This is a genomic window from Ectopseudomonas guguanensis (genome assembly GCF_900104265.1).
Lineage (GTDB): Bacteria > Pseudomonadota > Gammaproteobacteria > Pseudomonadales > Pseudomonadaceae > Aquipseudomonas > Aquipseudomonas guguanensis.
The window spans coordinates 1-53,615 of record NZ_FNJJ01000007.1; the positions used below are offsets into that span (position 1 = coordinate 1).

Annotated in this window: 58 protein-coding genes, 1 tRNA gene and 2 pseudogenes (1 of these 61 running past the window's edge); 33 read left to right on the plus strand and 28 right to left on the minus strand. The window is 66.2% G+C overall.

What is annotated here, in order from left to right:
* Both BLS61_RS23850 and mnmC read right to left on the minus strand, forming a co-directional pair.
* On the minus strand, positions 1–231 hold a 231-nt coding region (locus BLS61_RS23850), incomplete at its 3' end, for a helix-turn-helix domain-containing protein (RefSeq protein WP_244157910.1).
* A gap of 106 nt (positions 232–337) precedes the next feature.
* Positions 338–2,299 carry a bifunctional tRNA (5-methylaminomethyl-2-thiouridine)(34)-methyltransferase MnmC2/FAD-dependent 5-carboxymethylaminomethyl-2-thiouridine(34) oxidoreductase MnmC1 gene (mnmC, locus tag BLS61_RS11415; protein ID WP_090430891.1) on the minus strand — a complete coding sequence of 654 codons (1,962 nt, stop codon included), beginning with the start codon at positions 2,297–2,299 and terminating at the stop codon, positions 338–340.
* Between the two features lie 146 nt (positions 2,300–2,445).
* On the opposite strand from mnmC, the gene pap reads away from it, so the two are divergent.
* The 8 genes from pap to BLS61_RS23425 all read left to right on the plus strand — a co-directional run bounded on the left by pap (position 2,446) and on the right by BLS61_RS23425 (position 11,061).
* The gene (gene pap, locus BLS61_RS11420; RefSeq protein WP_090430893.1) at positions 2,446–3,933 is read left to right on the plus strand and encodes a polyphosphate:AMP phosphotransferase; all 1,488 of its coding nucleotides are present in this window, start codon (positions 2,446–2,448) and stop codon (positions 3,931–3,933) included.
* Between the two features lie 215 nt (positions 3,934–4,148).
* Positions 4,149–5,336: a thiolase family protein gene (locus BLS61_RS11425; protein WP_090430895.1), complete on the plus strand. Its 1,188-nt coding sequence runs from the start codon at positions 4,149–4,151 to the stop codon at positions 5,334–5,336.
* 126 nt (positions 5,337–5,462) lie between these two features.
* A complete protein-coding gene (locus tag BLS61_RS11430) occupies positions 5,463–6,083 on the plus strand; it encodes a LysE family translocator (protein ID WP_090430899.1) in 621 nt (206 codons plus the stop codon).
* Positions 6,084–6,126: 43 nt separating this feature from the next.
* A complete protein-coding gene (locus tag BLS61_RS11435; RefSeq protein ID WP_090430903.1) occupies positions 6,127–7,050 on the plus strand; it encodes a LysR family transcriptional regulator in 924 nt (307 codons plus the stop codon).
* On the plus strand, positions 7,047–7,937 hold the full coding sequence (locus tag BLS61_RS11440) for a LysR family transcriptional regulator (protein ID WP_090430905.1): 891 nt from the start codon (positions 7,047–7,049) through the stop codon (positions 7,935–7,937). The genes BLS61_RS11435 and BLS61_RS11440 overlap by 4 nt, the downstream gene beginning before the upstream one ends.
* A gap of 138 nt (positions 7,938–8,075) precedes the next feature.
* Positions 8,076–8,702, plus strand: coding sequence for a glutathione S-transferase family protein (locus BLS61_RS11445; protein ID WP_090430907.1), 627 nt, complete (start codon positions 8,076–8,078; stop codon positions 8,700–8,702).
* A 53-nt stretch (positions 8,703–8,755) separates the two neighbouring features.
* Entirely contained in the window at positions 8,756–10,801 is a 2,046-nt protein-coding gene (locus BLS61_RS11450) for a pyridoxamine 5'-phosphate oxidase family protein (protein WP_090430910.1), read from the plus strand.
* 14 nt (positions 10,802–10,815) lie between these two features.
* The gene (locus BLS61_RS23425) at positions 10,816–11,061 is read left to right on the plus strand and encodes a hypothetical protein (protein ID WP_139205550.1); all 246 of its coding nucleotides are present in this window, start codon (positions 10,816–10,818) and stop codon (positions 11,059–11,061) included.
* A gap of 119 nt (positions 11,062–11,180) precedes the next feature.
* Here BLS61_RS23425 and BLS61_RS23650 read toward each other — a convergent pair whose 3' ends face one another.
* From BLS61_RS23650 to BLS61_RS11460, 3 genes are all read right to left on the minus strand, one after another.
* A complete protein-coding gene (locus BLS61_RS23650; protein WP_167358717.1) occupies positions 11,181–11,354 on the minus strand; it encodes a hypothetical protein in 174 nt (57 codons plus the stop codon).
* A gap of 156 nt (positions 11,355–11,510) precedes the next feature.
* Entirely contained in the window at positions 11,511–12,746 is a 1,236-nt protein-coding gene (locus BLS61_RS11455) for an NADH:flavin oxidoreductase/NADH oxidase family protein (RefSeq protein WP_090430912.1), read from the minus strand.
* 140 nt (positions 12,747–12,886) lie between these two features.
* Complete coding sequence (locus tag BLS61_RS11460) at positions 12,887–13,339, minus strand: MerR family transcriptional regulator (protein ID WP_090430914.1); 453 nt, start codon at positions 13,337–13,339, stop codon at positions 12,887–12,889.
* A gap of 158 nt (positions 13,340–13,497) precedes the next feature.
* Here BLS61_RS11460 and BLS61_RS11465 point away from each other — a divergent pair, with 158 nt between their 5' ends.
* Complete coding sequence (locus tag BLS61_RS11465) at positions 13,498–14,265, plus strand: substrate-binding periplasmic protein (protein ID WP_090430916.1); 768 nt, start codon at positions 13,498–13,500, stop codon at positions 14,263–14,265.
* On the opposite strand, the pseudogene BLS61_RS23430 reads toward BLS61_RS11465, so the two are convergent.
* Both BLS61_RS23430 and BLS61_RS11470 read right to left on the minus strand, forming a co-directional pair.
* Positions 14,241–14,366, minus strand: a pseudogene (locus BLS61_RS23430) (SDR family NAD(P)-dependent oxidoreductase); the annotation flags it as partial. The gene BLS61_RS11465 and the pseudogene BLS61_RS23430 overlap by 25 nt on opposite strands.
* Before the next feature lie 143 nt (positions 14,367–14,509).
* Complete coding sequence (locus BLS61_RS11470; protein WP_090430918.1) at positions 14,510–15,265, minus strand: SDR family NAD(P)-dependent oxidoreductase; 756 nt, start codon at positions 15,263–15,265, stop codon at positions 14,510–14,512.
* Between the two features lie 139 nt (positions 15,266–15,404).
* Here BLS61_RS11470 and BLS61_RS11475 point away from each other — a divergent pair, with 139 nt between their 5' ends.
* On the plus strand, positions 15,405–16,277 hold the full coding sequence (locus BLS61_RS11475) for an AraC family transcriptional regulator (protein ID WP_090430920.1): 873 nt from the start codon (positions 15,405–15,407) through the stop codon (positions 16,275–16,277).
* Positions 16,278–16,306: 29 nt separating this feature from the next.
* Here the strand turns inward: BLS61_RS11475 and BLS61_RS11480 are convergent, their stop codons facing one another.
* Positions 16,307–17,761, minus strand: a complete 1,455-nt coding sequence (locus BLS61_RS11480; protein ID WP_090430922.1) for an efflux transporter outer membrane subunit — start codon at positions 17,759–17,761, stop codon at positions 16,307–16,309.
* Positions 17,762–17,863: 102 nt separating this feature from the next.
* Here BLS61_RS11480 and BLS61_RS11485 point away from each other — a divergent pair, with 102 nt between their 5' ends.
* The 7 genes and pseudogenes from BLS61_RS11485 to BLS61_RS11515 all read left to right on the plus strand — a co-directional run bounded on the left by BLS61_RS11485 (position 17,864) and on the right by BLS61_RS11515 (position 26,105).
* On the plus strand, positions 17,864–18,481 hold the full coding sequence (locus BLS61_RS11485; protein ID WP_090430924.1) for a TetR/AcrR family transcriptional regulator: 618 nt from the start codon (positions 17,864–17,866) through the stop codon (positions 18,479–18,481).
* Between the two features lie 71 nt (positions 18,482–18,552).
* On the plus strand, positions 18,553–19,668 hold the full coding sequence (locus BLS61_RS11490; protein ID WP_090430926.1) for an efflux RND transporter periplasmic adaptor subunit: 1,116 nt from the start codon (positions 18,553–18,555) through the stop codon (positions 19,666–19,668).
* Positions 19,665–22,752 (plus strand): annotated as a pseudogene (locus BLS61_RS11495) (efflux RND transporter permease subunit). The gene BLS61_RS11490 and the pseudogene BLS61_RS11495 overlap by 4 nt, the downstream one beginning before the upstream one ends.
* A 32-nt stretch (positions 22,753–22,784) precedes the next feature.
* A complete protein-coding gene (locus BLS61_RS11500; protein WP_090430927.1) occupies positions 22,785–23,591 on the plus strand; it encodes an oxidoreductase in 807 nt (268 codons plus the stop codon).
* A gap of 29 nt (positions 23,592–23,620) precedes the next feature.
* Positions 23,621–24,904, plus strand: a complete 1,284-nt coding sequence (gene fabF / locus BLS61_RS11505; RefSeq protein WP_090430929.1) for a beta-ketoacyl-ACP synthase II — start codon at positions 23,621–23,623, stop codon at positions 24,902–24,904.
* Positions 24,905–24,957: 53 nt separating this feature from the next.
* The gene (locus BLS61_RS11510) at positions 24,958–25,467 is read left to right on the plus strand and encodes a TetR/AcrR family transcriptional regulator (RefSeq protein ID WP_167358718.1); all 510 of its coding nucleotides are present in this window, start codon (positions 24,958–24,960) and stop codon (positions 25,465–25,467) included.
* A 149-nt stretch (positions 25,468–25,616) separates the two neighbouring features.
* A complete protein-coding gene (locus tag BLS61_RS11515; protein ID WP_090430933.1) occupies positions 25,617–26,105 on the plus strand; it encodes a hypothetical protein in 489 nt (162 codons plus the stop codon).
* 109 nt (positions 26,106–26,214) lie between these two features.
* Here the strand turns inward: BLS61_RS11515 and cysD are convergent, their stop codons facing one another.
* The 3 genes from cysD to BLS61_RS24000 are packed head-to-tail and all read right to left on the minus strand — an operon-like array spanning position 26,215 to position 28,004.
* Complete coding sequence (cysD, locus tag BLS61_RS11520) at positions 26,215–27,150, minus strand: sulfate adenylyltransferase subunit CysD (protein ID WP_090430935.1); 936 nt, start codon at positions 27,148–27,150, stop codon at positions 26,215–26,217.
* Positions 27,147–27,824 carry a DUF6671 family protein gene (locus BLS61_RS11525; protein ID WP_244157939.1) on the minus strand — a complete coding sequence of 226 codons (678 nt, stop codon included), beginning with the start codon at positions 27,822–27,824 and terminating at the stop codon, positions 27,147–27,149. The genes cysD and BLS61_RS11525 overlap by 4 nt, the downstream gene beginning before the upstream one ends.
* A 54-nt stretch (positions 27,825–27,878) precedes the next feature.
* Positions 27,879–28,004, minus strand: a complete 126-nt coding sequence (locus tag BLS61_RS24000; RefSeq protein WP_279615166.1) for a hypothetical protein — start codon at positions 28,002–28,004, stop codon at positions 27,879–27,881.
* A 96-nt stretch (positions 28,005–28,100) separates the two neighbouring features.
* Between BLS61_RS24000 and BLS61_RS11530 the strand changes: the two genes are divergently transcribed.
* Entirely contained in the window at positions 28,101–29,024 is a 924-nt protein-coding gene (locus BLS61_RS11530; RefSeq protein WP_090430939.1) for a LysR family transcriptional regulator, read from the plus strand.
* A 4-nt stretch (positions 29,025–29,028) separates the two neighbouring features.
* On the opposite strand, the gene BLS61_RS11535 is transcribed toward BLS61_RS11530, so the two are convergent.
* The 5 genes from BLS61_RS11535 to BLS61_RS11555 form a co-directional block, all read right to left on the minus strand.
* A complete protein-coding gene (locus BLS61_RS11535; protein ID WP_090430941.1) occupies positions 29,029–29,973 on the minus strand; it encodes an L-threonylcarbamoyladenylate synthase in 945 nt (314 codons plus the stop codon).
* A 145-nt stretch (positions 29,974–30,118) separates the two neighbouring features.
* Positions 30,119–30,880, minus strand: coding sequence for a phosphonate ABC transporter, permease protein PhnE (phnE, locus tag BLS61_RS11540; protein ID WP_090430943.1), 762 nt, complete (start codon positions 30,878–30,880; stop codon positions 30,119–30,121).
* Positions 30,877–31,704 (minus strand): PhnE/PtxC family ABC transporter permease, encoded by an 828-nt coding sequence (locus BLS61_RS11545; protein WP_090430945.1) that lies wholly within the window; start codon positions 31,702–31,704, stop codon positions 30,877–30,879. Before BLS61_RS11545 ends, phnE begins: the two co-directional genes overlap by 4 nt.
* The gene (locus BLS61_RS11550) at positions 31,698–32,498 is read right to left on the minus strand and encodes a phosphonate ABC transporter ATP-binding protein (protein ID WP_090430947.1); all 801 of its coding nucleotides are present in this window, start codon (positions 32,496–32,498) and stop codon (positions 31,698–31,700) included. The genes BLS61_RS11545 and BLS61_RS11550 overlap by 7 nt, the downstream gene beginning before the upstream one ends.
* Entirely contained in the window at positions 32,495–33,346 is an 852-nt protein-coding gene (locus tag BLS61_RS11555; RefSeq protein WP_090430949.1) for a putative selenate ABC transporter substrate-binding protein, read from the minus strand. Before BLS61_RS11555 ends, BLS61_RS11550 begins: the two co-directional genes overlap by 4 nt.
* A gap of 134 nt (positions 33,347–33,480) precedes the next feature.
* Here BLS61_RS11555 and BLS61_RS11560 point away from each other — a divergent pair, with 134 nt between their 5' ends.
* Both BLS61_RS11560 and BLS61_RS11565 read left to right on the plus strand, forming a co-directional pair.
* Entirely contained in the window at positions 33,481–34,371 is an 891-nt protein-coding gene (locus tag BLS61_RS11560; protein WP_090430951.1) for an NAD(P)-dependent oxidoreductase, read from the plus strand.
* Positions 34,368–35,153: a hydroxypyruvate isomerase family protein gene (locus BLS61_RS11565; protein WP_090430953.1), complete on the plus strand. Its 786-nt coding sequence runs from the start codon at positions 34,368–34,370 to the stop codon at positions 35,151–35,153. The genes BLS61_RS11560 and BLS61_RS11565 overlap by 4 nt, the downstream gene beginning before the upstream one ends.
* A 161-nt stretch (positions 35,154–35,314) precedes the next feature.
* On the opposite strand, the gene BLS61_RS11570 is transcribed toward BLS61_RS11565, so the two are convergent.
* The gene (locus BLS61_RS11570; protein WP_090430954.1) at positions 35,315–36,292 is read right to left on the minus strand and encodes a zinc-dependent alcohol dehydrogenase family protein; all 978 of its coding nucleotides are present in this window, start codon (positions 36,290–36,292) and stop codon (positions 35,315–35,317) included.
* A 147-nt stretch (positions 36,293–36,439) separates the two neighbouring features.
* On the opposite strand from BLS61_RS11570, the gene BLS61_RS11575 reads away from it, so the two are divergent.
* Together BLS61_RS11575 and BLS61_RS11580 are read left to right on the plus strand one after the other, a co-directional pair.
* On the plus strand, positions 36,440–37,165 hold the full coding sequence (locus tag BLS61_RS11575) for a substrate-binding periplasmic protein (RefSeq protein WP_090430956.1): 726 nt from the start codon (positions 36,440–36,442) through the stop codon (positions 37,163–37,165).
* Positions 37,166–37,248: 83 nt separating this feature from the next.
* A complete protein-coding gene (locus tag BLS61_RS11580; protein WP_090430958.1) occupies positions 37,249–38,394 on the plus strand; it encodes a PQQ-dependent sugar dehydrogenase in 1,146 nt (381 codons plus the stop codon).
* Positions 38,395–38,591: 197 nt separating this feature from the next.
* On the opposite strand, the gene BLS61_RS11585 is transcribed toward BLS61_RS11580, so the two are convergent.
* A complete protein-coding gene (locus tag BLS61_RS11585) occupies positions 38,592–38,783 on the minus strand; it encodes a hypothetical protein (protein ID WP_090430960.1) in 192 nt (63 codons plus the stop codon).
* A 240-nt stretch (positions 38,784–39,023) separates the two neighbouring features.
* On the opposite strand from BLS61_RS11585, the gene BLS61_RS11590 reads away from it, so the two are divergent.
* The 3 genes from BLS61_RS11590 to BLS61_RS11600 all read left to right on the plus strand — a co-directional run bounded on the left by BLS61_RS11590 (position 39,024) and on the right by BLS61_RS11600 (position 40,459).
* Complete coding sequence (locus BLS61_RS11590; protein WP_090430962.1) at positions 39,024–39,866, plus strand: CvfB family protein; 843 nt, start codon at positions 39,024–39,026, stop codon at positions 39,864–39,866.
* A 55-nt stretch (positions 39,867–39,921) separates the two neighbouring features.
* Positions 39,922–39,997 (plus strand) — tRNA-Thr (locus BLS61_RS11595).
* A gap of 135 nt (positions 39,998–40,132) precedes the next feature.
* The gene (locus BLS61_RS11600; protein ID WP_090430964.1) at positions 40,133–40,459 is read left to right on the plus strand and encodes a hypothetical protein; all 327 of its coding nucleotides are present in this window, start codon (positions 40,133–40,135) and stop codon (positions 40,457–40,459) included.
* Between the two features lie 4 nt (positions 40,460–40,463).
* Here the strand turns inward: BLS61_RS11600 and BLS61_RS11605 are convergent, their stop codons facing one another.
* The gene (locus tag BLS61_RS11605; RefSeq protein WP_090430966.1) at positions 40,464–41,510 is read right to left on the minus strand and encodes a GGDEF domain-containing protein; all 1,047 of its coding nucleotides are present in this window, start codon (positions 41,508–41,510) and stop codon (positions 40,464–40,466) included.
* 104 nt (positions 41,511–41,614) lie between these two features.
* Positions 41,615–42,025 (minus strand): GNAT family N-acetyltransferase, encoded by a 411-nt coding sequence (locus BLS61_RS11610; RefSeq protein WP_090430968.1) that lies wholly within the window; start codon positions 42,023–42,025, stop codon positions 41,615–41,617.
* A 142-nt stretch (positions 42,026–42,167) separates the two neighbouring features.
* On the opposite strand from BLS61_RS11610, the gene BLS61_RS11615 reads away from it, so the two are divergent.
* From BLS61_RS11615 to BLS61_RS11625, 3 genes are read left to right on the plus strand one after another with little or no spacing between them, the layout of a single operon-like run.
* Positions 42,168–42,956, plus strand: coding sequence for a PP2C family protein-serine/threonine phosphatase (locus BLS61_RS11615; RefSeq protein ID WP_090430970.1), 789 nt, complete (start codon positions 42,168–42,170; stop codon positions 42,954–42,956).
* 16 nt (positions 42,957–42,972) lie between these two features.
* Complete coding sequence (locus BLS61_RS11620) at positions 42,973–44,457, plus strand: serine/threonine-protein kinase (RefSeq protein WP_090430972.1); 1,485 nt, start codon at positions 42,973–42,975, stop codon at positions 44,455–44,457.
* A gap of 15 nt (positions 44,458–44,472) precedes the next feature.
* Entirely contained in the window at positions 44,473–45,366 is an 894-nt protein-coding gene (locus BLS61_RS11625; RefSeq protein WP_090430974.1) for an FHA domain-containing protein, read from the plus strand.
* A gap of 204 nt (positions 45,367–45,570) precedes the next feature.
* On the opposite strand, the gene BLS61_RS11630 is transcribed toward BLS61_RS11625, so the two are convergent.
* The 4 genes from BLS61_RS11630 to BLS61_RS24005 form a co-directional block, all read right to left on the minus strand.
* Complete coding sequence (locus BLS61_RS11630; protein ID WP_090430976.1) at positions 45,571–45,900, minus strand: DUF2025 family protein; 330 nt, start codon at positions 45,898–45,900, stop codon at positions 45,571–45,573.
* A gap of 98 nt (positions 45,901–45,998) precedes the next feature.
* Positions 45,999–46,400, minus strand: coding sequence for an NUDIX hydrolase (locus BLS61_RS11635; protein ID WP_090430979.1), 402 nt, complete (start codon positions 46,398–46,400; stop codon positions 45,999–46,001).
* Positions 46,401–46,540: 140 nt separating this feature from the next.
* Positions 46,541–47,242 (minus strand): YebC/PmpR family DNA-binding transcriptional regulator, encoded by a 702-nt coding sequence (locus BLS61_RS11640; protein ID WP_090430981.1) that lies wholly within the window; start codon positions 47,240–47,242, stop codon positions 46,541–46,543.
* Between the two features lie 171 nt (positions 47,243–47,413).
* Positions 47,414–47,545 (minus strand): hypothetical protein, encoded by a 132-nt coding sequence (locus tag BLS61_RS24005; protein ID WP_003245775.1) that lies wholly within the window; start codon positions 47,543–47,545, stop codon positions 47,414–47,416.
* Between the two features lie 227 nt (positions 47,546–47,772).
* Between BLS61_RS24005 and BLS61_RS11645 the strand changes: the two genes are divergently transcribed.
* Positions 47,773–48,483, plus strand: coding sequence for an NADPH-dependent F420 reductase (locus BLS61_RS11645; RefSeq protein ID WP_090430983.1), 711 nt, complete (start codon positions 47,773–47,775; stop codon positions 48,481–48,483).
* A 31-nt stretch (positions 48,484–48,514) separates the two neighbouring features.
* On the opposite strand, the gene BLS61_RS11650 is transcribed toward BLS61_RS11645, so the two are convergent.
* Complete coding sequence (locus BLS61_RS11650) at positions 48,515–49,249, minus strand: sulfite exporter TauE/SafE family protein (RefSeq protein WP_090430986.1); 735 nt, start codon at positions 49,247–49,249, stop codon at positions 48,515–48,517.
* A 139-nt stretch (positions 49,250–49,388) separates the two neighbouring features.
* Here BLS61_RS11650 and BLS61_RS11655 point away from each other — a divergent pair, with 139 nt between their 5' ends.
* Entirely contained in the window at positions 49,389–50,282 is an 894-nt protein-coding gene (locus tag BLS61_RS11655; RefSeq protein ID WP_090431367.1) for an EamA family transporter, read from the plus strand.
* A gap of 9 nt (positions 50,283–50,291) precedes the next feature.
* On the opposite strand, the gene BLS61_RS11660 is transcribed toward BLS61_RS11655, so the two are convergent.
* Both BLS61_RS11660 and BLS61_RS11665 read right to left on the minus strand, forming a co-directional pair.
* A complete protein-coding gene (locus BLS61_RS11660; RefSeq protein ID WP_090430988.1) occupies positions 50,292–50,825 on the minus strand; it encodes a DUF1003 domain-containing protein in 534 nt (177 codons plus the stop codon).
* 112 nt (positions 50,826–50,937) lie between these two features.
* A complete protein-coding gene (locus BLS61_RS11665; RefSeq protein ID WP_090430990.1) occupies positions 50,938–51,219 on the minus strand; it encodes a peptidylprolyl isomerase in 282 nt (93 codons plus the stop codon).
* A gap of 155 nt (positions 51,220–51,374) precedes the next feature.
* Here BLS61_RS11665 and BLS61_RS11670 point away from each other — a divergent pair, with 155 nt between their 5' ends.
* Positions 51,375–51,716, plus strand: a complete 342-nt coding sequence (locus BLS61_RS11670) for a hypothetical protein (protein ID WP_090430992.1) — start codon at positions 51,375–51,377, stop codon at positions 51,714–51,716.
* A 136-nt stretch (positions 51,717–51,852) separates the two neighbouring features.
* Complete coding sequence (locus BLS61_RS11675) at positions 51,853–52,302, plus strand: hypothetical protein (protein ID WP_090430994.1); 450 nt, start codon at positions 51,853–51,855, stop codon at positions 52,300–52,302.
* On the opposite strand, the gene BLS61_RS11680 is transcribed toward BLS61_RS11675, so the two are convergent.
* Entirely contained in the window at positions 52,303–53,352 is a 1,050-nt protein-coding gene (locus tag BLS61_RS11680) for a GGDEF domain-containing protein (RefSeq protein ID WP_090430996.1), read from the minus strand.
* Between the two features lie 181 nt (positions 53,353–53,533).
* Between BLS61_RS11680 and BLS61_RS11685 the strand changes: the two genes are divergently transcribed.
* Positions 53,534–53,615, plus strand: partial view of a CAP domain-containing protein gene (locus BLS61_RS11685; protein WP_090430998.1) — the 5' end (the start) only. The gene runs 779 nt beyond the window's last position; only the first 82 of its 861 coding nucleotides appear in the window; it begins with the start codon at positions 53,534–53,536; its stop codon lies off the right edge, out of view.

The window sequence follows — 53,615 nt, forward strand, 5'->3', positions numbered from 1 at the left end:
CACCGCTTGCTCCAGCCTCGGATCGCTGCGCCCTGGGCTGCTCAGGGGACGCCGGGACCGGTCCTGCAAACCGGCATCGCCATGCTCACGGTACCGATCCAGCCATTTGTAGCCAGTTCTAGGACTGATGCCATATCTCCGACAGAGCTCCCGCACATTACTTTCGGGCTGCCCCGCCAACAGAACAAACTCTCGCCTTATCGACATAGTGCTGCGCTCCGGCCACGGCATCTCTCGATCTCCCGATTCGATGAACACCGGTAGCCTAAATGCGTTACCTATGTCTCCCGACACCCGTTACCTATGTCTCCCGGCTGAACACCGCGCGCACCATCGATCAGTTCCCACGAATCAGCTGGCGCAGCATGAAGCGATTGGGGTGGCAGGCTTCGGCCACCTCACGCGGCAGCGGCAGTGGTTCGTCCTCCAGCCAGGCGGCGATCAGCTCGCCCGACAGCGGCGCGGTGATCAGCCCGCGTGAGCCATGGCCGCTGTTGATGTACAGGCCAGCCAGCCAGGGGCAGGGCGTTTCCGGCACCTGGCGGGCGTCCTTGGCCAGCACGGCGTACGCCTCGGTGAAGGCTTGACCAGCGGCCAGCGGGCCCACCAGCGGCAGGTAGTCCGGGCTGGTGCAGCGAAACGCGGCGCGGCCCTGCAGCGTCGCCGGATCGAGCGTCTGCGTATCCAGGCGCTCGGCCAGGTCCTGAGAAATCTCCCGTAGCAGCTCGAGGTTGCCGGCGTGCTCGGCCACGCTGGGCGTCAGATCGTCGCTGTGGAAATCGAAGCTGGCGCCCAGGGTGTGTTCGTCGTCGCGCGCAGGGGCGACGTAGCCTTCGGCGCAGACCACGGTACGTAGCGCGGCGCTCGCTTCGCTGGCCGGCAGGCGGCTGATCTGTCCGCGGATGCGCTTGAGCGGCAAGTTCGCATGTGGCAATAGGCGGCCGATCTCGGCGGCGCAGGCCAGGATCAGCACCGGCGCTTCGGCCAGCACGCCACTCTGTCCTTCGATGCACCAGCGCTCTTGCTGACGACTGAGGCTCAGCGCCTCCTGATAGGGACGCAATTCGATCAGCGGGTGCTGCACCAGTTGCCGGCACAGCGCTGGCGGGTGCACCCAGCCGGCATCTGGGTAGAACAGGCCGCCGGCTGGCAGGCCGATGCCGGCACGAGCTTCGGCTTCGGTCTGGGGCAACGCGTGCAGCAGGTCGCTGGGAAAGGCCGCGGCCAGTTTGTTCTGACGCTCGGCTTCCTTGGCGTCGAAGGCCAGTTGCAGCACGCCGCAGGCATCCCAGTCGCTGCCGCGCTGCAGGCGCTCGAGCAGGCGGCGGGTATGGCCGAAACCGGCGACGATCAGTCTCGACAGCGCCGTGCCATGGGCCGACAGCTTCAGGTAGAGCACGCCCTGGGGGTTGCCCGACGCTTCGCGGGCGACATCGTCATGGCGCTCCAGCAGGGTCACGCGCCAGCCGCGTGCGGCCAGGCTGGCGGCCGTGGCGCAACCGGCCAGGCCGGCGCCGATCACCACGGCCTGGCGATCGTCTGTCGTCAATGTCGGGCGGGCGAACCAGGGCACCGTGCGCTGCATCGGCTGCGCCTGGAAGGGGCCGGCCAGCATCTCGCGCTTGTGGCCGAAACCCTTGACTCGCACCACGGAAAAACCCGCCGCGATCAGCCCGCGACGAACGAAGCCGGCGCTGGTGAAGGTGGCCAGCGTGGCGCTGGGCGCCGACAGCCTGGCCAGTTCGGTGAACAGACTGTCCGTCCACATCTCCGGGTTCTTCGCCGGGGCGAAACCGTCGAGGAACCAGGCATCGACGCGGGCCTCCAACTGCGGCAGGCATTCGAGCACATCGCCGATCATCAGCGTCAGCACCACGCGGCCGCCGTCGAGCAGCAGGCGCTGAAAGCCGGGATGGATGGCGCGGTACTGCGCCAGCAATTGCTCGGCGTAGGACGCCAGCTCGGGCCACAGGGCCAGGGCGCGCTGCAGGTCCGTCTGGGTCAGGGGGAATTTCTCGACGCTGACGAAGTGCAGCCGCGCATCGCGCGGGGCGTGTTCGGCGAAGGCTTGCCAGGCGCAGAGAAAATTGAGCCCGGTGCCGAAGCCGGTTTCGCCGATCACCAGGCGCCCGCCGGCCGGCAGGGCCTGGCAGCGCTCGATGATCCGGTTGTGAGCGAGGAAGACGTGACGGGTTTCTTCCAGGCCGTTGGCGCGGGAGAAGTACACGTCGCCATAGCTGCGCGACAGCGGCTGGCCGTGTTCGTCCCAGTCGAGCTGGGCGTTGTGGGCATCGGACATGGTGGAGTTCCGGGTAAAACAGGCGGCGATTCTAACCGCTGCGCACGCGGTTTACCCGGCGCAGGTCAATCCGCGGTGAGCCGCTGCCAGGCAAAGTCGCGGCCGATCCATTACGCTTTAACGATCATTCCAGGGAGGTTTTCTGCATGTTCGAATCCGCCGAAATCGGCAGCAGCATTGACAAGGCCACCTTCGAGGCCGAGGAGCCGGCGCTGCGCGAGGCGTTGCTGGAGGCGCAGTACGAGCTCAAGCAACAGGCGCGCTTTCCGGTGATCGTGCTGATCGACGGCATCGAAGGCGCCGGTAAGGGCGAAACGGTCAAGCTGCTCAACGAGTGGATGGATCCTCGGCTGATCCAAGTCAGCACCTTCGATGTGCAAACCGACGAGGAGCTGGCGCGGCCGCCGGTCTGGCGCTACTGGCGCCAGCTGCCGCCGAAGGGGCGCATCGGCGTGTTCTTCGGCAACTGGTACAGCCAGATGCTGCAGGGGCGCGTGCATGGCCGTTTCAAGGACGCCGTGCTGGACCAGGCCATCGACGGCGCCGAGCGCCTGGAGCGCATGCTCTGCGACGAGGGCGCGCTGATCTTCAAGTTCTGGTTCCACCTGTCCAAGAAGCACATGAAGGCGCGGCTCGAAGCGCTCAAGGACGATCCGCTGCACAGCTGGCGCATCAGCCCGCTGGACTGGCAGCAGTCGAAGACCTACGACAAGTTCGTCCACTACGGCGAGCGCGTGCTGCGCCGCACCAGCCGCGACTATGCGCCCTGGTACGTGGTCGAGGGCGTCGATCACTATTACCGCAGCCTCACGGTCGGACGCATCCTGCTCGAAGGGATGCAGGCGGCGCTGGCCAATCCGCAGCGCTCGAAGCTGCAGCCGCACTCGGCGCCGCTGGTTTCCAGCCTGGACAATCGCGGCCTGCTGGCCAGCCTGGACATGACCCAGGCACTGGACAAGGACGACTACAAGGAGCAACTGGCCACCGAGCAGGCGCGCCTGTCCGGCCTGATGCGCGACAAGCGCATGCGCAAGCACGCGCTGCTTGCGGTGTTCGAAGGTAACGACGCGGCCGGCAAGGGCGGGGCCATTCGCCGCGTCACTGGTGCGCTGGACCCGCGCCAGTACCGCATCGTGCCGGTAGCGGCGCCGACCGAGGAAGAACGTGCGCAACCTTATCTGTGGCGCTTCTGGCGGCATATCCCGGCGCGCGGGCATTTCACCATCTTCGATCGCAGCTGGTACGGCCGCGTATTGGTAGAGCGGGTCGAGAGCTTCTGCAGCCAGGCCGACTGGCTGCGTGCCTACGGTGAGATCAACGACTTCGAGGAACAGTTGACCAATGCCGGGGTTATTCTGGTGAAGTTCTGGCTGGCCATCGACCAGCAGACGCAGCTGGAGCGCTTCAAGGAGCGCGAGCAGATCCCGTTCAAGCGCTTCAAGATCACCGAAGAAGACTGGCGCAATCGCGACAAGTGGGACGACTACGCCGATGCGGTGGGCGATATGGTCGACCGCACTAGCACCGAGATCGCGCCCTGGACGCTGATCGAGGCCAACGACAAGCGCTTCGCCCGGGTCAAGGTGCTGCGCACCATCAATGAGGCCATCGAGGCGGCGTTCGCCAGGGATTGAAGCGCTAATCGCGGCTGAAGCCGCTCCCACGGTGAAGTGAATACCGTAGGAGCGGCTTCAGCCGCGATGCTTTTGTGTCGTTCCCGATGGCCCGGATTGCATCCGGGCTACGTCTCTGCATCGACCCGTATACGCCAGATCAATGATGGTCGCGCCCAGGCATGGGCTGGATTTATCTTCCCGCCATTCGCCATCCAATAACAACGAGGTGCGTCATGCGTGAAGTGGTGATCGTCGACAGCGTGCGGACTGGCCTGGCCAAGTCCTTCCGCGGCAAGTTCAATATGACCCGGCCGGACGACATGGCCGCCCACTGCGTCGATGCGCTGCTGGCGCGCAACGGCATCGATCCGGCGCTGGTGGACGACTGCATCGTCGGCGCCGGCTCCAACGAGGGCGCGCAGGGCATGAACATCGGCCGCAACGTCGCCGTGCTGTCGCGCCTGGGCAATCCGGTGGCGGGCATGACGCTGAACCGCTTCTGCTCCTCGGGCCTGCAGGCCATCGCCATCGCCGCCAACCAGGTGGCATCCGGCTGCAGCGACATCATCGTCGCCGGCGGCGTCGAGTCCATCACCATGACCCTGAAAAGCATGAACATGGACAACCTGTTCAACCCGCTGCTGCAGCAGGACAACCCCGGCATCTACTACCCCATGGGCAAGACCGCCGAGATCGTCGCCAACCGCTACGGCATCGGCCGCGAGGCCCAGGACGCCTACGCCCTGCAGAGCCAGCAGCGCACCGCGCGGGCCCAGGCCGAAGGCCTGTTCGCCGACGAGATCGTGCCGATGGCGGTGAAGTATCAGGTGGAAGACAAGGCCACCGGCGAGAAGAAGATTCTCGACGGCGTGGTCGAGGCCGACGACTGCAACCGCCCGGATACCACCCTCGAATCCCTGGCCAAGCTGCAGCCGGCGTTCGACCCGGCCGGTAGCGTCACCGCCGGCAACGCCTCGCAGCTGTCCGACGGCGCCTCCATGACCCTGGTGATGAGCCTGGAAAAGGCGCTGGAGCTGGGCCTCAAGCCCAAGGCGTACTTCCGCGGTTTCACCGTGGCCGGCTGCGAGCCGGATGAAATGGGCATCGGCCCGGTGTTCTCGGTGCCCAAGCTGCTCAAGGCCAAGGGCCTGTCGGTCGACGATATCGACCTGTGGGAGCTCAACGAGGCCTTCGCCTCGCAGTGCCTGTACTGCCGCGACAAGCTCGAGATCGACAACGAGAAATACAACGTCAACGGCGGCTCCATCTCCATCGGCCACCCGTTCGGCATGACCGGCTCGCGCCAGGTCGGCCATCTGGTGCGCGAACTGCAGCGCCGCGAGCTGCGCTACGGCATCGTCACCATGTGCGTCGGCGGCGGCATGGGCGCCACCGGCTTGTTCGAGGCCTATCGCGAATAAACGTAGGGTGCGCTGTGCGCACCGGGTGGTTTCCCGGTTGTTGGCGGTGCGCACGGCGTACCCTACGGTTTGAACGATGCGCTGTTTATACTCGCGCTCTGCCCTGGATGGACGGAGCGCCTGCCGATGCCCTTTGCCGAAAACCTTATCGCCTTCACCCTGGCGGCCACCTTGCTGACCCTTACCCCAGGCATCGACACCGCGCTGGTGCTGCGCACCGCGGCGGTCGAAGGCCGGCGACAGGCGTTTCGCGCGGCGCTGGGCATCAATGCCGGCTGCCTGATCTGGGGCGTTGCCGTGGCCTTCGGCCTGGGCGCGCTGCTGGCGGTGTCCGAGTTCGGCTACAACCTGCTCAAGTACTGCGGCGCAGCTTATCTGGCCTGGCTCGGGCTGAACATGCTGCTGCGCCCGCGTACCTCCCTGGCGCCGGCGCAGGCCGGCGGCCAGCCCGGTGCCAACTGGTTCCTGCGCGGCCTGCTGGGCAACGTGCTCAATCCCAAGGTGGGCATTTTCTACCTGTCCTTTCTGCCGCAGTTCATCCCGCAGGGGCAGCCGCTGATCCCCTGGACCTTCGGCCTGGTGGGCATCCATGTGGCGCTCAGCCTGGTCTGGGCGGCGCTGCTGATCGGCGCCACCCAGCCGCTCGGTCACTGGTTGCGGCGCGAGGCGGTGATCAGGTGGATGGATCGCAGCACGGGGCTGATCTTCCTGCTGTTCGCCGCGCGCCTGGCATTGAGCAGGCGCTGAGGCATTATCCTGTGCCCTTGCGGCAACGAAACGGGCGGTGACGATGGATCGGTTTCAGGAAATGAAGGTGCTGCTGGCCGTGACCGAGGCCGAGAGCTTCGCCGGCGGTGCCAAGCTGCTGGGCATCTCGCCGCCCAGCGTGACCCGCGCCGTCGCGGCGCTGGAGGCACGCCTCGGCACGCTGCTGCTGGCGCGCAATACCCGCAGCCTGCGCCTGACCGAAGCCGGCCAGCGTTATGTCGAGGACTGCCGGCGCATTCTACTGGAGCTGGAGGAAGCCGAGGAGCTGGCTGCCGGTGGCAGCGTGCGCCCGCGTGGTCGGCTCACCGTGACCGCGCCGGTGATGTTCGGCGAGCTGTTCCTGATTCCGCGCATCACCCAGTACCTCGACAGCTATCCGGACGTGGAGATCAATGCGCTGCTGGTCGACCGCGTGGTGAACATGATGGAGGAGGGCATCGACGTTGCCGTGCGCATCGGTTCGCTGCCCGAAGGTGATCACCAGGCGTTGCAGGTCGGGCAGATTCGCCCGGTGGTCTGCGCCGCGCCGGCCTTCCTCGACCGCGTCGGGCGGCCACAGCATCCGCATGAGGTGCGCGATGCGCCCATCGCCATGTCCAGCGCCAGCGGCCTGCTCAGCCATTGGCAGTTCGTCGGCGCCGACGGCGTGTTCGGCTTCACCCCTACGCCGCGCTTGACCGTCAGCTCCAACCAGGCGGCAATCGGCGCCGCGCGCCTGGGCTGGGGCTATACCCGCGTGCTGTCCTACCAGGTGGCTGCCGCAGTGGCGCGCGGCGAGCTCGAGTTGGTGCTCGAAGCCTTCGAACCGCCGGCCTTGCCGGTGCATATCATTCATCAGGGCGGTCGCCAGGTTTCGGCCAAGGTGCGTACCTTCGTCGATCACTGCGCCACGAGCTTTCGTGCCGACCCGGCGCTGCGCGCGGCTGGCGCACCGTCCACGCCATGAGCCAGCACCGCGAAATGCAGGTGTTCCTCGCCGTGGCACAGGCGCGCAGCCTGGCGGCGGCTGCCAGGACGCTACAGCTGTCGCAGGCCACGGTGATGCGCACCATCGCCAGCCTGGAGCAGCGTCTGGACTGCACCCTGCTGCTGCGCGGGCCTCGCGGCGTGGGCCTGAGCCCGGCTGGGGCGCGTTTCGCCGACAGCTGTCAGCGCATCCTGCAGCGGCTGGACGAGGCCGAGCAGTCGGTGACGGGGCTGCATGCCAGCCCGGCCGGGCAGTTGACCCTGGCCCTGCCGCTGTTGATGACGCATCAGGTGCTGGCGCCCATCGCCGTCGACTACCTGGCGGCCTTTCCCGAGGTGAGCCTGGCTACCCTGGCGCGCGAGGAGCTACCGAGGCTGCTGGAGGAGGGCATCGACCTGGCGCTGGTGGTCGGTCACCTGCCCAGTTCGTCCGGTTTCGCCGTACCGCTGGGGCAGGTGCGCCCGCTGATCTGTGCGGCACCGGCCTATCTGCAGCGCTGGGGCCGACCGGCCAGCCCGGACGCCTTGGCGGCGCACCGCACCATTGCCACCTCCTCGACCGGCCATGCCGGGGAATGGCGCTTTGCCGACAGGGTGGTGAAGCTTGCGCCACAGCTGACCTGCAGCACGCCGCAGGCGTCCATTCGCGCGGCGCTCGCCGGCTTCGGGCTGACTCGCTGCCTGAGTTACGAAGCCCATCATGAGTTGCAGGCGGGGCAACTGCTGGCCGTGCTCGAGGATTTCGCCGCGCCGGCCTTGCCGGTGCAGCTGTATTACCGCGAAGGGCGCCGGGCGGCCGCGCGGGTACGCAGCTTCCTCGACTTTGCCGTGCCGCGGCTGCGCGCCCACTCGGCCTTTCAGGTCTGAGGTCATTGCAGAAAGTGAAATAGTGGATTGCCTTGGGTGGGGATTCTTCTCCAGGTTGGATGGGGCGAACATGGCGCCATCGTCGCGAAGGCAAGTCGTCTCGCGGAGACCTAAGCCCACCTCGAAGGAGTCATCGCCATGTCCCGTCCCGCCATCAAGCTGTACAACTTTCCCCGTTCCGGCCATGCCCACCGCGCCGAGCTGATGCTGTCGCTGCTGCAGCTGCCCACCGAGCTGATCTTCGTCGATCTGGCCAAGGGCGCGCACAAGACCCCGGAGTTCCTCGCCCTCAACCCCTTCGGCCAGGTGCCGGTGATCGATGACGGCGGCACCGTCGTCGCCGACTCCAACGCCATCCTCGTCTACCTGGCCAAGCGCTACGGCAATGACGACTGGCTGCCGCAGGAGCCGGCCGCTGCCGCCCGTGTGCAGCGCTGGTTGTCCGTGGCGGCCGGTCCGGTGGCCTTCGGCCCTTCCGCCGCGCGTCTGGTTACCGTATTCGGCTACTCGTTCAACACCGAAGAAGTGATCAACCGCGCCCATGCGCTGTTCACCGTGATGGAGGGCGAGCTGAGCGACACCCCGTTCCTCACCGGCGACAAGCCGAGCATCGCCGACGTCGCCAACTACTCGTACATCGCCCATGCGCCGGAGGGCAACGTGTCGCTGGAGCCCTACCCGAACATCCGCGCCTGGCTGGCTCGCATCGAGGCGCTGCCGGGTTTCGTGCCGATGCCGCGTACCGCTGCCGGTCTGCAAGCCTGAGTCGCTGACCGCTGCCGGGATCGACCGGCGGCCGCTTTCGTGGAGGGCAGAACATGCAACAGCTTCCCAGCCATCGGCACTCGCCCTGGCATGCCGGTGAAAAGCAACTGCAGGAAAAGGTCGGCGTCGCCGAACGCATGGAAGTGCTCGGACAGAAGGTGATCCGCGACTACATGCCGGATCAGCATCGCGACTTCTACCGGCAACTGCCCTTCATGATCGCCGGCGCCGTGGATGCTGCCGGCCAGCCCTGGGCCACTCTGATCGAAGGCGAGGAGGGCTTCGTTACCTCACCCGACCCGCGTCAGTTGTCGTTCGACCTGGCCGCCATGGCGCTCGATCCGCTCGACCCGGCCACCAGTGGACTGCATGCGGGCGATGCCATCGGCCTACTCGGCATCGAGCTGCACACGCGGCGGCGCAATCGCATCAACGGGCATATCCGCCAGGCCTCGGCGCAGCGCCTGGACATCGATGTGGAGCATTCCTTCGGCAACTGCCCGCAGTACATCCAGCTGCGCCAGTACCGCCGTGTGCACCAGCGTGGCGTCGAGCGCCTGGACGCGACCGAGCTGGATGTGCGCAGCGCCGAGATGATCGGCAGCGCCGATACCTTTTTCGTCGCCAGCTACGTCGAGCACGACGATGGCCGCCGTTCGGTAGACGTCTCGCACCGTGGCGGGCGCGCCGGTTTCGTACGGGTGCAGGGCAATCGCCTGACCATTCCCGACTACGCCGGCAACCTGCACTTCAATACCCTGGGCAACCTCAGCGTCAATCCGCGTGCCGGGCTGCTGTTCGTCGACTTCGCCACGGGCGACGTGCTGCAACTGGCCGGCCGCGCCGAGATCATCCTCGACAGCCCGCTGATCAATGCCTTCGAAGGCGCCGAGCGGCTGTGGACCTTCGACGTCGAGCAGGTGGTGCTGCGCCCGGCGGCGGCTTCGCTGCGCTGGGCCTTCGAAGAATATGCACCGACCAGCCTGATGACCGGCACCTGGGCCGAAACCGATGCGCGCCTGCGCGAGCGTGAGCAGCGCAACCAGTGGCAGCGCTGGCGTGTGCAGAGTGTTCAGCAGGAAAGCAGCGATATCCGCTCCTTCGTGCTGGTGCCTGAGGCGGGCAAGGCACCGAGTTTCGCCGCCGGTCAGCACCTGCCGATTCGCATCACCACCGCCAGCGGTGAGACCCTGCTGCGCACCTACAGCCTCTCCAGCGCGCCGTCGGATGGTGTCCTGCGTATCAGCGTCAAGGCGCAGGGCGTGGTATCGCGGCATCTGCACGAACAGGTTCGGGGGGGCGATGTGCTGGAGGTGCGTGCGCCGCTGGGCAGCTTCACCCTGAACAGCGAAAGCCGCCGGCCGCTGGTGCTGATCGGCGCCGGCGTCGGTATCACGCCGCTGCTGTCGATGCTGCGTGAACAGGTGGCGCTGGGGCAGGGCAAACGCATCCATTTCTTCCAGGGTGCGCGCACGCTGCGTGATCTGCCGTTCCAGGCCGAGCTGCGCGAGCTGGTGCAGCGCGCGGGCGGTCTGCTGCAGGTGCACCGCGCCCTCAGCGCGCCGGAGGCGGACGCTGTAGTGGGCCGCGACTACGAGCAGCAGGGGCGTATCGACCTGGCGCAGATCAAGGCGGCGCTGTCGTTCGATGACTACGACTTCTACCTGTGTGGCCCGGCCGCCTTTACCCAGGCGATCTACGATGGCCTGCGCGACCTCAATATCGCCGACGCGCGCATCCACGCCGAGGCGTTCGGCCCCTCGACACTGACGCGCCGTACCGATGGCCAGGTGACGACCCTCGTGCAGCCGTCCGCCGCGAGCGAACCGGTGCCGGTGTACTTCAGCGCTTCGAGCAAGGAGGCGCGCTGGACGCCGGACAGCGGCAGCTTGCTGGAACTGGCGGAAAGCCGTGGCCTGACGCCCGAGTTCAGTTGCCGCGGCGGTTCCTGCGGCACCTGCAAGACGCGCCTGGTCAGCGGCCAGGTGCACTACCCCAATCCGCCGGCCGAGCTGCCGGATGATGGCGGCGTGCTGATCTGCTGCGCGGTGCCGGCAAAAGGCGAAGAAGGCGTACAACCCGTGGTGCTGGATCTGTGAGAGAGGGCTGGGCAATGAGCGTTCAACTCTTCATCCATGACGCCTGGCCTGATGCCGAATCGAGCCATGATGGCGGTGTCTGTGATGTTTACCTGCAGGCGGAAGTCGAATCGGGCTATCTGGCGACGCAGCTTCTGCCAGGACGTGAGGTGCCGGTGGCAGGTTCAGGCGGCGGTGGGCTTTGGCGTTGGCTTGGCAACTGCGCAGCTGAGGTTGGCGTATTGGCGGGAGCGATGCCAGGGACGCGTCGAGCGTTCTGATTCAGCCCTCTCCCCCAGCCCCTCTCCCATAAACGGGAGAGGGGAGCTGAACCTTGAGTGACTAGCGGCAGGCGCTGTGAAGCTGTTGCCGTTTCGGTCGAAACGGCAACAGCCTCGGCTTATCCTTGCGCTTGTGTCTCTTCCAGCTCCTTGCGGTAGGCGTCGGCTTCGTCCTGGGTCGGGAAGATGCCGACCAGCTCGCCATTCTGGATCACGTCCCAGACCACGATGCCCATGGCGCGGGCTTCACGGGAAAGATGTTCGTTGTCACGCTCATGCACGATCACGTTCATGCCTGTCTCCTCGAAATGCGGGTGCGGCGAAAGGTCGCATTTCGTTTATACGCCTCGTTAGCAAGCTAATTAACCGCCGCTTCGGCAAAGGACTGTTGCGCCAATGCAACGAGCGAAACGGCTTGCCGATTGTCGGTGGCGTGACGCGACGTCTGGCTACTGCAGCGCGCGCCGCGCCATCCGGCGTCGGTACTGGCGGGTGCGCAGGGCATCGCTCAACTGCTGGCGCAGCAGCGCCCAGAGCGGCGACACCCCGGGCTGGGTTGGCCGGCCCTGGCTCAGCTTGCGCAGCTGATACTTCACCACCGCCATGTTGGCCAGCGAAGCCAGCACTTTGTTGTCCCAGGTGATCGGCGGCAGTTGCGGGGCGCTGTTCTGGCCGCGCTGCCAGTCGCGCGGCAGGTTCGGCTCGATGGACAGGGCGGTGCCGATGCCGACCATCTCGATGCCGCTGGCCAGCACCTGCTCGGCAACGGGCGCACGGCGGATGCCGCCGGTGACCATCAGCGGCATGCTCGCCACCGCGCGAACCTCGCGGGCGAACTCCAGGAAATAGGCCTCGCGCGCCAGGGTCCGGCCATCGCGCGCCTGGCCCTGCATGGCCGGCGCCTCGTAGCTGCCACCGGACAGCTCGACCAGATCGACCTTCAGCCCACCGAGCAGGCGCACCACCTGCTGGGCGTCATCGGCGCTGAAACCGCCGCGCTGGAAATCCGCAGAATTCAGCTTGACCGCCACGGCGAAGCCGGGCGCCACCGCGGCACGCACCGCCTTGACGATCTCCAGCAGCAGGCGCGCGCGGTTTTCCAGCGAGCCGCCCCACTGGTCGCTGCGCTGGTTGGTCAGCGGCGAGAGGAACTGGCTGAGCAGGTAGCCATGTGCAGCGTGGATCTGCACCCCGCTGAAACCGGCCTGTTCACCCAGGCGAGCGGTCTGCGTGAAGCGGGCGATGACCTCGTCGATCATCGCCGGGGTCATCGCCTGCGGCGTGGCGAAACGCTTGGACAGATTGCCCAGCTCCAGCGCTACCGCCGAGGGCGCCCAGGTCGGCTGGCCCAGGTTGGCCTGCATCTGCCGGCCGGGATGGTTGATCTGTAACCAGAACTGCGCGCCCTGGGCGCGGCCGATACGGGCCCAGCGCTGGAACCGGGCCAGCTGCGCGGTGTCTTCCAGCACCACGCCACCGGGACCGGTCATGGCACGGCTGTCGACCATCACGTTGCCGGAGATCAGCAGGCCGGCACCACCCTCGGCCCAGGCCTGATAGAGGCGCATCAGATGCTCGGACGGCGCATGCTCGGCGTCCGCCATGTTCTCCTCCATCGCCGCCTTGGCGATGCGGTTGGGGATGATCGAGCCATTGGGCAGGACAAGGGGATCGAACAGGGTCATTGCGCTTCCTCGACTGAAGATGTGCCGACCTTAACTTTAAAGTTCACTTTAATGTCAATGGTCGTGTCCGCTGGTCAGCACCTGAGCGCGTGCGGCCATCATCGAAGTGGCGTACGCAGTGCCCGCGGGGCGAAACGGGATCAGGCGCGACTGCGGGTCTTGCCGGCGCGGTCAGTGGCGGGGGATGGCCCGTCCAGATACATTTTCGCCAGCACCCGCTTGGCATTGGCGGCGCAGTCGAGGTCGTCCGGCTTGCTCTCGATCTCGTCGATCAGCGCGCGCAGACGCGTCTTGCTCTGCGCCAGGCGCAGCTCCAGCGCCTCGATGTCGCGCACCTTGGCGTGCAGGGTGTCGAGCAGCTTGCCATGTTGCCACTGCGTCAGATCCTGCGGCAGCAGTGTGCGCAGTTCGTCCAGGCTGAAGCCGGCCTGCTGCGCGGTGGTGATCAGGTTCAGCACCAGCACCGCTTCCTCCGGATAGCTGCGATAACCATTGGCCTGGCGCTGCACCAGCCTGAGCAGGCCGATGCTCTCGTAGAATCGGATGCGCGAGGCCGCCAGGCCCGTGCGCTGCGCCAGTTCGCCGATCTTCATTGCGGGTGTGCCTCTTGCGACGGATGAGCAGGGGTGCGCCGACACTTTAAGCCTCGTACGTGGCCGTGCAAGCGCTTCGATTTCCTCATGCATCGCCAGTGCGATACAGGTGGCAGCGGCTATGATTGCCTGACCTTTCGAATCATCAGGCAGGATGCGTGAAGCCTTCGATACTCTCCCTGGCACTGCTCGTTCTGCTGCACGACGTCCTGGCCAGGGCCACGCCGTACCAGGTGGTCACCGAAGAGTGGGCGCCCTACAACTATCAGGACGAGGGCCAGGTTGCCGGCATGGCCACTGAGATCGTGCGGGCCATCATGGCGCTTACCGGAGACGACTTCAGCATCCGGCTGACGCCGAGCATGCGCGCCACCCAGGTGTTGCGCAACCAGCCCAGAACCATCATGTATTCGCTGTTTCGCACGCCCGAGCGCGAAGACCAGTTCAAGTGGGTCGGTCCCATCGCCGAGGAGTCCATCTATCCCTATCAGCTGGCCAGTGCAGCCCAGCCGGTGCATACCCTCGAGCAACTGCTGCACGCACCGCGAATCACCACCCGGCATGCCGGCCTGATGCCGGCCCTGCTGCAGTCGCTAGGGTTCAACAACCTCGACAGGAGCGCAACGGAGAGCCAGCAGCTCTACCGTATGCTGCTGGCCGGGCGCACCGAGATCATCATCGGCGACAGCGACGCGGGCGTGGCCTATTACAGCCGCCAACTGGGCATAGCGCCCGGCACCCTGCGGCGCATTCCCATCGAGCTGTATCGCTCCTCGCTGTACATCGCCTTCAGCCATGACAGCGACGACGCCCTGGTCGCCGCCTGGAGCGCTGCCCTGGAGCAGTTGCGCAGCTCCGGCGAGCTGCAGCGCATCCAGCGGCGCTACCGGGAGCCGGGCGTTCAATGGCCGGCAGAGACCCGCTGATCGATGGCCATGTCCGCGCCGGTGATCGAGCGCGCGCCGGGCTGGCAAAGGAAGAACTCCAGTTCTGCCACTTCCTCCGGCTGAATGAAGCGTGCCTGCTCGTTCGTCATCAACTGCCGGCCACTCGGCCTGGGTGCGCGACGCTACCTGGAATTGATATGTCGGCGCCTGGCAGGGCAACCGGCGCGCCGCTAGGGCGTGCGGGTATCGCCGCGACCGGGTTGGCCGGTCGCGGCGGCGCCGATCAGATCGCCTGACCGCCCGATACCTCGATGCGCTGGGCGTTGACCCAGCGATTCTGCTCGCCGAGCAGGCTGGCAATCATCGGGCCGATGTCGTCCGCCACACCGACCCGACCCAGCGCGGTCATGTCCGCGAACACCTTGTTCAGGTCCGGCATGTCGCGCACGGCGCCGCCCAGGAAATCGGTCTCGATGGCGCCGGGCGCCACGGTATTGACCGCGATCCCCCGGCTGCCCAGCTCCTTGGCCAGGTACAGGCTCAGCACCTCCACCGCGCCCTTGACCGCCGCGTAGGCGGAGAAGCCGGGATAGGACACGCGGGTCAGCCCGGACGAGATGTTGACGATACGACCGCCGTCGGCCATCAGCGGCAGCAGCGCCTGGGTAAGGAAGAACACGCCTTTGAAGTGCACGTTCACCAATGCATCGAACTGCGTTTGCGTGGTGTCGGCAATCGATGCCATGTCGCCGTGGCCGGCGTTGTTGATCAGGTGATCGAAGCGCTCGCGCTGCCAGGTCTCGCCCAGTGCCTGGCGCAGGCGTTGCACGAAGGCCGGGAAGGTGCTGACGTCGCCGGCATCGAGTTGCAGAGCGACGGCCTTGCGCCCCAGGGCCTGGATTTCGGCGACCACGGCCAGCGCAGCGTCGGCCTGGCTGTGATAGGTCACGATGACGTCGCTGCCCTGGCGAGCGATGCTCAGCGCGGTATTGCGGCCCAGGCCACGGCTGGAGCCGGTTACGATGGCGATCCTGGTCATGATAAAAATCCTCTTGTGGGTGAAGGGGATTTCATTGTGTGGTTCGTGGTGCAACCCCGTCCTTACCGAAACCTCGACGCTTTTTGCCTATTTCTCCAAGGGGCAACGACATGCCCGTGACCAGTATCGGGAGCCCGGTATGAGTGCAGCGCTGCTGGCGGTTGTCCGCGATTACCTGGGCCGGCATGCAGACCTCGGTGGGCTTGCCCAAACGCCCATCCCCGGGTTGACCGTGATTCGCACGTCGCAACCCAGCGGGCTGGACTACGCCATCACCCGACCTCTGGCCTGCCTGGTCTTGCAGGGCAGCAAGCAGGTGATGATGGGGACCCGCAGCTTCACCTTCCGCGCCGTTGATTCGCTGCTGATCACCGCCGATGTCCCGACCGTCAGCCAGATCGTTCAGGCGAGCCACGAGACGCCGTACATCTCGCTGGTGATCGATCTCGATCCTGCTCTGCTCACCGAGTTGATGGAGGAGATCAAGGCGGTGCCGAGTGCAGAGGCAGAGCCCATCCGCATCGAGCCGACCGATAGCGAAGTGGCCGAAGCGGCCCTGCGTCTGATGCGCCTGCTCGATGCTCCAGCCTCGGCCAGGGTGCTGCGCGCTTCGCGTGTGCGCGAACTGCATTACTGGCTGCTGGCTGGTCGGCATGGCCCGGCGATCAGTCGTCTGGGCTGGCCGGACGGCCACGCGCAACGCATCGCGCGGGCGGTGAAGGTACTGCGCAGCGAGTTCACCCGGCCACTTCCGGTGGAGCGCCTGGCGTCAGTGGCCGGCATGAGCCTGTCGTCCTTCCACCATCACTTTCGCAACCAGACCTCGCTGACGCCGCTGCAGTTTCAGAAGCAGCTGCGGCTGATCGAGGCGCGTCGCCTGATGACCGGGGAGGGCGCCAGCGCCAGCAGCGCGGCATTCGCGGTGGGTTACGAAAGCGTGTCGCAGTTCAGCCGAGAGTACCGCCGGCTGTTCGGTCTGCCGCCTGCAAAAGACGCCAGTGTCGCCTGTTGAAACACCAGTGCACGGCTGTGCAGGTTGCCTCAGTTGGCTGCGAGCGTTTCGGCGGCGCTCCAGTCCCCTCCCAGCGCCTTGAAGGCGGCCACGCCAGCGCGGGCCGACTCGGTTTGCGCCTGGGCCCTGGCGTCGGTTGCGCGCAACAGGTTGTCGTCCGCCTGTAGCACCCCGATCAGGCTGACGATGCCCTGCTGGTAGGCCTCGAAGGCCGCCTGCCGCGCACGCCCGAGCGAGTTCACGCCCTGCTCCAGCACGGCGGCCTGCTGCTCGCGCTTGACCAGTGCGGTGAAGGCATTTTCCACATCCTCGGTGGCGCGCAGCACGGCGAGGCGATAGGTCGCCAGTTGCTCGGCTTCCTGTCCCCTGGCCCGCTCGATCTGGGCATCGATGCGGCCGAAGTCGAACAGGCGCCAGCGTAGCCCCAGCATGCCACTCATCTGGCTGGCGCCGCTGCCGAACAGGTTGCCGCCGGATACCGACGTCGCACTGCCGACCAGCCCACTCAGCGAAAACTTCGGGTAGTACTCGGCAATGGCCGCACCAATGCGGGCGTTCGAAGCAGCCAGGCGGCGTTCGGCGACGATCAGGTCGGGCCGGCGGCGCAGCAGGTCGCCAGGCGTGCCACTCGCCGCGATCGGTGGTGTCACCGGGATGGCCTCAAGGGCCGTCAGCTCGGCGCGATACGTGCCGGGTTGCGCGCCCAGCAGCACGTCGAGTGCGTTCATCGCCGCCTCCAGCCCCGTTTCCAGCACTGGCACCGAGGCGCGTACCTGGGCGAGGGCGCCACGGGCCTGGTGCACCTGCAACTCGGCCGCCAGTCCCTGGCCTTGCAGCAACTCGATGGTCGTCAGCAACTTCTGTTGCGTCTGCACCTGGCGCTGCGCGATGGCGATGCGGGTTTGCAGCCCGCGAATGCTGATATAGATATCAGCGGCCTGCGCCGCGACGGCAAGCCGGATGGCGGCAACGCCTGCCTGCGAGGCCTGATACTCCGCCAGCGCCGCCTCGCGGCCACGACGCAGGCCACCGAACACATCCAGCTCCCAGCTGGCGCTCAGATTGGCTTCGTAGCTGCTGCCGTAGCGGTCGAAGCCCGGCGTGGCATCGAGTATCTGGCCCAGCGGCGTCTCCACCGACTGATAGGCACGCGCCGTCTGGCCGTTGACCGAACCCGAGGGCAACAGCGCCGCATCGGCAGCGCCCAGGCCGGCACGCGCCTGGACGATGCGTGCGCTGGCCTGAGCCAGATCCAGATTCTGCTGTAGCGCGAGCGTCACGAAGCGAGTCAATTGCGGGTCGGCAAAACCTGCCCATCCGTCCACCACGTTGCTGTTGGAACCCTCCGGACGCTTCTCGACAGCGGCTTGGCCCAGGAAGCGCTCGGACAGTGAGATCTCCGGACGCTGGTAGTCGGGGCCGACCGCGCAACCTGCCACCAGGCCGGTGCTGATCAGTACAACGAGGGTGCGCTTGGGCGGCATGGGATGTTCTTCCAAGGATAGGGATGGGATGATTTTTTGTGACCATAATACATTTTGGTCACTTGTTGTCCATCACCCTGGCGCTCTGTAGGCTATGCCTCCATGAACAAGACACCCTCTCCCAACGTTGCTGCCCGTGGTCCGGTGGATCACGAGGTGCGTGATCAGATCGTGGCGGCGGCCACCGAACACTTCCGTCTGTACGGTTACGAGAAGACCACGGTTTCCGACCTGGCCAAGGCCATCGGCTTTTCCAAGGCCTATATCTACAAGTTCTTCGAGTCCAAGCAGGCTATCGGCGAGATGATCTGCTCGAACTGCCTGCAGCAGATACAGACCGAGGTAAGGGCCGCCATCGATGAGGTGGACAGCCCGCCCGAGAAGCTGCGACGCATGCTCAAGGCGCTGCTGGAAGCCTGCCTGCGGCTGTTCTTCCAGGATCGCAAACTCTACGAGATCGCCGCTTCCGCGGCCTCCGGGCGCTGGCCGGCGACCCTGGTCTACGAAGGTTTCATCGAGCAGACCCTGCGCGAAATCCTGCTGCTGGGCCGGCACAGCGGCGACTTCGAGCGCAAGACGCCGCTGGACGAAACCACCCGGGCGATCCACCTGATCATGCGGCCCTATTTCAATCCGTTGCTGCTTCAGTACGGGCTCGATACCACCGATGAAGCGCCGGCCCTGCTGTCCAGCCTGATACTGCGCAGCCTGTCGCCCTGATTTGTGACTATTGACTAAATTGGTCACAAGAATCAAAGTGAGGTTCCCTACGACTTCGCAACGGGTTTCTCATGCGCCGGCGCAATCTCCTTCTGTCCACTCTGGTCGGCGTGATGCCGCTCGTGCTGGTCGCCTGTAGCGACCAGACGCCCCCCGATCCCCGCACGGATGCGCCACTGGTGCGCATTGCCACCATCCAGTCGGCAACCTCCACGTCACGCGCCTTCACCGGCATCGTCGCCGCCCGGGTGCAGAGCGACCTGGGTTTCCGCGTTTCCGGCAAGGTGTTGCAGCGCCTGGTCGATACCGGGCAGAGCGTCACGCGCGGCCAGGTACTGCTGCGCCTCGATCCGGTCGATCTGCAACTCGCCGCCCATGCCCAGCGCGAGGCGGTGGCCGCAGCGCGGGCACGGGCGCAGCAGGCGAGCGACGACGAGGTGCGCTACCGCGCCCTGCGCGGCACCGGTGCGGTATCGGCCTCCGCCTACGATCAGTACAAGGCAGCGGCGGATGCGGCCCGTGCGCAACTCAGTGCAGCCGAGGCCCAGGCCAAGGTTGCCGGCAATGCGACCCGCTATGCCGAGCTGCTGGCCGATGCCGACGGTATCGTCATGGAAACCCTGGCCGAGCCCGGCCAGGTGGTCAGCGCCGGCCAGGCCGTGGTACGGCTTGCGCATGCCGGCCCACGCGAAGCGCTGGTGCAGTTGCCGGAAACCCTGCGCCCGGCAGTCGGCTCCAGCGCGCAGGCCAGCCTCTTCGGCAGGCACGACGTCAGCGTCACCACCCAGTTGCGTCAGCTGTCGGACGTTGCCGATCGCCTGACTCGCACCTTCGAGGCACGCTACGTGCTCGACGGCGAGTTGGCCGATGCGCCGCTGGGCACCACCATCACAGTGCAGATCAGTGATCCGCAGACCGCCTCGCAGAGCGAAGTGCAGGTGCCCCTCGCCGCGCTGCACGACGCGGGCAAGGGGCCTGGCATCTGGCTGATTCGTGGCGAGCCGGCGCAGGTGGCGTGGACACCCGTCAGTGTCCAAGGGCTGGGTGACGAGAGCGCCCGCATCGCTGGCGCAATCAGGCCGGGCGACAGGATCGTCGCTCTGGGCGTGCACCTGCTGCGCGACGGCCAGCCCGTGCGCCTGGCCGAGCCGGCCACGGTCGCGGCAGTCGAGGAAGGCAGGCCATGAGCGAAGGTCGTTTCAACCTCTCCGCACTCGCCGTACGCGAGCGCTCCATCACCCTGTTCCTGGTCTGCCTGATCTCCCTGGCGGGGCTGGTCGCCTTCTTCAAGCTGGGGCGCGCCGAAGACCCGGCGTTCACCATCAAGGTGATGACCATCGTCACCGCCTGGCCGGGCGCCACCGCTCAGGAAATGCAGGATCAGGTCGCCGAGAAGATCGAAAAGCGCTTGCAGGAACTGCGCTGGTACGACCGCAGTGAAACCTACACACGCCCGGGGCTGGCCTTCACCACGCTGTCGCTGCTCGACACCACGCCGCCCTCGGAGGTACCGGAGGAGTTCTACCAGGCGCGCAAGAAGATCAGCGACGAGGCCAAGGCCCTGCCTGTCGGGGTTATCGGCCCGCTGGTCAACGACGAGTACTCGGACGTCACCTTCGCCCTGTTCGCGCTCAAGGCCAGGAGTGAGCCGCAGCGCCTGCTGGTGCGCGATGCCGAGACGCTGCGCCAGCGCCTGCTGCATGTACCGGGCGTGAAGAAGGTCAACATCATCGGTGAGCAGGCCGAGCGCATCTTCGTCGAGTTCTCCCACGAGCGCCTGGCCACCCTGGGCATCGGTCCGCAAGAGGTGTTCGCCGCGCTCAACGGGCAGAACGCCCTGACCCCGGCCGGCTCCGTGGAAACCCGTGGCCCGGACGTGTTCCTGCGTCTCGACGGCGCCTTCGATGAGCTGCAGAAAATCCGCGACACCCCGGTGATCGCCCAGGGCCGCACCCTGACGCTTTCCGACGTCGCCACGGTCAGGCGCGGCTACGAAGACCCGGCGACCTTTCTGATCCGCAACGGCGGCGAACCGGCCCTGCTGCTCGGCATCATCATGCGTGAAGGCTGGAACGGCCTGGACCTGGGCAAGGCGTTGAACGACGAGGTGCAGCAGATCAACGCCGAGCTGCCGCTGGGCATGAGCCTGAGCAAGGCCACCGACCAGGCCGTCAATATCAGCGCGTCCGTCGACGAGTTCATGATCAAGTTCTTCGTCGCGCTGCTGGTGGTCATGCTGGTGTGCTTCGTCAGCATGGGCTGGCGCGTCGGCGTGGTGGTCGCGGTGGCGGTACCGCTGACCCTGGCGATGGTCTTCGTGGTGATGGCCGCCACTGGCAAGAACTTCGACCGCATCACCCTGGGTTCGCTGATCCTCGCCCTCGGCCTGCTGGTGGACGATGCCATCATTGCCATCGAGATGATGGTGGTGAAGATGGAGGAGGGCTACGACCGCATCCAGGCCTCCGCCTATGCCTGGAGCCATACGGCGGCGCCTATGCTCTCCGGCACTCTGGTCACCGCCGTCGGCTTCATGCCCAACGGCTTCGCCCGCTCCACGGCTGGCGAATACACCAGCAACATGTTCTGGATCGTCGGCATCGCGCTGATCGCCTCCTGGCTGGTCGCGGTGATCTTCACGCCTTACTTCGGCGTCAAGCTGCTGCCCGAGATCAAGAAGGTCGAAGGCGGTCACGACGCCATCTACGACACCCCGCGCTACAACCGCTTTCGCCAGCTGCTGGGCCGGGTTATCACCCACAAGTGGCTGGTGGCGGGCTCGGTGGTCGGGCTGTTCGTGACGGCCGTGCTGGGCATGGCGCTGGTCAAGAAACAGTTCTTCCCCATCTCCGACCGCCCCGAAGTCCTGGTCGAGGTACAGATGCCCTATGGCACCTCGATCGTCCAGACCAGCGCTGCCGCGGAAAAGGTCGAGGCCTGGCTGGCGCAGCAGGCAGAGGCGAAGATCGTCACGGCCTATATCGGCCAGGGTGCACCGCGCTTCTTCATGGCCATGAGCCCGGAACTGCCGGATCCGTCGTTCGCCAAGATCGTCGTACGCACCGATAACCCGGATGAACGCGAGGTATTGAAGCATCGCCTGCGCAAGGCAATTGCCGAGGCTGGCCAGCGAAGCGCAGGTGCGTGTCAGTCAACTGGTGTTCGGCCCGTACTCGCCATATCCGGTGGCCTACCGGGTCACCGGCCCGGATCCGCAGCGCCTGCGTGAAATCGCCGCCGAGGTGCGGCAGGTGATGGACGCCAGCCCGCTGATGCGCACGGTCAATACCGACTGGGGCACCCGCGTCCCCACGCTGCACTTCAATCTGCAGCAGGATCGTCTGCAGGCGGTGGGACTGACCTCCAGCGTCGTCGCGCAGCAGCTGCAATTTCTGCTCAGCGGCGTGCCGGTCACTGCCGTGCGTGAGGATATCCGCACGGTGCAGGTCATGGCCCGCGCCGCCGGCGACATTCGCTTCGACCCGGCGCGGGTGATGGACTTCACCCTGGCCGGCGCCAATGGTCAGCGTATTCCGCTGTCGCAGGTCGGCGAGGTCGAGGTGCGCATGGAGGAGCCGATCATGCGCTGGCGCGACCGCGTGCCGACCATCACCGTGCGCGGCGATATCGCCGAAGGCCTGCAGCCGCCGGACGTCTCGACCGCCATCAGCCAGCAACTGCAGCCCATCATCAAGCGCTTGCCGAGCGGCTATCGCATCGAGCAGGCAGGCTCCATCGAGGAGTCGGGCAAGGCCAGCAAGGCCATGCTGCCGCTGTTCCCGATCATGCTGGCCGTCACGCTGATCATCATCATCCTGCAGGTGCGTTCGATCGCCGCCATGATCATGGTCTTTCTCACCAGCCCGCTAGGGCTGATCGGCGTGGTGCCGACGCTGATCCTGTTCCAGCAGCCGTTCGGCATCAACGCGCTGGTCGGGCTGATCGCCCTGTCCGGCATCCTGATGCGCAACACGTTGATCCTGATCGGGCAGATTCGCCAGAACGAGGCGGCCGGCCTCGATCCGTTCCACGCCGTGGTCGAGGCCACCGTGCAGCGCGCCCGGCCGGTGATCCTCACCGCGCTGGCGGCCATCCTGGCGTTTATCCCGCTGACCCATTCGGTGTTCTGGGGCACGCTCGCCTACACCCTGATCGGCGGCACCTTCGCCGGCACCGTGCTGACTCTGGTGTTCCTGCCGGCCATGTACGCCATCTGGTTCGGCATCCGCCCCATGCACCGTGAGCCACTCGCGCAGGCACAGCCTGCATGAGCCCTCCACTCCCTCGATTGAGAGTAACCACCATGTCCAGCCCCACAGTGGTCGTCATTACCGGCGTGTCATCAGGCATCGGTCGCGCGGCAGCCGAACAGTTCGTCCGACGTGGTTGCCGCGTGTTCGGTAGCGTGCGCAATCCAGCCAGCGCTCAGGCCATCCCCGGCGTCGAGCTGATGCAGCTGGATATCCGTGATGAAGCGTCAATCCACCAGGGTATCGAGCAGGTCATCGCCAAGGCCGGATGCATCGACATACTGGTCAACAATGCCGGCGTCACGCTGCTCGGGGCGACGGAGGAAACCGCCATCGGCGAGGCCCAGGCGCTGTTCGACACCAACGTCTTCGGCATCCTGCGCGTCACCCAGGCGGTACTGCCGCATATGCGCAAGCAGGGCATTGGGCGCATCGTCAACGTCAGCTCGGTGCTCGGCTTCCTGCCGGCGCCCTACATGGGCCTGTACTCGGCCTCCAAACATGCCGTGGAAGGTTTGTCCGAGACCCTGGATCACGAGGTGCGGCGCTTCGGCATTCGCGTCGCGCTGGTCGAACCTTCGTTCACGAAAACCAGCCTCGACCTCAATGCACCACAGACCGCCCTGCGTATCCCCGCCTACGACGGCGAGCGGGCAACCGTCTCCCAGGCCATCCAGATGAACGTGCAGAAGGCGCCTTTGCCCGATGCGGTCGCCGCGACCATCGTCGAGGCTGCCCTGGGCGCGTGGAAAATGCGCCATACGCCCAAAGGCGAGGCCACCCTGCTCAGACGCCTGCGCCGCTTCATGCCGGCGGGGCCAGTCGACTCGGGCCTGCGCAAGACATTCGGCCTCGGCTGATTCATCTCTTCAACCTACGAGGCAACGCCATGCATAGAGAGCACCACACACGAATCGTCGTCACCGGCCTGGGTATCGTCAGCCCTCTGGGCTGTGGCATCGAGACGGTATGGACGCGCCTGCTGGCCGGCCACTCGGGCATTCGTACGTTGCCGGTCGAGCTGAGCGAAGGCACCGGCAGCGCGGTTGGCGGGCAGGTGCCCGGCATTGCTGACGATCCCCAGGCCGGCTTCGATCCTGAGCGCTACATCTCCGTCAAGGAGCGCAAGAAGATGGATCGCTTCATCGAGTTCGCCCTGGTCGCTGCCGAGGAAGCCCTGGCACAGGCCGGCTGGCGGCCGACGGACGAAGCGAAGCGCCAGCGCACCGCGACCATTATTGCGTCAGGAGTCGGCGGCTTCGGCGCCATTGCAGAGGCCGTGCGGATCACCGATCAACGCGGCCCTCGGCGCCTGTCCCCCTTCACTGCACCGTCGTTCCTGGCCAACATGGCAGCCGGCCAGGTTTCCATCCGCCATGGTTTCAAAGGCCCGCTTGGAGCACCGGTGACCGCTTGCGCGGCCGGCGCACAGGCTATCGGCGACGCAGCGCGGCTGATCCGCAGTGGTGAGGCCGATATCGCCTTGTGCGGCGGTACCGAAGCTGCCATCGATCGCGTCACGCTCGGAAGCTTCGCCGCAGCACGTGCGCTGTCCAGTGGCTACAACGATCGCCCCCAGGAAGCCTCTCGCCCGTTCGATCGTGCCCGCGACGGCTTCGTCATGGCCGAGGGCGCTGGCCTGCTGGTGATCGAGTCGCTGGAGCACGCCCTGGCAAGGGGAGCACGACCTCTGGCCGAGCTGGTCGGCTACGGCACCAGCGCCGATGCCTATCACCTCACCGCCGGCCCCGAGGATGGCGACGGCGCCTGCCGCGCCATGCAACTGGCATTGCGCCAGGCCGGCATCGACCCTGTTGAAGTACAACATATCAACGCCCACGCCACCTCAACGCCAGTGGGCGACCGTGGCGAGCTGTCTGCCATCCGCTCCGTGTTCGGCAGTGGCTCGGGCGTGGCGATTACCTCGACCAAATCCAGCACAGGACACCTGCTCGGGGCTGCCGGTGGCGTCGAGGCCATCTTCACCGTACTGGCCCTGCGTGATCAGGTCGTCCCGCCGACTCTGAACCTCACCACTGCCGACGAGGCGTCAGTAGGGCTGGACCTGGTCGCCCAGAATGCCCGGCACATGCCGCTGGAGCATGCGCTGTCGAATGGTTTCGGCTTCGGTGGTGTCAATGCCAGCCTGCTGTTCAGGCGCTGGAAGCCCTGAATATGAACCAGCCGACGACCAGAGACTCGCGCCGGGACAAGCGCCGAAGAGCGATGCTGCTCGCTGCGAGCGAGTTGTTCACGGCGCTCGGCTTCGAGATGGCGAACATGCAAGCCATCGCCGCTTCGGCTGGTGTGACCAAGGCAACGCTCTATGCCTACTTCGGCGACAAGGAACAGCTGTTTCGAGCCGTCATCGACTACTGGCTGGAGCAACTGCCGGAACCGAAACTGCCCTCCCAGCCTTGTGGCGCATTGCGCAGTTGCCTGGAGCGTGCCGCCACCTCGCTGCAGCAACTGGGCGAGCATCCAGCTTCGTATGCGCTCACTCATATCCTGTTGCGTACCCAGCGCATTCCCCACAAGCGCTGGCGGCAGCGCTACCGGCCTTATCAGAACTACCTCGAGGCCGTCCTTGTGCGTGCCGTCCGCTGCGCCCACCCGGCGCAGGCTGCCGGCCAGTTCCTGCTGCTGGCGGTGGGCCGCATCGACAGCAGCCCGCTGACGCCCAGCGAACCGCGTCTGATGGCAGCTGTCGATCTGTTCGTTCAGGCGTATGGCTGATGCGCTTGCGGCGGTGTCCCGGGCCGAGCTCGGCCACGGCGTGCTCTTGCCTTGGCAAATTCAGCCGCAGGCCATAACCAAGACTGCATACAATGGGCACCTCACCACTGCACGCCACGCTCATGGCCCATCGCACGAGGACTCGCCCCATGGCCTCCCCTGAAAAACAGAAGAAGCGCGCCCAGCGGGCCAAGACCAAGGCCAAGCAGAACCGCATGGGCAAGCCCAGGCCGCAAGCCAATCTGATTCATCCGATTCTGGCCAATCCGCTGATCGACGAGCCGTTCGATGATGTCGAGATCGACCTGAGTACCTTCGATTTTCAGGACATCGAAGAGAACGGCTTCGATCCGGCGCATTTCGATGACCTGTTCCAGGCGATGAATGCCGCGGAACGCACCGGTCTGCTCGGCCTGTGCCTGGTGTTCCTGCAATACCCGGTGCTGGAACTGGTGGTCGCCGAGGAGTCGGAAGACGCCGCAACCGATTTCATGATGGGCCTTTTGATCGTCTATCGCGCCATCTTCCATGGGGAAGACGAAGATGCTGCCGTGGCCTGGATCAGCAGCGAGGCCTTCCAGAGCGCCTATAACGAGGCCTCGGACATCCTGCAGAAGAAGAACGCGCGCGGTCGCTAGGCCAGACCGCCTCGCGCTCCCGCCTGCAAGATGAGCCTGGCCGCGGCACTGGCAGCACGTCCGGCGACCTGCCGTGCCGCATCCGCTCAGGGAAGATCGAGCCGTCGGGTTAGAAATAGCCTTCGATCTTCTTCTTCTCCATGGAGCCGTCCTGGTCATGGTCGATGACCCGGCCCTGGCGCTCGCTGGTTCTGGTCAGCAGCATCTCCTGAATGATATCCGGCAACGACTGCGCCCTGGACTCCACGGCGCCGGTCAGCGGATAGCAGCCCAGGGTGCGAAAACGCACCCAACGCTCATGGATGCCGACGCGCTGCTGAGGGTTGAGATGCGCCAGCAGGCGCTCGTCGTCCACGCAGATCAGCGTGCCGTGAAGTTCGACCACGGGGCGTGGCGCCGCGCGGTAAAGATCGACGATCTCGATCTTCTCCAGGTGGATGTATTGCCAGATATCCAGCTCGGTCCAGTTGGACAACGGGAAGACCCGCAGGCTCTCTCCCGCGTTTATGCGCGTGTTGTACAGCTGCCACAACTCCGGCCTCTGCTGTTTCGGGTCCCAGCGCTGGTGAGGGTCGCGGAACGAGCAGACGCGCTCCTTGGCGCGCGATTTTTCCTCGTCGCGCCGAGCACCGCCAAAACAGGCGTCGAAGCCGTACTTCGCCAGCGCCTGCTTGAGTGCCTCGGTCTTCATGATGTCGGTGTACTTGGCCGAACCCACCGAGAAGGGCGTGACGTTCAGGCGCTCGCCGTCCGGGTTGATGTGCACGCGCATGTCCAGGTTCAGGCGCTTGGCCAGGCGGTCGCGGAACTGGCCCATCTCGCGAAACTCCCAGCCAGTGTCTACGTGCAGCAGCGGGAAGGGCACCGGCCCCGGAAAGAACGCCTTGCGCGCCAGATGCAACAGCACCGTCGAGTCCTTGCCGATCGAGTAGAACAGGCAGGGGCTGCGAACCAGCGCCACGACTTCGCGCAATATGTGGATGGCCTCTGCCTCGAGCTGGCGCAGGTGGGACAGGCGAGCGAAGCCCGGGGCTGGCAGGGTCATGGGTTGCAGTGCTCGCAGTCGCCGGGGTTGGCGAGCCGCGTCACCGTGCTGCGCTCCTGATGTCTGCAGGCCGGGCATTCACGGATATGCGCCGTTGCCAGGGGTGTGCTCAGGCCGCAGCTGGAGCACAACAGGCCCGGCTCGCTGCGCACCACGACGAAGCCCGGCGCCTGGCAGCTCGGGCAGCAGCTTTTCAGGTGCTTGGCCAACTGCTCGGCCGCTTCGCGGATCACCCCCTGGCGCAGCGGGTTGAGATGGGCGCGCATGTCGGTTTCCAGCCAGACCTTTGGCTGGCGTGCCAGCAGCCACTGCAACTGCTCGCGCAGCCAGTCGGGGTCGCGGATGCCCTTGCGGAACCAGGGCTCGGCTGGGCGTCCCAGAATCAGCGCGTGCTCCGGAAAACGAACGCGCTGCATGAAGGCATCGGCGGCTTGCAGGTTATCGACCTCGGCCTGTGCGTAGTTGGTTGCGCCTGAGCCGGCCACCGCGAATATCGGGTACTGCAGGTGGTCATCCCACAGGCAGAGAATTTCATAATCCCAGGGCATCCAGCCCAGGTGCGGGTCGCGTCCGAAGCTGCCTTCACTGCCCAGGCCATAGCGCGCGCCGCCCAGCGAGCAGGCCAGCCGGGCCTTTTCCAGCGCGGTGTCGTGAGCGCTGCCGCGGCGTTCCACTTCGCGGCTGAAGGTGCCGAAATGGTCGGTGTCGTAACTGCTGATCGCGTCTACCTAGAAACCCAGGGGGGCGAGTGCCTCGGTGACCAGCCGTACCTTGTCGTGACAGGTGAGGAAGGCGACACGTTGCTCCCGGGGCAAAACCTCGATGTGCTGATGGTGGGTGCTGTAGGCGGACATGAGGGCATCTCCTGCAGATCGCGATGCAGGCATTTTCGCCATCAATTGATATAGTCAAAAATAGATTATCAGCGAAGAAAGCATAGGGTTTTGGCAATGAAAAGGCAGCGCTTTCACACGCGTCAAACGACCTTCCGCCAACTGGAAACCTTTCTTGCGGTGGCGGAGCGCCTGAGTGTCACCGAAGCAGCCCGTGCCCTGCATCTGGCCCAGCCTTCGGTGTCGACGCAGATCGCCAAGCTGGAGCAGGCGCTGGGCATGCACCTGTTCGAGCAATTGGGCAAACGCCTGCATCTGACCGATGCCGGGCGCCAGGTGCAGGCCGGTGCACGGCAGATTTTCGACGCCCTCGACCAGCTGGAAATGCGCCTGGCGCAGCTCAACGGCCTGACCATCGGGCAGCTGCGCCTGGGCGCCGTGACTACCGCCAAGTACCTGGTTCCCCGGCTGCTCGGCCCCTTCTGTCGGCAGTATCCCCAGGTCGAAGTGGAGTTGAACATTGCCAACCGTTCGGAGGTGATCCGCCGTCTGGAAGACAACCGCGACGATCTCTACGTGTTCAGCCAGCCACCGCGGCATCTGGACCTGGAGGTGGTCGCACTGGCGGACAATCCCCTGGTGGTCATCGCCCCGGCCGGGCATCGTCTGGCTGGCCAGCGTCTGCGCTGGGAGCAGTTGGCGGCCGAACCCTTCCTCAGTCGTGAGCCGGGTTCGGGTACGCGTCTGGCAATCGAAGAACACTTTTCCCGATTCGGCTGGACCCTGAAAACGCAGATGACCATCGAAAGCAACGAGGCGATCAAGGAGTCCGTGGCCGCAGGCCTGGGGATCGCCATCCTGTCGCGGCACACCCTGATCCATACGGCGCCGGGCAATCTGGTGGAGCTGGACGTGGAAGGCTTTCCCATCCCCAACCGCTGGTATCTGGTGCGCTGGCGCACCAAGAATCCGTCACCGGCCGCGCAGGCCTTCAGCCGATTCGCCGAAGTCCCGCTGGACACGCCCATGCTTTCAGGCTGAGCCTTCAGTCCAGGCGCTGGCTGGCGCGGGCCAGGCGGTCGTGCACCGCGGCCCACGCGTCGTGCTGCGGCGGCAGCTGGATGTACAGGCGCTCCAGGCCCAGGGCGTCGAGTTGATAGAGCGCCGCGTACAGCCGCGCAGCATAGGCCTGCGGTTGATCGCCGAGGTCTATCGCCGGGCCTGCGCTGTGCTGCGCCTGGCCGCACCAGATCCAGCCATGACGCGGCGACGCCAGTGCCTCGTTCGGCACCTGCACGAAGGCCAGCGTCGTGGTACCGGGCGCGTAGTGGCGATGGTGCTGGCCGGGGGCGCGCACGCCGCCATCCCGGTTCTCCAGCGGTTGGCCCAGGGCCGCTTCGAGGTCGCTCTGGCTCAGCATGCCGCGGCGCAGCAGACGCGGGCTGTCGCCCGGCAGCAGACTGACGATGCTGGATTCCAGACCCACCTGACAGGCCCCGCCATCGAGAATCCACAGGTCGCTGTCGGGGAACTGCTGCGCCACATGCGCCGCGCTGGTCGGGCTGATCGACATGTAACGGTTGGCGGACGGCGCGACCAGCCCGCCACCGAAGGCCGCCAGCAGGGCCTGCGCCTGGGGATGCGCGGGTACCCGCAGCGCCACGCTGTCCTGCCCGGCGGTGACGATGCGCGAGACATCGTCCCGGGCCGGCAGCACCAGCGTCAGCGGGCCTGGCCAGAAGGTGGCCATCAGGCGCTGGGCCGCAGCCGGTATGTCTGCGGCCCACTGACTGGCCTGAGCGGCGCTCTGCAGATGGACGATCAGCGGATTGCTGCTCGGTCGCCCCTTGAGTGCGAACACCTGCTGCACCGCGGCATCCTGGCGTGCATCGGCTGCCAGGCCGTAAACGGTTTCGGTGGGCAGGGCGACCAGAAGGCCGGCGCGCAAACGGTCGGCACACTGGGGAACGTTGTCGGTGATATAGGGCATGCGCAACAGGAGGCTTGTGGTTGATCGTCAGGGCACGGCTGGCGGCAATTCTGCGGTTAATTGTCCGCGATTGCCATGCCCTTGGTGGTCGATCTGGGCCACTCGCTCCGCTCGGCGCGGGGGGGCAGGTCGGTCAGACGGGCGCTCAGCTCACCCAGCGCTGCCGTGCCCAGCCACTCAAGGCATCCACTGCCAGCACCAGCAGGAGCATGGCCAGGATCACCGTGGCCGCCTGGGCTTCCTGGAACAGGCTGAGCGACACGTAGAGCATCTGCCCCAGGCCGCCGGCGCCGACGAAGCCGAGCACGCTGGCCATACGGATGTTGTTCTCCCAGCGGTACAGGGTGTAGGCCACCAGTTGCGGCCAGACGCCGGGCAGGGTGCCGTAGCAGAAGGCGAGCATGCGTCCGCCGCCGCTTTCGCGGATGGCGTCGGCGGGTTCGCGCGGGGTGTTTTCCAGCGCTTCGGCGAACAGGCGGCCGAGCACGCCGGCGGTGTGCAGGGCCAGGGCCAGGGTGCCGGCGTTGGGGCCCAGGCCTGCAGCCAGCACCATCAGCGCCGCCCAGACCAGCTCGGGGATGGCGCGCAGGGCATTGAGCAGCAGGCGTGTGGCGTGCAGGGCAATAGCGCCGAAGCGCCCGGCGGCCGGTAGCGCCAGGGCCAGGCCGAGCAGAGCGGCGAGCAGGGTGCCGATGGCGGACATGGCCAGGGTTTCCAGCGCACCTCGGCCGATGGCCTGAAGGTGCGCGGCGGAGACGTCCGGTTGCAGGAAGCCGCTGGCGTACTGGCCCATCTGCGCCAGGCTGTCGCCAGCGACCAGGGCGCCGAGGTCGATGCCCAGGTAGAGGAACGAGGCGATCACCGCGGCGAGGAGGGCGGCGAACAGGACCAGATTGCCGACTCTCATGTCAGCCTCGCGCGCAGCAGGCGGCTGAACTGGTCGGCCAGCAGCACCAGCAGCAGGAAGGTGAGCAGCATGCTGGCCACTTCGCCGCCGGCGAACATGCGCAGCGACAGGTCGATCTGCTGGCCCAGGCCGCCGGCACCGACGAAGCCCATCACCACCGAGGCGCGGATGGCGCACTCCCAGCGGTACACGGTGTAGGAGAGCATTTCCCCGGCGGCATTGGGCAGCACGCCGTAGGCGAAGGCGGTCAACCGGCTGCCGCCGGCGCCCAATAGGGCGCGGGTGGGGCGGGCGTCGACCGATTCGAAGATTTCCGCATACACCTTGCCGAGCATGCCGGCGTAGGTGATGGCGATGGCCAGTACCCCGGCCGTGGGGCCGAGGCCGACGGCGCGGACGAACAGCAGCGCCCAGACGATTTCCGGCACGCTGCGCAGGAAGATCAGCAAGCCGCGCACCGGCCAGCGCGCCAGGTTCGCCCACCAGGCCGGGTGGCCGCCACGGTGCACGGCCGACAGCGACAGCGCACGGCTTGCCAGCAGCGCGGCGGGGATGGCAATCAGCAGTGCCAGGCTCATGCCGGCGGTGGCGATGGCCAGAGTTTCCAGGGTGGCGCGGCCGAGCAGGGTGAGAAACTCGGCTTCATGCGCAGGCGGCCAGAAACCGGCGAGGAAGTTGCCCATGGCGCGAGTGTTGTCGCCATCGACCAGCACGGCCAGGTCCAGCTCGCTCAGGCTCAGGCCCGGCCACAACAACAACAGCGCCAGTACGGTGATAAGCAGACGCGGCAGTGCGGCGGGGTCGCGTGGGGCAGTGCTCAGCATCGCGGTATATACACCGGTTGCGGCTGTACGGACGAGCTGGGCGTGGCCTGCAGCTGCTCGTTGGCGTACAGGGCTTGCAGTTGGGCGGGCTGCACCTGCTCGGTGGGCAGGTCGAAGGCGATGCGCCCGTCGCGAATGCCGATCACCCTAGGGAAGTGCGCCAGCGCCAGATCGACGGCGTGCAGGCTGGCCAGCAGGGTCATGCCGCGCTCGGCGGCCTCGCGATTGAGCACGGCCAGGGTGTGGCCGGCCAGCACCGGGTCCATGGCCGAGACCGGTTCGTCGGCGAGGATCAGTTCCGGCGCCTGGTACAGCACGCGGGCGATGCCGACGCGCTGCAACTGACCGCCGGAAAGCTGGTCGCAGCGCTGGTAGAGTTTGTCGGCGATATCCAGACGCGCCAGGGCGGCCTGGGCACCGCCGGCATCCAGCGGATGCAGCAGGTTGAGCAGGCCCTTGGCCAATGACCACTGGCCAAGCTTGCCGGCCAGCACGGCAGTGACCACGCGCTGGCGCGGCGGCAGCGGCGGCGCCTGGTGGATCAGGCCGATACGCGCACGCAGACGCTGGCGCTGGCGGGCAGCCAGACGCCAGGGGTTGTGCTGCAGCAGGTCGAGCTCGCCGCGTGTGGGTTGCAGGCTGGTGGCCAGCAGGCGCAGCAGGGTGGTCTTGCCGGCGCCCGAGGGGCCGATGATGGCCACCCGTTCGCCGGGACTGACCTCGAGATCGATGTTTTCCAGCGCAACCTTACCGTTGGCGTGGGCCAGGCCCACGCCACGCAGGGCGATGCTCACTTGAGCAGGCCGGCGGCGCGAGCGGCTTCTTCGATGCCTTGGTAGTTTTCAGGCTTGGTCTCGATGAAGCGGCTGGCGGCCTGCAGGTCGAGAATCTCCTTGTGCTCGGACTTGGCCGGGTCGAGGGCGAGGAAGGCGCTCTTGATCTTCGCCTGCAGGTCGGCGTCGAGGTTGCCGCGCACGGTCCAGTTGTAGTCGTAGTAGGTCGGGGTGGTGGCGAAGACCTTGACCTTGTCGGTATCGACCTTGCCGGCGTCCACCAGCTTCTGCCAGACCGAGGCGTTGAGCACGCCGCCGTCGGCCTTGCCGGCCTGCACCCAGGCTGCGGTGGCGTCGTGGGCGCCGGAGTAGGCCACGCGGCTGAAGAAGTCTTCCGGCTTGATGCCGTCCTGCAGCATGAAGTAGCGCGGCATCAGGCTGCCGGAGGTGGAGGACACCGAGCCGAAGGCGAAGGTCTTGCCCTTGAGATCCTGCAGCGATTTCACCGCCGGGTCGGAGGTGATGAACTTGCTGGTGAATTCGGCGTCCTGCTCGCGCTGTACCAGGGGCAAGGCGTTGCCGGTTTTCAGGCGCGCCTGGACGAAGGTGAAGCCGCCCAGCCAGGCCATGTCGATACGGTCGGCGGCCAGCGCCTCGACCACGGCAGCGTAGTCGGCCACCGGCACGAACTCCACCTTCATGCCCATTTCCTGCTCCAGATAGGCGCCCAGCGGCTTGAATTTGCGCAGCAGTTCGGTGGGGGCTTCGTCGGGGATGGCCGAGACCTTGAGGACGTCGGCGGCTTGCGCGAATACAGCGGATACGGACAGGGCGATGCCGGCGGCGAGCGCCAGGGTGTTCTTGAACATGTCGGATTCTCCGGTTCAATAGCGGGGAAGGCGCGCGGAGTATAGTGGCCCGGCGCTGCCGATGCAGCCCCGGCAGCATACAACTGACTCCGGGGTTAAGATGCGCGCTGAAGACGAACTGCTGGAGTTGATCGATGACTGCAACGCTGCCTGCCCTGGCCTTTGCCGGGATTGGTCTGATGGGCCTGCCGATGACCCGCCGCCTGCTCGCCGCAGGCTATCCGCTGACCCTCTGGAACCGCACGCCGGACAAGTGCGCGCCGCTGCTGGAGCTGGGTGCGCATCGCGTGCAGAACCCCGCCGAACTGTGCCGCGATGCCAGCGTGGTGATGCTCTGCCTGGCCAATACCGAGGTAGTGCGCGAGGTGGTGTTCGGCCCGGGCGGCATCGTCGAGGGTGCGCGGGCGGGGCAGTTGCTGGTGGATTTCTCCAGCCTGGAACCGGCGGCTACCCGTGAAATGGCCGCCGAACTGGAGGCGCGTACCGGCATGCGCTGGGTGGATGCACCGGTGTCCGGTGGCACGCCCGGCGCCGAGGCTGGCACGCTGGCGATCATGGCCGGCGGCCGCGAAGAGGACGTGGAGCGTGTGCGCCCGGTGCTGGCGCATCTGGGCCAGCGCCTGACGCGCATGGGCGAGGTGGGCGCCGGGCAGGTGACCAAGGTGTGCAACCAGATGATCGTGGCCTGCAACGCCCTGGTGATCGCCGAGGTGGTGGCGCTGGCCGAGCGCTCCGGCGTCGATGCCAGCCTGATCGCGCAGGCTTTGGCCGGAGGCTTCGCCGATTCCAAGCCGCTGCAGATTCTCGCCCCGCAGATGGCCGCCAGCCAGTTCGAGCCGATCAAGTGGCACGTGCGCACGCTGCTCAAGGACCTCGACACCGCGGTGAAGCTGTCGCGCGAGCAGGGCAGCGCCACGCCCATGAGCGGCCTGGCCGCGCAACTGATGCGCCTGCACGGCAGCCAGGGCAACTTGGAGCGCGACCCCGCCACGCTGGTGGAACTGCTGCGCGAGCAATGCCCATGAAGATCGCCGCCAACCTGTCCATGCTGTTCACCGAACTGCCGCTGCGCGAGCGTGTGCTGGCTGCGATGCGCGCGGGGTTCGATGGCGTGGAAATCCAGTTTCCCTACGAACTGCCGGCCATCGCCCTGAAGGAAACACTCGAGCTTAGCGGCCTGCCGCTGGTGCTGATCAACGTGCCGGCGGGCGACCTGATGAGCGGCGGGCCCGGCCTGGCCAGTGTGCCGGCGCGCCAGGCCGAGTTCGACGCTGCCCTGCAGGAGGCATTGACCTACGCCGCCATGGTGCGCCCGGCCTGCATCAACGTGCTGCCGGGGCGCCTGGCCGAAGGCGTGAGCCGCGAGCAGGCGCTGGATTGCCTGGTCGCCAACCTGCGCAAGAGCGCCGAGGCCTTCGCCACACTGGGCATCCGTGTATTGCTGGAGGCGATCAACCCCATCGACATGCCGGGCTTTGTGATCAACACGCCGGAGCATCTCGATGAGCTGCTGCGTGTGGTTGATCACCCGAATCTGGCGGCGCAATACGACCTCTATCACATGGCGCGCCAGGAACTGGACGTGGCCGCCGGCACGCGCCTGCTGGCCGGGCGTATCGGTCATGTGCAGTTCGCCGATGTGCCGGGGCGTGGCGCCCCGGGCAGCGGTGAGCTGGATTTTGCGCCGTTGCTCGAAGCTTTGCGCGAGAGCGGCTACGACGGCTGGCTGGGCGCCGAATACAAGCCCGGCGAGGCGGGCACCCAGGCGAGCCTGGGCTGGTTGGCGCAGTGGCAGCAACACTCGTAGGGTGCGCCGCGCGCACCGGGAGTTCTGGCGGGACGTCGGTGGTAGGCATCGGTGGTGTTGCAGCTGGTGCGCATGGCGCATCCTACGGGGCGGCGTCAAGATCGGGCGGCCGCCGAGCGTCGTAGGGTGCGCCGCGCGCACCAACAGGCGTTCTGCAGGCCTCAGGGCACCAGCAGAATCTTGCCGTCGCGCTCGCCGCTGGCAGCGGCCGCCACGGCATCCTTGATGTGTTCCAGGTCGTAGGTAGCCGCGACGCGGGTCTTCAGCTTGCCGCTGGCGATCAGCTGCACCAGCTCGCCGAACACCTTCATCTGCTGCGCCGGGCTGGCCTGCTGGAACCACTTGGCCAGCCAGAAGCCGCGCAGGGTGACGTCGCGGAACACGAAGGAGGCGGGGGAAACCTGGCAGGCCTCGCCGCTCATCATGCCGTAGTTCACCAGCACACCACCGTTGGCCAGGGTCGCGGCGATGTGATCGGTGCTGGCACCGCCCACGGCGTCGATGCCAAGACGCACTTCCGCGCCGCCGGTGGCCGCGCGCACGCGCTTGGCCAGATCCGGGCCATCCACCAGCACCAGGTCACCGCCTTCGGCCTCGACGCCGGCCACGGCCGATTCGCGGCGCACCACGTTGATGGTCTTGAAGCCGCGCAGCTTGGCCAGCTGGATCAGGTAACTGCCGACGCCCGAATTGGCGGCGTTCTGGATCACCCAGTCGCCCGGCTTGAGGTCGACGAACTCGCTGAGCAGCAGCGAGGCAGTCGGCGGGTTGACGGTGAGCATGGCCAGTTGCAGCGGGTCGGCATCCGGCAGCGCGATGAGCTTGTCCGCAGGAGCATTCAGAGCGCTGACCCAGGTGCCGCAACCCACCGGCAGCAGCACGGTCTGGCCGACCTTGAAGTTGCCGACGCCTTCGCCGAGCGCCTCGACTCTGCCCACCCCCTCGTTGCCGCCGATGGCCGGCAGCGGCGGCAGCATACCGTAGGCACCGGTGAGGGTTAGCACGTCGGACGGGTTGATCGGCGCGGCCAGCACCTTGACCCGCACCTGCCCGGCGGCGGGCTCCGGCAGTTGCAGGGGCACGGCGCTGATCACGTCCTGTGGCACCGGGCCGCGATGCTGATATTCGGCTTTGAGCATGGTCTGATCTCCTGAAGGCAGGCGCAAGGATAGGTGCAGCCAGTCTAGTCGCGTTGGGGCAAAGCGGAATGAATCGGCCGGCATCCACTCTGGTGATGAAGGCTGTGGGCCGTCTATGCTCTGGCTGTTGCGATAGCGGAGCAGGCGATGTTCAGATGGTGGCTGGGCTTGATCTTGGCATGCCTGAGTACGGCGGCCGTGGCAGAGGTACTGCATGTCGGCTTCGGCACGCACAAGCCACCTTATGTGTACGAAGGGGAGCCGCGTGGCCTGGAGTACGAGCTGGTCGAGCGTGCCGCGCGCAACGCCGGCTTTCAGGTGACCGCCTACTACGCGCCGATGGAGCGCCTGCATCTGATGCTGCGCCGCGGCGAGATCGATGCCATCGCCACCACCCATGAGCGCAGTGGTGTGGAGGCCTTCTATTCGGACGTCTACATCCACTACCACAATGTCGCGGTGGCGCTGGCCAGGCGGGGCTATCGCATCGAACGCATCGCCGATCTCGGCAACTATGCCGTCAGCGCCTTCCAGCGTGCACGCCTGCTGCTCGGCCCGGAGTTCGAGCGCATGGCCATGAACAATCCGCGCTATCGCGAAGAGGCGCTGCAGATCAACCGCAATCGCCTGCTCTACAGCGGCCGTATCGATGTGATAGTGGGCGACAAGCGCATCATCCGTTACTTCAATCGCGAGGTTGGCGACCAGGTCGACGTGACCCAGCCGCTGGCCTGGTTCGAGATTTTCCCGCCCACGCCCTACCGCGTCGGCTTTCGCCTGGACGAGCAACGCCTGCGTTTCAATCAAGGCTTGCGCAGGCTGCACGAGTCCGGCGAATACCGGCGCATCGAACAGCGTTACCTGATGGACTGAAACCTGAGGAAACTTTTCCAGGGCTGCCGCGGTTGCGAGGCTGTTGCACTATGCCGGCTTGTCTGACGACTGGAGACGCCACGATGCCGCGCCTGAAACCCCTCGCAGCCCTCGGCCTGATCGCCCTGTTCGGTTACCAGTACAGCTTCGCCGAAGACCGGCAACTGAGTTCGGAGCTGGGGCCGCTCAAGGTCCACACCGTCGCCGAAGGCCTGGTCAATCCGTGGGCCGTGGCCTTTTTGCCGGACGCTCAGGGTTATCTGGTCAGCGAGCGACCGGGGGCGTTGCGCCGGGTAAGCGCCGAGGGCGAGATTTCCGCGCCGCTGCGCGGGGTACCGGAAGTCTTCGCCGTCGGCCAGGGCGGTTTGCTCGACGTGGTCCTGTCACCTGATTTCGCCGAGGACCGCCTGGTCTATCTGTCCTACGCCGAGGCCGGCGACGGCGCTGCCGGCACGGCGGTCGGGCGCGGCAAGCTGTCGGCCGATGCTTCGGCACTGGAGAATTTCGAGGTGATCTTCCGCCAGCAGCCGAAGCTGTCGAGCGGTACGCACTTCGGTTCGCGCCTGGTATTCGACCGTGACGGTCACCTGTTCATCGCCCTGGGCGACAACAACGATCGCCCCACCGCGCAGGATCTCGACAAGCTGCAGGGCAAGCTGGTGCGCATCTTCCCGGATGGGCGCATTCCCGAGGACAACCCCTTCGTTTCCCGCGACGATGCGCGGGACGAGATCTGGTCCTACGGCCATCGCAACCAGCAGGGCGCCGCGCTCAACCCCTGGAGCGGCCGCCTGTGGACCCACGAGCATGGCCCGCGCGGCGGCGACGAGATCAACATTCCCGAGGCCGGCAAGAACTACGGCTGGCCGCTGGCCACCCACGGCATCAACTACTCGATGCTGGCGATCCCCGAGGCCAAGGGCAAAACGGTCGAAGGTACCGAGGCGCCACACCATGTCTGGGAAAAATCACCGGCCATCAGCGGCATGGCCTTTTACGATGCCGAGCGCTTCCCGGCCTGGCAGCAGAACCTGTTCATCGGTGCGCTGGCCGGCCAGGCGCTCATCCGCCTGCAGCTCGACGGCGACCGGATCGTGCATGAGGAGCGTCTGCTGGAGTCGCTCAAGGCGCGGGTCCGCGACGTGCGGCAGGGGCCGGACGGCTATGTTTACGTACTGACGGATGCGCCCAAGGGGCGGTTGCTGCGCCTGGGGCTGGCGAGCGAGTAAAGGGTGCCTCTAAAAACGTAGACGAGGCAGTCAGCGCAAGGCGAAAAGCAGGCGAAAAAGCGCAGTTCACAAGTTGTAAATGAGCATTTTGATCGGACTCGCGCACGAGCCTGTCTTTAACGCAGCGATGACAACGCAGGTAGTTTTAAGAGGTGCCCTGAGCGGGGGGCTGGGTGCGCGACGCGCACCCGAGGCGATCACTTCTTGCTGATGGTGATCTGGCGGGTGCCGCCGTAGGTCTGGCCGCTGACGCCCTTGGCGATTTGCTGGATCTCGCCACCGTTCTGCAGGAAGGCAGCGATCTGCGCCTCGATGGACTCGCGGGTTTCCACGGCAGGGGCGGGTTTGCTGACTTTGCTGGAGGAAGACTTCACGCGCAGGGTGGCCATGACCTTGATCTCTTTCGGATGGGCGGCCGGCCATTATGCCCCAAGCTGCCTCTCGTTGCTTGGTCAATTGCCCCGATGCTTGCGACAACGCCGCGCATGCGCGGCTTTTCGCAGCCATTTATGGCTTGTTTTCCAACCACTTGCCTTATCGATCGACCGGCTGTCGATTGATCATGCAGCCAGCCCGGACACCCCTGATCTCGGGTAGAATCCCTGGCTGTTTTGGCGAGGTGGAACACGATGGCCGTTATCGGGCGGATGAATTCTTTGCAGGTGGTCAAGCACACCGACTTCGGTCTGTATCTTGACGGTGGCGCGGATGGCGAAATCCTCCTGCCCAAGCGCTACATCCCCAAGGACACGCCGAGCGAGGTCGATGACTGGCTCAACGTGTTCATCTATCTCGACAGCGAAGACAAGCTGATCGCCACCACCCTGAAACCGAAGATCCAGCTCGGCGAGTTCGCCAGCCTCAAGGTGGTGGATATCAACCGCGTCGGCCTGTTCTTCGACTGGGGCCTGCCCAAGGACCTGCTGCTGCCGCATTCCGAGGAGAAGCGCCCGCTGCAGATCGGCGACTACTGCGTGGTCTACCTCTATCTGGACAAACGCACCCGTCGCCTCACCGCCACCGCGCGCCTGGATCGCCATCTCGACCAGGTGCCGGCCAGCTATCAGGTCGGCCAGGAAGTCGATCTGCTGGTGGTCGAGCGCACCGATCTCGGCTTCAAGGCCATCATCAACGGCAAGCACTGGGGCCTGATCCACAAGAACGAACTGTTCAAGTTCATCCGCAGCGGCATGCGCGAGAAGGGCTACATCAAGGAGTTGCGCGCCGACGGCAAGATCAGCCTGAGCCTGCAGCCCATCGGCCGTGAAGCTGCCGGCGGCCTGGCCGAACAGATTCTCCAACGCCTGCGCGCGCAGGGCGGGGTACTGGCCCTGGGCGACAAGAGCCCGCCGGAGGCGATCGCCGAACAGTTCCGCGTCAGCAAGGGCAACTTCAAGAAGGCCATCGGCGGCCTCTACAAGCAGGGCCTGATCCGCATCCACGACGATCGTATCGAGCTGCTCGACGACTGAGGCGACAGTGACTTGAGCGCCGGCGCGGCAACTCGCATAATGCCGGCGTTTTCCCGCCGGTGTAGCTCAGTCGGTAGAGCAGCGCACTCGTAACGCGAAGGTCGCAGGTTCGATTCCTGTCTCCGGCACCATGAACATCAAAGGGTTAGCTTCGGCTAGCCCTTTGTCGTATGGGGCCCTCAGATGTTGCAACATTCCCACTCCGTGCTGTCGAAGCTAATGTGCATCCTGGCTTGGCTGCAGGCCGAGCCTTCTGGGAGTTGCCTATGTTGATCCGTTCGATCCTGATGATGCTGGCTGTATCCGTCGCCGCTGCCGCGTTTGCCGATCAGCCGCAGACCATTCGCGTCATTCCCAAAACTTACGTCAGCCCCGGCGCCAGCGGCAGCGTTTCCGGCTCTTCGAGCTACGAGCAGCATAACCTCTATGGCGGTCAGCGCCTGCCGCAGGGCAGCGTGCGCCAGGAGAGCCGCTACGGCAGCCAGTCCAGCGAGACGCGCGGCGGCATTCGGCAGAGCATCGAGTATCCGGGCGGGCTGATCATCGAACGTCAGCCGGGTAGCGGCAGTTACCAGCAGCAGCGCAGCCGCTGAGCACTCAGTGACGGGCGGCTGAGGTGGCAGGGCTGCCCTGTTCGTCGGCGATCACCGCACGGTTGCGTCCCTCGCTCTTGGCGCGATACAGGCTCTCGTCGGCGCGCTGTAGCCAGCTTTCCCAATGCTCGCCGCTATGCAGCACGGCGCCTCCGATGGAGACGGTGACCGCACCGCCCGGGCTGTGCAGTTCCTTGCCGACCCTGCTCAGCAGGTTCTGCGCAGCGGCGCGCAGGCCTTGTGCCTCGGTGTTGGGCAGCAACAGCAGAAATTCCTCACCGCCGAAGCGGAACAGGCGGTCTTCCTTGCGGCAGCAGCGCCTGATCAGCTCGACGAAAGCCACCAGTACCTGATCGCCGACGTGATGACCGAAGCGGTCGTTGATCTGTTTGAAATGGTCCAGATCCATCACCAGCAGGCCGTAGCTGTCGCTGTGGCGGCGATGGCTGGCCATGGCTATCTTCAGTTCCTCGTTCATCGCCCGGCGGTTGCGTGCGCCGGTGAGCGGGTCGTGGGTCGCCAGCAACTGCAGCTGGTCGCGCTGGGTACGGGTGCGGAAGGCGAAGATGAAGCTGAGCACGCTGGCCATCATGCAGGTGACCAGAAAGGAGACCATCTGATAATCGCTCTCGAACACGCTGCCCGGCACCAGCAGGGCATGGCTGACCAGGCTGACCAGCACCAGTGCGGTGGCCAGCAGGGCCTTGCCGGGCGTGACCATGAAGAAGTTGAAGAGGATCAGCGGATAGATCCAGAACAGGCCGTTGACCCCCAGGTTGATGGCGATCAGCGTGGCCCCGACCGAGAACACCGCGGCCAGGTAGATGCCGGGTTTGACCGTGTCGCGCGTGACCCAGGCGTAGAGCACGGCGAACAGCGTGGACAGCACGATGATGGTGTCGGCGATGCCGACCAGATAGTTGCCGTGCAGCAGGCGATAGACGGCATAGGGCGAGATGCTGACGATGCCGAAAAAACCCATCAGGGTGATGATCGACAGCTGAAAGTCGTTGCGCAGGCGCTTGAGCAGGCGAGCGGTCTGGGTAGCCATAGCGTTTCTTTTCATTGTTATGAGGCAAGCATGCAGAGCTTTGACCTGCAATGGCAAGGGGCATTTCCGGGCAAAATGCCAGTATTTTGCCCAGGCGATGGGGTTCAGTGAGCGCGCAGGGCGATCAGCGACTTGCTGCGCTGGTAGCGGGCCAGCCGTTCGGCAAGCGTCTGCGGCAGACCGGGGCAGTCCGCGAAGCCCATGCGCCGATACAACGGACCGAGATCGGGATGGCAGAACAGCCACACGGGGTCCGGGTGCACGGCCAGGCTGCCCTGCACCAGCCTGGTTGCCAGGCCCTGGCCGCGCTCGTTGGGCGCGACGAACAGGCCGGTCAGCCATTGCCCGTCCGCCAGCGGGCGCAGGCCGAGGGCGGCGATGATCTCGCTGCCGCGCTCGGCCACCCACAGTTCGTCGCCGGCCTGGCTGCGCATGGGCGAGCGGTGGCCGCGGTAGAACTTGTCGATCAGCGGTCGCAGCGGCGGAGGGAGACGGCGAATGCGGGGGGCGGTCATGGCTGTCGGGAGTCGGGACGAGTGATCCATTAAACCACCGCATTTGGTTAACGGCTGCGCATTTGCGGCCTCGCGGGCGGTGACAGCCCGGTCGCATCGCCGCATCATCAGGCAATTCGCCGTTCGCTCAAGGATTCGCCGCGTGTCCCAGCCTTCCCCTGTCTCCGTGGTCTTCGCCGCGCAAAGCGTGGCCGGTAGGGTCCGCACGCACAACGAGGATGCCCTGATCTGCCGTCCCGACCTGGGCCTGTGGGCCCTGGCCGATGGCATGGGCGGGCACGAGCGCGGCGAGGTGGCCAGTGCCCTGGCGCTGGATGTGCTGGTCGAGGCGTTGCTCAGCGGTGCGCAACTGGTGGCAGCGGTGCAGGCCGCACATCAGGCGGTAGTGGCAGCGGCGCAGCCCGGCGTCGGCGAGGCTGGCATGGGCAGCACCCTGGTTGCCGCGCGCCTGGAGGGCGACGAGTTCGAGCTGGCCTGGGTCGGCGACAGCCGCGCCTACCGCATCGGCAGCGAGCATATCGAGCAGCTCAGTCACGATCACAGCTGGGTCCAGGCCATGGTCGACGCCGGCCGGATGAGCGCCGAGGAAGCCCGCGAGCATCCGCGGCGTAACCTGATTCTGCAGTGCCTGGGTCAGGCCGGGCAGGCACCGGATGTGGGCCTGCTGCGTGTGCGGCTGGCCTCCGATGAGCTGCTGCTGCTGTGCAGCGACGGGCTGACCGGCGAGCTGGACGACGCCGCCATTCAGCGCTGCTGCGCCGAAGCGGTCACCCTGGAGGCGATGGTCGAGCAACTGGTGGGGCTGGCCAATAGCCATGGCGGCAGAGACAATATCAGCTGCATCGTCCTGGGCCTCGCCCCGGCTGCCGAACCCCGCGAAGCGCCGTCCCCCGGCCTGCTGCGCAAGTTGTTCAAATCCCTTCAATCCTGAGCGCCAGTCGAGCCGCATGAGCCAGCCCTCCATCAGCGTACCCGGTTACAGCATTCATCATCGCCTGGGCAAAGGCGGCATGGCCGAGGTCTATCTGGCGACCGAGCAGGCGCTGCAGCGCCAGGTGGCGCTCAAGGTGCTGCTGCATCGCGAAGACGCAGCCTTCACCCAGCGTTTCATCAAGGAAGGCCATACCGTCGCCTCCCTGCAGCACCCCTCGATCATCACCATCTACCGCATCGACCAGCTGGACGACGGTCGCCACTTTCTCGCCATGGAATACCTGGCGGGCGGCGATCTGGCCCGGTTCAAGGGCCAGCACCTGGAGCCGGCGCGCGCGCTGCGCATCGTCCGGCAGATCGCCAGTGCCCTGGCGCTGGTGCACGACAAGGGGCTGGTGCACCGCGACATCAAGCCCGGCAACATCCTGTTCCGCGACGACGGCACCGCGGTGCTGACCGATTTCGGCGTGGCCAAGCAGCTGCAGCTCGACAGCGAGCTGACCCAGTCCGGCATCGCCGTCGGCAGTCCGGCCTACAGCAGCCCCGAGCAGGCGCAGTGTCAGGCGCTGGACGCGCGCAGTGACATCTACAGCCTGGGCGTGATCCTGCTGGAGATGCTCACCGGGCATAACCCCTTCCGCGGCGCCAACTACACCCAGACCCTGATGAACCAGCTACAGCTAGAGGCGCCGCCGCTGCCGGAGCCGCTGGGCGAACTGCAGTGGCTGCTCGACCGCATGCTGGCCAAGGACCCCGACGATCGCTTCGCCGACTGCCACGTATTGCTGGCCAGCCTGGATGAGCTGCAGGACGCCGATCAGGACCAGACCCGTCTGAGCCCGGCCGTCAGCCTGCCGCCGCGCCCCGCCCGGCGACGCTGGCTGCCCTGGGCCGTACTCGGCCTGTTGCTGCTCGGCCTGGGCAGCGCTGGCGGCTACTACTGGCAGCTGCAGCAGCGCATCAGCGGCTTGCTCGCGCTGGCGGAAACGCGCCTGAGCGAGGGTCGTCTGCTCGAACCGGCGCAGGACAACGCCGACTACTATTTCCGCCAGGCCCTGGCCCTGGACGAAGGCAATGCCCAGGCCAGCGACGGCCTGCAGCGCGTGCTGCAGGCGCGTATCCAGCAGTATCTCGACCTGGCCGAACAGCGCCTGGACGAGGGCTTGCTGGTTCTGCCCGAGGACGACAGCGCGGTGCATTACTTCCGTCAGGTGCTTGGCTGGGAGCCGGACAACCTGCTGGCCCTGGCCGGCATCAACCGGGTGGCGCAGCGTTTCATCGAACAGAGCGAGGCCGCCTATGCGCGGCGCGAATACAACCTGGCGCTGCAACAGATCAGGCAGGGCCTCGAGGCCGAGCCCGACAACGAACGGCTGCTGGCCCTCCATGACGGCCATGCCCAGCGCGTGCGCAACAGCCAGGCGGCGAACCGCCCGCGCAGCGCGCAGCCGGCCCAGCAGAACCCGATCAAGCGCTTGCTGAACAACCTATTCGACTGACCCGAGGCGACCACGATGCTCCGACTGCAGTTCCTGGATAACCGCCAAGCGCCGGTCTGGCTGACCGACGAGCGCCTGACCATCGGCCAGGACAGCCGTAACCAGCTGGTGCTCGGCGATGCCGGGATCGCCAGCTTCCACGCCGAGATCCGCCAGGATCACGGCTACTACTACCTCAGCGATACCGGTCAGGGCTCCACCTGGGTCAATGAGCAGCGCGTCGGTACGCGCTTTCAGCTGCGCGACGGGGATCGCCTGCGCCTGGGTGCCGTCGAGCTGCTGCTGGTCGACCCGTCGAAAAGCGCGGCCAGGCCGGAAGCCGCCGCGCCGCGCTGGTTTCTCCAGGTGATCCAGGGCGAACACCAGGGGCGCAAGTTCCATGTCCACGGCTCGATGACCTTTGGCCGCTCGAGCAAGTGCGAGCTGTGCTTCAGCGATCTGGAGCTGTCGCGCCGGCATTGCGAGTTCTTTCTCAAGGACGACGTACTGGAGGTCAAGGATCTCGCCTCGGCCAACGGCGTGATGGTCAACCAGCAGAAGGTCAGGACCGCCGTGCTGCAACCGGGCGATCAGCTGAAGATGGGCTCGGTGACGCTGCTGGTGATCGGGCCGAAGGTGAGCGTGAGCGAGGCGCCCGACGAGGATGCCACCCAGTTCATGCGCGTGAGCGACCTGCCGCCTGCGTTGGCCGCCAAAGCCGCTGGTAGCGCCCCGCAGAGCGCGCCGGTGCCGCAGGCGCGCGTCAACGTCAAGGCCGCGCCGGCGGCGGCCAATCCGTTGCGCGCTGCGGCCCAGGCCAAGGCTACCCCCGTTGCCGCGTCATCCGCCGGCAGGCTGTGGCTCGGCGGTTTCGTATTGCTGCTGATCGGCGTGGGCCTCGGTGCCGTTTCGATGCGGTTATTGGGTTGAGTCGGGGCCGGTGCAATCCGCCAGAACCGGGGTGGCGGGTTGCACCCGCCCTACGGGATCGCGGTCGTGTCGTAGGGCGGGGGCACCCCGCCGTTGCCGTACCGCGGGTGGTGCGCACGGCACACCCTTCGGGCGGTTGCCGTACGGCGCGACTCTGCCGTAGGGTGCGCCGTGCGCACCGAATGCCCCGAGCCACGCCACCTCTCAAGCCGGCGTCACACGCCTGCGCTCCGCACGGATCTCCGGCAAATCGCTGCGGCGCAGGTAGACGCGCAAGGGTTCGCTGAGGTTGACCCGGTCGTCGATGCGTTGCTCCTGCAGCCAGGCCAGGCGCTGGCGATCCAGGCGCATCAGCTCGCCTTCGTCGGCATGCCAGACGTATTCGCAGGTGGGGGTGATGGTCTCGGCCGGCACGTCGAGGCCGAAGCTGTCTTCGGAAAAACGCAGCAGGTACTGGCCGGTCTTGGCGTTTAAGCCGACGAAGCCCTGCAGCTGGTCGGCGGCCTGGCAGATCTGGGCGGACGTGATACTCATGGCAAACCTCGTTTCCTGTGGGGTTTGCAGGCAAGGCGAATGGTTCTGTTTATCGGCGCAGCCTAATGCCTGAACGGCTGACGGCGCGTTGCCGTGGATCAAGGAAGCCGTTTCAGGGTCGGCAATACCTGTTCGCGAAGCAGCGGCGCCAGGTCATCCGGCAGGGGCAGGGCGGTATCGAGCCAGCGCAGCTCTTCCAGCTCGGCGGCCGGCTGCACGGCGTGGGGCAGGGCGGCGCGATAGATGTCGGCCTGCACCCAGGTGTCGGCCTCGTTGGCGGCGGGCGCCTGGAACTGGCCGAGCGGTCGCAGCGCGCCGGCGTCCAGATGCAGGTTGAGCTCCTCGAGCAGTTCGCGTTCCAGTGCCGACAGGGCGTCTTCGCCCGGCTCGCGTTTGCCGCCAGGCAGCATGAAGAAACGGGTATTGCGCTTGCGCACCAGCAGCAGACGGCCTCGTTCGTCGAGCAGGCAGGCGGCGGCGATATGCAGGGTGGTGTTCATGGGACAGGCACAGAACTGGTGGCGTCTCTGGCGAAACCGCACAACGCAAGTTGCAAAGCTTCGCCCCGGGGCGGGGCTCCTACAGGGAAGCTTGGACGCCTTGTCAGATAGGGCGCCCCGTTCGGGGCGCCCGCCAGGCGTCAGCCGGCCAGGCCAACGTAGACGTTCTGCACGTCGTCGTGACCGTCGATGGCTTCGAGGAAGGCCTCGACTTCTTCCATCTGCTCCGGGGTCAGGCTGGTCACTGGGTTCTTCGGGCGGTAGCCGAGCTTGGCCGAGTTGACGGTGAAGCCCTGCTCCGGCAGCGCCTTGCACACGGCGTCGAGGTCGGTCGGATCGGTGATGAACAGGGTCGCGCCCTCGTCATCGGGGACGAAGTCCTGGGCGCCGGCCTCGATGGCGGCCAGTTCCGGATCGGCGCCGCTGTCGCTGCTGGCCTCGATCAGGCCGACATGGTCGAAGTCCCAGCTGACCGAGCCGGACGCACCGAGCTGGCCCTTGCGGAACAGCACGCGAATCTCGGCCACGGTGCGGTTGACGTTGTCGGTCAGGCACTCGACGATCAGCGGCACCTGATGCGGGGCGAAGCCTTCGTAGAGAGTGCGCTCATAGTTGATCACCTCGCCGGACAGGCCGGCGCCTTTCTTGATGGCGCGCTCCAGGGTGTCCTTGGGCATCGAAGCCTTCTTGGCCTGGTGCACGGCCAGGCGCAGCTTGGGGTTCATGTCCGGGTCGGCGCCGTTGCGCGCGGCGATCATGATTTCCTTCACCAGCTTGCCGAAGATCTTGCCTCGGGCATTGGCGGCGGCTTCTTTGGGTTTGGCTTTCCACTGGGCGCCCATCTGGGGTCTCCTGGCCGATAGGTGAGACGGCGTCGCGGCGCGCGAACGGCGGCCGGACGATCGGTTAGGCTGCGGATTCTAGTGCGTTGCGGCGCCGGCGGCACGCGCAATTTCCGCCCGGCATGATCGCTGGGAAGGCGCCGGCGCAGAGGGGCGCGCCGGCGGGGTGGTTCAGAGGTCGGGCGAGTGGCTGCCGAGCAGGGTTTGCCCGTGCTTTCGGGTGCGCTTGGCCAGGCGTTTCTCCTGGGCGGTCTTCAGCGGCTTTTTCTTGTGTTCCTTGTGCGAATCCAGACTCTTGCTCATGGCGGTATCTCCGGTAAAGGCATCATCGATTGGGGAAAAGAGTTCTCGGCACTTTCACCTCCTCGGCTCCCGGAGCCCGCTGTCATCTTGCATTGCCATCTGAGCATAGCTGCTGGCCATGAATCGGGTGGGAAACGCGACGGGTAACATGCGGTAGCGAATCGGCCGCGGGCGTGGCGGCAGGCTTTTCTATGCTTGCCCTTTTCACGCTGCTCAAGGAGGCCGTCATGTCCCGCCTTTTTCATCGTCTCGCCGGCGCCGCGCTGGCCTTGCTCATGCTGCTGGGGGGCGGCCTGGCCTCGGCGCAGCAGGAAAGCCTGCGTATCGGCATCATCGGCACCGGCAACATCGGTAGCGCACTGGCCCGGCTATGGGTCGAGGCCGGGCATGAAGTGATGATCTCTTCCCGCCACCCCGAACGTTTGCAGCCGCTGGCCGACGAGCTGGGGGAGCGTGCGCGCGTCGGCACGCCGCGTGAGGCCGCCGCCTTTGGCGAAGTGATCCTGCTGGCGGTACCCTATGCCGCCACCCCGCAGGTCGGCCGCGACTATGCCGCCGAACTGGCCGGCAAGGTGCTGCTCGATGCCGGCAACCCCCGGCCGGAGCGCGACGGGCCGATGGCCGAGCAGGCCGTCGAACTGGGTGCCGGGCTGGCTTCGCAGCAGTTCCTGCCAGGCGTGCGCCTGGTGCGCGCGTTCAATGCGATCTCCGCACACAACCTGCGCAGCCAGGCCCATCGCCCGGGCGAGAAGCTGGCCATCCCGCTGGCCGCGGACGACCAGGCCGCCCTGCAGGTGGCGGCGCGTCTGGTGAGCGACGCCGGCTTCGATCCGGTGATAGTCGGGCCGCTTTCCAGCGCCAAGTCGTTCGATTTCAACAGCGGCGTCTCGGCGCGCATGCCGACGGCGCGGCAGCTGCGCGAAATGCTGGGCTTGTGAGGCCAAGCCCCGGACATCCGTGGCCGAGGGCCTACAGATTGCGCCAGATCAGTTGCAGCCCGGCCAGCAGGATGCCCAACCGGGCGATGCGGTAGAACCACTGGTGGTTGACCCGCGATTGCAGCCACAACCCGCTCCATACCCCCAGCGGCACGATGGGAGCGAGCATCAGGCTGAGCAGCAGGTTGTCCCGGCTGAACTGACCCAGGGCGGCGTAGGGGAATAGCTTTGCCGCGTTGGTCAGCAGGAAGAACAGGTTGATGGTGGCGACGAAGCGCAGCTTGTCCAGCTGCTGCGGCAGCAGGTGCATCATCACCGGTGGGCCGCCGGCGTGGGCGACGAAGCTGGTGAAGCCGGCCAGGCTCGACAGCAGCAGGCCACGGCCCTTGTGCAGCGGCCTCGGCGCCTGGTTGGTGAGCAGCAGGCCGAGGCCGACGAAGCTCACGGCAATGACCCCGATCAGCAGGCCGATGGCGCGTTCATCGAAGAAGCCGAAGGTCAGCGACCCGATGGCGATGCCGATCACCGCGCCCGGCAGCATGACCTTGAGGTTGGCCGTATCCCATCTGCCCCAGTAGGCCTTCAGCCCGACCACATCGGCCAGGCAGAGAATCGGCAGCATCACCGCCACGGCCTGCTTCGGCGAGGTGGCCAATGCCAGCAGCGGCACGGCGATGCCGCCCAGGGCGCCGCCAAAACCACCCTTGGACAGGCCGGTGAGAAACACCGCCGGCAGGGCGAACAGAAGGAAATCGTGCAGGGTCATGGGCTTGGATCAACGGCGCAGGAGCGCGCAGGTTAGCAGCCGCATGGCGCTGTGTGGCTTTTTTCCCCGGCCTCTGTGTCTGTCTGCGTCGAGGCGCGGCTGTTCTAATGCCGGTTCACTCGACGCGAGGTTGATGGCCATGACGCCCAAGGATCTGCTGCTGGCACTGCTGGTGATCGTCGTCTGGGGCCTGAACTTCGTGGTGATCAAGGTCGGCCTGCACGGCATGCCGCCGATGCTGATGGGCGCCCTGCGGTTTCTGCTCGCGGCCTTTCCGGCGATTTTCTTCGTGCGCCGGCCGCAGGTACCGCTGCGCTGGATGCTGGCCTATGGCATGACCATTTCGCTGGGACAGTTCGCCTTCCTCTTCTACGCCATGTACGTTGGCATGCCGGCGGGCCTGGCGTCGCTGGTGCTGCAATCGCAGGCGTTCTTCACCCTGTTCTTCGCCGCCCTGTTGCTCGGTGAGCGACTGCGCGGCAGCAACCTGTTCGGCTTGCTGGTGGCGGCCAGCGGCCTGGTACTGATCGGTTTGCAGGGCGGGCAGGCGATGACCCTGGCCGGCTTCGCCCTGACCATCGCGGCGGCGTCGATGTGGGCGCTGGGCAACGTGGTGACGCGCAAGCTGGGCAAGGTCAATCTGGTCGGTCTGGTGGTCTGGGGCAGTCTGATCCCGCCCTTGCCGTTCCTGGCCCTGTCGCTGTGGCTGGAAGGCCCGGAGTTGATCGGCCATTCGCTGCGCACGCTCGGCGTGGACTCGCTGCTGGTGCTGGCCTACCTGGCATTCGGCGCCACCATTCTCGGCTACGGCCTGTGGAGCCGCCTGCTGTCGCGCTACCCGGCCAGCCAGGTGGCGCCGTTCTCCCTGCTGGTGCCGGTGGTGGGCATCAGCTCCTCGGCGCTGTTGCTGGGCGAGCGCCTTGGCACCCTGCAGATGATGGGGGCGGCGCTGGTGATGGCCGGGCTGCTGATCAACGTCTGGGGCGGACGTCTGCTCGACAGCTGGCGCCAGCGCGCAGCGGGCACCGTTTGACGCCATGGCTCAGGGCTCGGAGCGTCTTTCCGGCAGGCGCTCGAGGATCTGATCCAGGCGTTGCAGGATCTTCTGATCGATCTTTTCGTGCAGGCGCATGATTTCCAGCTCCGCACGCAGGTTCACCTCGAAGTCCAGTCGCGCTGCCAGGCGATCCTTCGCCGCCTGGCGGTTCTGGCTCATCATGATGATCGGCGCCTGGATCGCCGCCAGGGTCGACAGCATCAGGTTGAGGAAGATATAGGGGTAGGGATCGAAAGCCAGGCCGAAGTGCGACAGCACGTCGGTGTTGAGCAGCATCCAGCCGAGCATGGTCAGTGAAAAGCAGATGATGAAGGTCCACGAGCCGCCGACCGCAGCGACGGTATCCGAGAGCCTTTCGCCGAAGGTCGACTCTTCATCCGAGGCATCGGCCGCATCACGGCTGATGGGCCGGCGCTGGCGAATCTGCTCGAGAACGTGGGTTTCTTCCGGCTCCAGCTCGTGAAGCGATTTGCCGAGCAGGTTCTGGGCGAGTTGTTGCAGGGGGTGCGATGTATTCATCTGGGCCGCTCGCTGGGGGAGATGGCCAGATGCTGAACCGGATCAGCGTCACTGTCACGGGGGCATGCAGGGAAACCGAAGAGCGACCGCAGGCGCTCTTCGGTCGGGGCGGTCAGTCCTGGCGGCTGGTGACTTCCAGCAGGTGGTAGCCGAACTGGGTCTTCACCGGACCCTGCACCACGCCAACCGGCGCGCTGAACACCACGGTGTCGAATTCCTTGACCATCTGGCCCGGGCCGAAGGAGCCCAGATCGCCGCCGCTACGGCCGGATGGGCAGGTGGAGTTGTCACGGGCCAGCTGGGCGAAGTCGGCACCGCCCTCGATGGCGGCTTTCAGTTCGTTGCACTTGTCTTCGCTGGCAACCAGGATGTGGCGGGCAGTGGCGCGGGCCATGGGAGTACCTCCTATCGAAATGAGGTGCAGAGCCTAGCGCAATCGTCTCGCCAAGCAAACGCCAAGCCGTTCGTCCACTGCTCGGGCAGGCATCGCCGTCTCGCTTATCCTGATTGTTGCGTGTGGCTAATTGCCCTCAACTCGGGAGCCAGCAGATGAATACCCTGAGCATCGACGGTTGGCGCAAAGCCGACAACAACAGCAAGTCCGTCCCCATCGGCACCTTGCAGTTCCATGTCAGCGAGGCCGAGCACCTGCGGCTGGAACAGGCCGAGGAGGAGCTGCAGCGCAGCGGCGCCAGGGACACGATGATCGACGCCGACATGCAGACGCTGGAGCTGGTCATGCCCGCTGGCTTCGGTCCGCTGAACGAATGCAAGTGGCGGGTATACCTGGGTGGCGAAGAGGGGCGCGGCCAGTTTCACCTGGTCGGCTACGGCGCCGAGGACGGCAGCCTGTTCTACAGCAACGCGGTGATGGTCGACCTGCTGGGGTGACGGGTGCAGGCAAGGCCTTGCCCCGGCAGGCAAGGCGTTGCCGCTGGGAACGACTCAGCCCCCCGATAACTGCGGGCTTGCTGCCGCTGGCCCGGAATCTGCTTCGCATGTGCCGAACGCTTTTGTCGGAGGCACCATGACCAGCATCAACAACAGCACGCCTGCCATGCTCAGTTACTACGGCAGCCAGCTGAACAATCGTTCCGCCGCCGCCAGCGGTGACAACGACAGCCAGGCCGGGCAGGACCCGCTGGCAGATCTGCGGCGTTTCGCCAAGCAGATGGTGGCACGCAGTGAGGGGGGGCTGCTGCGGGCGATCAATGGCGGCGCGGCGGCGGCCGGCAATGCCGTGCAGCGCAGTGCCGGCAGTCAGGCAGCTGCACCTTCGGTGATTAAGTTGCCGGACGTGACCCAACTGGACCGCGACGATGCCGCCAAGCTGCTGCAGCAGGTTCAGAAGATGGTCGACGCCGGCCTCGACGGCAGCGTGCGCATCGCCGGGCGCAACGGCGACAAGCAGACCGACTCGCTGGAAACCTACCGCCAGTGGCTGCAGGAGCAGGGCGGGATCAGCGTCTACGCCTGATCAGCCCGGGGCCGGGCTGGTCTCCCCCAGGTCTTCGCGGCTGATCACCCGGTTGCGGCCGGCGCGTTTGGCCGCGTAGGTACGCCGGTCGGCCGCCAGCATCAGCTCGTCCAGGGATTGCCCGTCCACCCTGAAGCTCGACACCCCGGCGCTCAGCGTCATCGACAGGGCGTCGCCATCCACCCGCAGCGGCTCCGCCGCCAGGCGCGCGCGCAGGCTGTCGGCGATGTCCCGGGCCTGGCCCGCTGTGCTGCCTGGCAGCAGCACGGCAAACTCCTCGCCACCGAGGCGGCAGAACAGATCATTGAAGCGCAGGCGTTGCGCCAGCACCGTGGCGAAGTGAGTCAGGGCGCGGTCGCCGACTTCATGGCCGAAGCGGTCGTTGATCTGCTTGAAGTGATCGATATCGAGAAATACCAGCGCCAGCGGCGTGCCGCTGCGCAACGCGTGGGCGCGCTCGCGCTCGAACACTTCGGTCAGTTTCAGCCGGTTCGGCAGGCCGGTCAGGGCGTCGGTGGTGGCCTGCTCGGTGAGGCGCCTTTCGTTGAGAATGCGGCTGCGCTCGTAGATATGCGCGAAGATCATCACCGCCAGGCTGGCCAGACCGAGATTGGCGATGATCTCAACGTTCTGCAGCAGGCTCTCTGAGGAAAATCGTCGGCTGAAGACGAACAGGCCGATGCCGACGAACAGTATCGAGCCGTACATGCCCAGGCGCAGCCCCAGAAGCATGTAGCAGATGATGGGAATCGACTGTATCCAGGCGAATACCGCGAAGGTGGTGTGGGTCTGACCCAGCGCCACCATCATGATGCTGAAGAACGGCAGCAGGTAAACCGCGGTCAATAGCTGCAGGTCGCGGGTTCGCTCGATGATGGTCAGCAGGTACAGCGATACGGCGGCATAGGCGATCTCCAGAGCGGCCAGCAGCCAGTTATCGTGCAGCAGGTTGACCACGGAGAAGAACAAACCGCCGCTCAGGGTGATCCATAGCAGGGCTTTGAGGACCAGGCGGCGATGTTGTTCGTTCTTGGCGAAATAACCGGGCATCGGTGTCCTCGAGCGGGTGAGGCAGGTGCGTTGTGCGATCACGGCAGATGGCATCATGCAGGAACCCTGCCGATCGCTGGCCAGTCCAGTGTTCGTGGGCGTTCGACGGGACGAGCAAACCGGTGGTGATGCTGCGACGGGAAATGCGTCAGAATCACGACGTTAGTTGGGAGAGGGCGGTATGACAACAACGATGGACAAATGGGGATGGCGACGCTGCCTGCTGGCGTTGCTGTTGATGGGGCTTCTGGGCTCGGTTCAGG

Bases quoted from the DNA above. Each gene is read 5' to 3' on its own strand.
- mnmC (WP_090430891.1), bottom strand. From the start codon at position 2,299: ATGTCCGATGCCCACAACGCCCAGCTCGACTGGGACGAACACGGCCAG.
- pap (WP_090430893.1), top strand. From the start codon at position 2,446: ATGTTCGAATCCGCCGAAATCGGCAGCAGCATTGACAAGGCCACCTTC.
- BLS61_RS11425 (WP_090430895.1), top strand. From the start codon at position 4,149: ATGCGTGAAGTGGTGATCGTCGACAGCGTGCGGACTGGCCTGGCCAAG.
- BLS61_RS11430 (WP_090430899.1), top strand. From the start codon at position 5,463: ATGCCCTTTGCCGAAAACCTTATCGCCTTCACCCTGGCGGCCACCTTG.
- BLS61_RS11435 (WP_090430903.1), top strand. From the start codon at position 6,127: ATGGATCGGTTTCAGGAAATGAAGGTGCTGCTGGCCGTGACCGAGGCC.
- BLS61_RS11440 (WP_090430905.1), top strand. From the start codon at position 7,047: ATGAGCCAGCACCGCGAAATGCAGGTGTTCCTCGCCGTGGCACAGGCG.
- BLS61_RS11445 (WP_090430907.1), top strand. From the start codon at position 8,076: ATGTCCCGTCCCGCCATCAAGCTGTACAACTTTCCCCGTTCCGGCCAT.
- BLS61_RS11450 (WP_090430910.1), top strand. From the start codon at position 8,756: ATGCAACAGCTTCCCAGCCATCGGCACTCGCCCTGGCATGCCGGTGAA.
- BLS61_RS23425 (WP_139205550.1), top strand. From the start codon at position 10,816: ATGAGCGTTCAACTCTTCATCCATGACGCCTGGCCTGATGCCGAATCG.
- BLS61_RS23650 (WP_167358717.1), bottom strand. From the start codon at position 11,354: ATGAACGTGATCGTGCATGAGCGTGACAACGAACATCTTTCCCGTGAA.
- BLS61_RS11455 (WP_090430912.1), bottom strand. From the start codon at position 12,746: ATGACCCTGTTCGATCCCCTTGTCCTGCCCAATGGCTCGATCATCCCC.
- BLS61_RS11460 (WP_090430914.1), bottom strand. From the start codon at position 13,339: ATGAAGATCGGCGAACTGGCGCAGCGCACGGGCCTGGCGGCCTCGCGC.
- BLS61_RS11470 (WP_090430918.1), bottom strand. From the start codon at position 15,265: ATGACCAGGATCGCCATCGTAACCGGCTCCAGCCGTGGCCTGGGCCGC.
- BLS61_RS11475 (WP_090430920.1), top strand. From the start codon at position 15,405: ATGAGTGCAGCGCTGCTGGCGGTTGTCCGCGATTACCTGGGCCGGCAT.
- BLS61_RS11480 (WP_090430922.1), bottom strand. From the start codon at position 17,761: ATGCCGCCCAAGCGCACCCTCGTTGTACTGATCAGCACCGGCCTGGTG.
- BLS61_RS11485 (WP_090430924.1), top strand. From the start codon at position 17,864: ATGAACAAGACACCCTCTCCCAACGTTGCTGCCCGTGGTCCGGTGGAT.
- BLS61_RS11490 (WP_090430926.1), top strand. From the start codon at position 18,553: ATGCGCCGGCGCAATCTCCTTCTGTCCACTCTGGTCGGCGTGATGCCG.
- BLS61_RS11500 (WP_090430927.1), top strand. From the start codon at position 22,785: ATGTCCAGCCCCACAGTGGTCGTCATTACCGGCGTGTCATCAGGCATC.
- fabF (WP_090430929.1), top strand. From the start codon at position 23,621: ATGCATAGAGAGCACCACACACGAATCGTCGTCACCGGCCTGGGTATC.
- BLS61_RS11510 (WP_167358718.1), top strand. From the start codon at position 24,958: ATGCTGCTCGCTGCGAGCGAGTTGTTCACGGCGCTCGGCTTCGAGATG.
- BLS61_RS11515 (WP_090430933.1), top strand. From the start codon at position 25,617: ATGGCCTCCCCTGAAAAACAGAAGAAGCGCGCCCAGCGGGCCAAGACC.
- cysD (WP_090430935.1), bottom strand. From the start codon at position 27,150: ATGACCCTGCCAGCCCCGGGCTTCGCTCGCCTGTCCCACCTGCGCCAG.
- BLS61_RS24000 (WP_279615166.1), bottom strand. From the start codon at position 28,004: ATGTCCGCCTACAGCACCCACCATCAGCACATCGAGGTTTTGCCCCGG.
- BLS61_RS11530 (WP_090430939.1), top strand. From the start codon at position 28,101: ATGAAAAGGCAGCGCTTTCACACGCGTCAAACGACCTTCCGCCAACTG.
- BLS61_RS11535 (WP_090430941.1), bottom strand. From the start codon at position 29,973: ATGCCCTATATCACCGACAACGTTCCCCAGTGTGCCGACCGTTTGCGC.
- phnE (WP_090430943.1), bottom strand. From the start codon at position 30,880: ATGAGAGTCGGCAATCTGGTCCTGTTCGCCGCCCTCCTCGCCGCGGTG.
- BLS61_RS11545 (WP_090430945.1), bottom strand. From the start codon at position 31,704: ATGCTGAGCACTGCCCCACGCGACCCCGCCGCACTGCCGCGTCTGCTT.
- BLS61_RS11555 (WP_090430949.1), bottom strand. From the start codon at position 33,346: ATGTTCAAGAACACCCTGGCGCTCGCCGCCGGCATCGCCCTGTCCGTA.
- BLS61_RS11560 (WP_090430951.1), top strand. From the start codon at position 33,481: ATGACTGCAACGCTGCCTGCCCTGGCCTTTGCCGGGATTGGTCTGATG.
- BLS61_RS11565 (WP_090430953.1), top strand. From the start codon at position 34,368: ATGAAGATCGCCGCCAACCTGTCCATGCTGTTCACCGAACTGCCGCTG.
- BLS61_RS11570 (WP_090430954.1), bottom strand. From the start codon at position 36,292: ATGCTCAAAGCCGAATATCAGCATCGCGGCCCGGTGCCACAGGACGTG.
- BLS61_RS11575 (WP_090430956.1), top strand. From the start codon at position 36,440: ATGTTCAGATGGTGGCTGGGCTTGATCTTGGCATGCCTGAGTACGGCG.
- BLS61_RS11580 (WP_090430958.1), top strand. From the start codon at position 37,249: ATGCCGCGCCTGAAACCCCTCGCAGCCCTCGGCCTGATCGCCCTGTTC.
- BLS61_RS11585 (WP_090430960.1), bottom strand. From the start codon at position 38,783: ATGGCCACCCTGCGCGTGAAGTCTTCCTCCAGCAAAGTCAGCAAACCC.
- BLS61_RS11590 (WP_090430962.1), top strand. From the start codon at position 39,024: ATGGCCGTTATCGGGCGGATGAATTCTTTGCAGGTGGTCAAGCACACC.
- BLS61_RS11600 (WP_090430964.1), top strand. From the start codon at position 40,133: ATGTTGATCCGTTCGATCCTGATGATGCTGGCTGTATCCGTCGCCGCT.
- BLS61_RS11605 (WP_090430966.1), bottom strand. From the start codon at position 41,510: ATGGCTACCCAGACCGCTCGCCTGCTCAAGCGCCTGCGCAACGACTTT.
- BLS61_RS11610 (WP_090430968.1), bottom strand. From the start codon at position 42,025: ATGACCGCCCCCCGCATTCGCCGTCTCCCTCCGCCGCTGCGACCGCTG.
- BLS61_RS11620 (WP_090430972.1), top strand. From the start codon at position 42,973: ATGAGCCAGCCCTCCATCAGCGTACCCGGTTACAGCATTCATCATCGC.
- BLS61_RS11625 (WP_090430974.1), top strand. From the start codon at position 44,473: ATGCTCCGACTGCAGTTCCTGGATAACCGCCAAGCGCCGGTCTGGCTG.
- BLS61_RS11630 (WP_090430976.1), bottom strand. From the start codon at position 45,900: ATGAGTATCACGTCCGCCCAGATCTGCCAGGCCGCCGACCAGCTGCAG.
- BLS61_RS11635 (WP_090430979.1), bottom strand. From the start codon at position 46,400: ATGAACACCACCCTGCATATCGCCGCCGCCTGCCTGCTCGACGAACGA.
- BLS61_RS11640 (WP_090430981.1), bottom strand. From the start codon at position 47,242: ATGGGCGCCCAGTGGAAAGCCAAACCCAAAGAAGCCGCCGCCAATGCC.
- BLS61_RS24005 (WP_003245775.1), bottom strand. From the start codon at position 47,545: ATGAGCAAGAGTCTGGATTCGCACAAGGAACACAAGAAAAAGCCGCTG.
- BLS61_RS11645 (WP_090430983.1), top strand. From the start codon at position 47,773: ATGTCCCGCCTTTTTCATCGTCTCGCCGGCGCCGCGCTGGCCTTGCTC.
- BLS61_RS11650 (WP_090430986.1), bottom strand. From the start codon at position 49,249: ATGACCCTGCACGATTTCCTTCTGTTCGCCCTGCCGGCGGTGTTTCTC.
- BLS61_RS11655 (WP_090431367.1), top strand. From the start codon at position 49,389: ATGACGCCCAAGGATCTGCTGCTGGCACTGCTGGTGATCGTCGTCTGG.
- BLS61_RS11660 (WP_090430988.1), bottom strand. From the start codon at position 50,825: ATGAATACATCGCACCCCCTGCAACAACTCGCCCAGAACCTGCTCGGC.
- BLS61_RS11665 (WP_090430990.1), bottom strand. From the start codon at position 51,219: ATGGCCCGCGCCACTGCCCGCCACATCCTGGTTGCCAGCGAAGACAAG.
- BLS61_RS11670 (WP_090430992.1), top strand. From the start codon at position 51,375: ATGAATACCCTGAGCATCGACGGTTGGCGCAAAGCCGACAACAACAGC.
- BLS61_RS11675 (WP_090430994.1), top strand. From the start codon at position 51,853: ATGACCAGCATCAACAACAGCACGCCTGCCATGCTCAGTTACTACGGC.
- BLS61_RS11680 (WP_090430996.1), bottom strand. From the start codon at position 53,352: ATGCCCGGTTATTTCGCCAAGAACGAACAACATCGCCGCCTGGTCCTC.